This is a genomic window from Legionella santicrucis (assembly GCF_001468135.1).
Lineage (GTDB): Bacteria > Pseudomonadota > Gammaproteobacteria > Legionellales > Legionellaceae > Legionella > Legionella santicrucis.
The window spans coordinates 1-57,671 of record NZ_LNYU01000005.1; the positions used below are offsets into that span (position 1 = coordinate 1).

The window sequence follows — 57,671 nt, forward strand, 5'->3', positions numbered from 1 at the left end:
CTTTGATGTTTGCTCGCAGATTTTGATGGATCATTTCTCCGGGAAAAAATCTTTGGTTTTTGCTAATCACCAGTGACCTATTACTAAAAAACTAACGTTTGGAACTCAATCAGAACGAGGTAGTCGTTTTATTGAGCCTATCTTTTCTGTTGTGGCGATTTGTAAACAATAACACAAAGATGTCTTGGGATTTAATTATGAATGTTCCTCAGAACTGGGTTGTAACTCATCAAAACTTAGACGCTCCTTTTCAAGGGGCGTGAACGTTTACTCATAATTAGAGCCGAGAACTAAATAAGCTATTTTCATCATGGAAAGCCAATGTGTAATTTGTTTATTACATTTCCCAAAGCTTACTTGAGAGAAAGCTCAAGTAAGCTTTTTTTCAGGATAAATAATAGGTCTCAACCCCTACATCAAATAACACAAGGTCGATGCTTGAGTTTTTTTAGCTTTTTCTAATTCTATCACTCCTTTCGCAGTTTCTTCCTTAGCTCCTTCTATACTGAGTTCTATATTATTAACAAGTGAGCCTTGGTCTTTAACCAATTCTGCAACATCGACGAATAATTGATTAATATCTATTATTTTTCTTTCTATTTCACGAATAGTTCTCTCTCTTTTTTCGAGTTCCCTGAGTGCTTGCTCCCCAGAGTCAATTTCGTTCTCTGAAAAAAAGGTGAGCATCTGTTGGGTGCTCGATGGTGACACAGGCTGGTCTTTTTTGAAAATTTTTTTATACATAACGGTTCTCTATTTGATTTATGAGTGAGCCAGGGAATATTGTTAAATATTGCACGCAAATTAAAAATTATAAACAACGCTAGGGAGTGTAATATAAACCACAGGGAAAAGCTCGGGGCTTGCATACAAGATAATTTAAAGTCATTATTTCTGTTGTATGGCTCATTTTAAAAAGTCAGTATCGTAACATAATTTATAAGTCAATTTGAAATCAAAACATTATAGTTAGATGACAAGAGGCCTGAACGATTACCAATAAAATTGCTAGAAATTTTATCTTGCAGCATAGCCTGCGCCAAATGCAGCCTTTCGGTGCATGAGGCGTGAACACTTACAATGCTCAGATAGCCACCTATGCTTTCTTGGGATATTTTTCGTTCAACCTGAGCTCAAACCTATCCGTTAGGCCAATATTTGCCTCCCCCGTGCCCAATTACGGAAACTTTAAACAAAAGACAACTACTTGTAATCGCATTGCTCAAAGCGATAAACGATACCCACATCACCCATTTGAGATTGGAATGTTTTGCCAAATGTATCCGAAGAACTTGTTGCTAAATAACGGTATGAGGCATTTAAGGCAAAATTTTCTGAAAAGTTATAGGTCAATCCAGCAGTACCTTGATAGGCAAAAACACCATTATTTTGTTTAAAAAAGATGGCATCAAATGGACCAGTACTTTCTAAAGAGTTTTGAATATAGGCATAGCCAATACCGACACCAAGAAAGGGGGAAATTGTAGGTAGAATAACATCTGCGAAATCATAATAAATATTGGCCATACCAATGTTTGCATGAGTATTACCCGAAACACCGGTTTGAGGAATAAGAAAAACATCAAATTTTTTGGTATCCGCTTGGAGATATGTATATTCAATTTCGTAGCGGAGGGGATTACTTTGATATCCTAAGCGACCACCTACATTAAAACCATTTCGATAAGCCGTATCCGAAAAGAAAAATCCAGAATCAAACCGAGAAGTATATCCAGGTATATATGCATAACCACCAAAGACGCTAGAATACCATCCATTGACTGGAGTTGCAGCTGAAACAAGACCGCTAGCTAATAAAGCGGTAGAAAATAATGCTAATTTCATAACATCCCTTCGTTATTATTTTTTTGTCGAATCATGTTAACGTGTTACTTTAAATTTGCAATATCAGAAGCACATATTTTTTAAAAGAGTGTTGTATTTGTAGTGGCAAGATCTCAAACCCTGTCTATACTTCAATTTGTTATTTTTAAATTTTAAAAATTTTAATAGATTAATGAGAGGCATAGTATTTTGTTCTAACCTTAATGATGGCCTCATCTTTAAAAGATAAAATTTTGGGCAAAGAGCTCATGGAAGAGAGTAATTGAGAAAAAAAGATAATTATTAAAAGCTAAAAATGCATAATGAAGAAAAATTGATGGTTCTAGATTTATGCGATCAATTTAGCACAATAATTTTCTACTTGTATAAAATAAACATTAATGTAATGATGATTTTGCATCATGAAAAGGGAGTTTCAAAAAATGCAAAAAAAAAAACCATTTGAAATATCTAAAGAATTTGTTGATCAAGTGTTAGCTATAATTGCAAACGAATCAGAGGAAGGACGAAAAAAAATTGTTGCTATCGCAAAAAGAGCAGAAGAAAAATATGAACGTCCTATCAAATCCTGGCTAACAGGGTGGTTTTATCAATATACTCGCACTCGTGGTGAAAAAGTAGATCAATCAATCAATGTAATGCAGAACTTTCCAGACGCTTATACTCGGTTGCAAGAATTTAAACTGATAATCAGTGATGGTGAGTGGAAGATAGGTTCATATAATTACTTGCTTTTTTTAGAATTAATTGATGCTGTTCCTGACTATGCTTCTATAGGCGAGCCATTTGTTCATTCATTTATTCTTGAACTTAAAGATTTAGTCATTAAACAAATTGATAGTTTTATGTTTCAATATAAATCTACATTAGAAACAATTAAGGCTCGAGAGCTTGAACGAGAGTCAATGCGTCAAAATGAACGCCAATCAACTGAGAATATATTAATTTTTAATGACTTAACTATTGCAAAAGAAACACTATTCAAACAGCAAGATAAAACAGTCTTTGCCTTGAGTTTTAAAAATGATTTATGGCATTTGTCTTGGGTTGATGGAAATGGTGAAACTTACCCACTTTCTCTAGGCAATGAGTTAATTCTGAAGCTTGCTACATTGGAGAAGCCCAATATTGAAAAGCTCAGTTCAGTTAGTTTAAAACAAATCAAAAAAGAATGTATTAAAGCTCGAGATCACTATCTTTCTAAAATTCAAGTAATTATCAATCCCGAGGATAAAAATTCACATGCACCTTTGACCAATGAAAATCTGATAACAAATGGAGTTGCATCAACTTTTGTTTTACATCATACAGAAAAGGAAACTAGTCTTTGGTGGATTAATAGTATAGGGGTTCCAAATAAAATTGATTTGGCTAATTATCCTAAACTGGGTTCTTGGTTGGCTGCTCATGAAGTGCCATTGAATCAAGCAGATAAATTACAATTAAAAGCTAATTTGCTGCATATCAAAACAACACAACCTTTTTCTGTCTCCAAATTAAAACATATGAATAAAATGCTTGAGAAAGTACTAAAAAAGCAAAGCCCAAAAGACGAGCATACACAGGACGAGCATATTGGCAGATTAGATTTAAACTTATTTGATAAAGTAAGACTTCATTTGGAAGACAGAGTAAAAAAAATAGCAGAGAAAGCTCCCTCTATTTCTGATCCTGCTAATGAGTCACTTGCTATTCAGAATCCTCCTAAAAAGCTGAAACCAGAACGATATGCAGCGCTTTCCCAGTTACCAATGTTTTGGCAAAAACAAAGCGAAGTGGCGGGTGACGTTGAGGAGGTAACTCAATCCTTTGATAACACATTGAAATAAACATCAGAGTAAAGCCTCTAAAATTGAAACAAATTTGCGTGCGATAGCACGCTATGTTATTAGTACTGTTTATTGATTTTTAAAGCCATTGGTTATTGGATAACGCCAATCTTTGCCAAAAGCTCTTGGGCTTATTTTAATTCCAGGTGGAGATTGACGACGTTTGTATTCATTATGTTTAATCAGTTGAATTACTTTTGCTACTGTTTCAGGCGCAAATCCTTGTTGAATGATTTCTTCTGGACTTAAATTTTGCTCCATGTATCCAACAATGATTGCATCGAGTACCGCGTATTCAGGTAAACTGTCTTGATCGGTTTGATCGGGCCTTAGTTCCGCAGAAGGTGCTCGGGTCAAAACGCGCTCGGGAATAACAGTAGAAAGGGTATTGCGATAGCGTGCCAAGGCATAAACTTGGGTTTTAAGCACATCTTTTAGTACAGCAAAACCACCAGCCATATCTCCATATAAAGTAGCATAACCGACTGCAGATTCGCTTTTATTAGAAGTTGTAAGCACCATTTTACCTGTTTTATTAGATAGTGCCATGATCAATAACCCGCGAATTCTTGCTTGTATATTTTCTTCTGTAGTATCAGGTGTTAATCCTATAAATAGAGGTTCAAGGGTAGCTATTAGTGCTTCAAATGCTGATTCAATAGAAAGTATAGAATGAGATACTTTTAAATATTTAATTTGTGTTAAAGCATCTTCATTGCTCATTTGCGCTGTATATCGCGAAGGCATGAGTACGGCATGAACTCGATCTGCACCTAAGGCATCTACGGCAATTGCTAATGTTAAAGCAGAGTCAATCCCTCCCGAAAGTCCGATTAAAACACCTGGGAAATGATTTTTATTAACATAATCGCGAGTACCGCAAACCAATGCTTCATAGAGTAAAGCTTCGTTTTCAAGCAAGGGCGGTACAAGTCCTTTGATTTGATTTCCTTGTATTTCAACAGTAGATAAATTTTCTTTAAATGCTGCTGCGCGCGCACTAATTCTTCCTTGGGAGTCTATAGCAGTTGATTGCCCATCGAAAAGAAGTTCGTCTTGGCCACCAACTTGATTTACATATACAATTGATATGCCTCGTTTTGCATAAGATTTTAATAGAGCTTCCCTTTTTGGATATTTACTGTAATCAAATGGGGATGCGTTTAAAATGAGTAGAACCGAAATGCCATGTTCAATTAAATCTTCTGCTGGGCCTGGTTGCCATAAATCTTCGCATATGATAATTCCTACTTTGTAATGGTTGATTTCCAAGATACATGGATTTTTTTTACCTGGAGTGAAATAACGAGCCTCATCAAAGATTGCATAGTTCGGTAAATTTTGTTTGTGATACTCAGCAATTTTTTGCGCTTGATAAAAGATACTTACGCTATTATATCGGTGTTGTTTTTCTTGAGATGGATGTCCTACAAGGACATAGCAATCTTCGGTTACAGCCTGAATTAGTTGTAAGTTTTCATTAACTTTTTGTTGAAATTCTTTACGAAAAAGTAAATCTTCTGGAGGGTACCCGGTTAATGCGAGTTCAGGAAAGATTATGATATCATGATTAAGTTGTTGGTTTTTGATAATCTCAATGATTTGATCTCTATTGGATGTTAATGCCCCTACAGTAGGATTAATTTGTGCCATTAAAACTGTAAGCTTATTTTGCATGATATATACTCTAATGGAATCAAAGTGCGATAAATTAATACAAAGTATTATTAATTAAAAGATTAAATTGTTAATTAATTTAAAAATTGACTAAAATAAATGTCTCTTTATGATGTTAAACGAATATGATGCTGTATAAGCTATATTTATTTTGCGCAATAATTTTCCAAACAAAAGCAATTCATTATAAAAAGCACTTATTTTTATAAGAAATTCACATTAAAATAGATCCTTGGTCGAGTAATAAATACATTTTATGTTAAATGAAGCACTATCAACAATGCCAGATGTTTTTGAGGCTAAAATATTATTGCGTGGGCAAGAATATTTTGAAAAAGGGCATGTGCTTAATATTCGATTCAGCGATGGTTTGCTTAAAGGACGAGTTAAGGGCAGTGCAAGCCAGATTTATGATGTTCATATGGATTTAAAAACCTGGCCGAAAAAATTAGCTCATTGCACTTGTACGTATCAATATAATTGCAAACATGCCGCAGCCTGTCTATTGGCATTACGAGATAGAGAAAAAAGCAACTCCCAGTCTTTGCCTGCAAATAAGCTAAATAAAAGATTGGATAGTTGGTTAAAAAATTTACGCGCTCAAGAAGACGCAACCGTTAAAACCCAAGAAGCGACGCATCATTTAGTTTATCTTATTGATCTAAAGCTTGATGGTTATGAACATCGAGTTGTCATTAAATTAGCTTTAGCTAAATTATTAAAACGTGGTGGTTATGGAAAAATGATCACGTTTAATAGTCTTTCTGATTCCAAAAAACAGCATTTTATTGGTGATGATAATGATCTTGTGGCTCTATTGCTATTTAAATGTGGTGTTTCAGGCTGGTTTGACTCTTTAAGTATCCGTAATAGTGAGTTACTTGAACGAATTATATCCACTGGAAGGGCTTTTTTTATACAAAATCCAAATAAAGCAATTCACTTAGGCGAATCCATTAGAGGTACTTGTCAATGGGTGTTGTCTCATAATGGGAGTCAAAATTTATTATTAATGCATGAAGAGATGGTGTTTAAGCCTTTATTACTTGATAACAGTTGGTATTTTAATTATTCGGAAGCCAAAATAGGGTGTTTAATTACTTCCTATCCCATAAAACAATTGAGTTATTTATTGGAAGCCCCCTCAATTCCGCTGGAGCAGGCTGAATTGTTAGCAACTAAAATGGTTCATACTTGTCCTGAGTTTCCTGTGCCCCAAGTTTTTAAACAACGGGAGGTACGTCAAGTTATTCCTATACCGGTGCTGATTCTTGATACTGTTAGTGAATTTGATGAAGAATCCTCTTGGCTCTATGATACCGAAGAAGAATTACATGCTTTATTTACAGTACATATTGTTTTTGATTACGCGGGTTTAATAATTCCTGGTTCAGATCAAAGTGATGCAGTTGTGCATCAGCAGGAAGGTGTTTTAATTCAATATCTACGAGATAAAGATTTTGAAAAATTAAAATGGGATGAAGTCCAGTCTATATTAGACCTAAGGGTACCTAGAGTCTGGGAATATGAACAATGGGACAAAGTAAAGAAAGTAGATTTTATTATTCAAAATATTAATGTTTTAGCAGACTTAGAGTTTCTTCGTAGTCAATCAATTCCAGATCTAAAAGAAAGAGGTTGGCGAGTAGAGTGTATTGGTTCTTTGTATCAGGAAATTGTTAGTGCTGATGACGTAGAGTGGTATTCCGATCTTCAAGAAAGCACCACTGATTTTTTTTCATATCAATTAGGAATTTTAGTTGAAGGCAAACAAGTTAGCATTGTGCCTTTAATTGCTGATTTAATTCAGCGTTATAGTGCCAATAGTTTGGATAATCTTTCTGATGATCAGTTGGTAAAGCTTCCTTTGCAAGATGGTCGTGCGCTGCAGCTGGAAATGGGACGAATTAAACCATTAGTTCGGTTATTATTGCAATTTGGTTTGCGCCATTTTGATGTAAATCAAAGTGTTTCTCTTAATAAATATCAATTAATTTTGATGCGTGAGGCTGAATTGGCTATTGCAGCAATTAAAACTCGTTGGCAAGGCGCAGAGACACTAAGAGAACAAATAAGACAACTAACCCTATCAAGCAATATCCCCGAGATACAAGCTCCTTTGGGATTACAAGCACAATTAAGAGATTATCAACGTTATGGGGTAAGTTGGTTGCAGTTTTTACGCAGCAGCCATTTTAATGGTATTCTGGCAGATGATATGGGATTAGGTAAAACAGTACAAACTTTGGCACATTTGCTCTATGAAAAGGAACAAGGACGTACTCAATCAGCTACATTAATCGTTGCACCAACAAGTCTTGTAGGTAATTGGTTGGTCGAAGCAAAACGGTTTACTCCCCAATTAAATGTTTTAATCCATCATGGCTCTGAACGGCATCAGGATAATTTTGATGATTATGATTTAGTGATTTCCACATATGGATTAATTCAACGTGATAAGGAAAAATTTGTAAGTTATTCTTTTTATTATCTCATTTTGGATGAAGCCCAATTTATCAAAAATGCGCGTACCAAAACAACCCAAATTATTCAACAATTGCGTGCTACTCATCGTTTATGTCTAACAGGTACACCTTTAGAGAACCATTTAGGCGAATTATGGTCATTATTCCATTTTTTAATGCCTGGTTTATTAGGTGATGCCAAGCAGTTTAGGCTTTGGTTTAGAACTCCTATTGAAAAATATGCTGATAGAGAAAGACGTGAAATTCTCACAAAGCGTGTACAACCTTTTATTCTAAGAAGAACAAAAAATCAGGTTGCTAGAGAATTGCCACCAAAAACGGAAATGACTCATACCATAGAACTTATTGGAGCACAGCGCGATCTTTACGAAGCGATACGTATGAGCATGGAAAAAAAGGTCCGTGATGCGATTGCAAAACAAGGATTAGGTAAAAGTCATATTCTTTTACTTGATGCGCTACTTAAATTGCGGCAAGTTTGCTGTGATCCTAGATTGTTGTCTTTGCCAGAAGCAGCTATAGCTCATGGTACTTCTGCAAAACTCGAAGTATTAATGGATTTGTTGGATAATTTAATTGGTGAAGGTCGACGAGTTTTAGTCTTTTCACAATTTACCTCCATGTTGCAATTAATTGAAGAGGAATTACGCACCCGTCAATATGATTATTTGAAGTTAACAGGCCAAACGCAGCATCGACAGGCAATGGTAGATAAATTTCAAGAGGGCAATACGCCTGTATTTTTGATTAGTTTAAAAGCCGGGGGTACGGGTTTGAATTTAACGCGTGCAGATACGGTCATTCAGTATGATCCATGGTGGAATCCTGCTGTTGAAGCTCAAGCTACAGATAGAGCTCACCGCATAGGCCAGGAAAATCCAGTGTTTGTTTATAAATTAATTACCGCGGGTACTGTAGAAGAAGCTATTTTAACGATGCAGGAGAAAAAAAGACTCTTGGGGGAAAGCGTACTATCCCCTGATTCTGCAAAAGCAGTAGCGCTAAGTGAAAAAGATATTGAACAATTCTTTATGCCATTAAGTTAAATTTAAATAAAAACTAGCATAGTTTCTATTCATAGCATAAGCTATTAACTGATTGTAAACATGGAGAAAATTATGAACCTATGGAAGCGAGCTTGTGGTCTTGTTCTTGCTACTTTTTATTTCCCTGCGGTACTAGCTGCATCCCAAGCCCCAGTTGGTAACTGGGTTACTGTAGATGATAAAACTGGCGCCAAGAGAGCGGTTGTTACTATTACTGAATCTGGTGGGGTGTTAAGTGGTGTTATTGATAAAGTATATCCTCAACCAGGTGATACTGGGATTTGTGAAAATTGTCCTGGCTCTTTTAAAGGGAAAAAAGTAGTAGGGCTTCGATTTATGTGGGGATTAAAGAAAGAAGGGGATAATGAATGGAGTGGTGGCTCTATTTTGGATCCTAAAACGGGTAAAATTTATCGTGCTAAGCTCACTGCCCAAGGAAGTGAACTTTTGGTTCGAGGGTATATTGGAATTTCTTTATTAGGCCGTACTCAAGTCTGGCATAAAGAATAGAGCTATGTTATAAGCAATATTGAGATTCTAGGATAATTGCTCCCGAATAACATTTATTCGGGATGACATCTTTTTAAAAGAACATTACAATACATTTTGTTCTAATTTTCATTGTATCATTGCCATGTATGAGCTGCAAAATTCCAAAAAAACGGTTGATCCATTAAAACGCCCACCCCATTCAGTGGAGGCGGAGCAATCCATTATAGGTGGATTGATGTTGGATAATCAGGTTTGGGATAAAATTAGCCATAAGCTTTGCGAAACTGATTTTTATCGTACGGAACATCGGATTTTATTTCGAGCCATTTCTGCATTAGCAAAAAAAGATCAGCCTTTTGACGTAGTCACTTTACTTGATGCCTTAACATCACATAATGAATTAGATGACGCAGGTGGCGAAGCCTATTTATTTGAACTTGCTAATAATACACCAAGTGTTGCTAACATATCGGCTTATGCTGAGATAGTTCGTGAAAAATCAGTACAAAGACAACTTATTGCCGTAGCAACAGAAATTGCTGATTCGGCATATAATCCTGGCGGTAGAGAAGTTCCTGAGTTACTCGATTTAGCTGAAACTAAAGTATTTGCAATAGGTGAGCAAACAGGAGGAGATGGTGGTCCTGAAAACATAAAATCCATTTTGGTCCGTGCAGTAGAAAAAATCGATGCACTTTATCACAGCGGAGATGCGATTACTGGCTTGGCCACGGGTTTATCTGATTTAGATGAAATGACTTCTGGATTACAGCCATCTGACTTAGTCATTGTTGCAGGTCGCCCTTCCATGGGTAAAACTACTTTAGTGATGAATATGGCAGAACATGCTGCAATTAAGTCGGGTAAACCTGTACTGGTTTTTTCTATGGAAATGCCTGCGGATTCTTTGGCCATGAGAATGATGTCTTCATTAGGCCGTATCGATCAGCACAAAATTAGGACTGGAAAACTTGATGATGATGATTGGCCTCGAGTCACTTCAGCTGTGCACATGCTTTCAGAAGCGCCTTTGTTTATCGATGATACTCCAGCCTTAAGCCCTGGAGAAATGCGGGCTCGTGCTAGACGTTTAGCTAAAGAACATGGTTCATTGGGACTTATTGTAGTGGATTATTTGCAATTAATGAAAGTACCTGGATTTAGCGCAGATAACAGAACTGCAGAGATCTCTGAAATTTCCCGCAGTCTTAAGTCATTGGCTAAAGAATTGCAGGTACCTGTAATTGCTTTATCTCAATTAAACCGAAGTTTGGAGCAACGTGCGGATAAACGGCCAGTTATGTCTGACTTGCGAGAATCAGGGGCAATCGAACAAGACGCTGATTTAATCTGTTTTATTTATAGAGATGAAGTTTATTATGAAGACAGTCCTGATAAAGGTACTGCAGAAATAATTGTGGCTAAACAAAGAAATGGTCCTATTGGTAAGGTGCGTGTGGCCTTTATAGGTAAATACACGCGTTTTGAAGATTTAGCTTATACTGGTTATCAAGGAGTAGATTGAAGTGTCAAGACCTACTAGATTGGTAATAGAGCCAAGTGCCTTACTCCATAATTTAGAGCAAATAAGACGGTTTGCCCCAAGCAAGAAAATAATTGCGATGGTCAAGGCAAATGCTTATGGTTGTGGTGTACATGTTGTGGCCCCAGTATTAGAAGGGCATGTTGATGCTTTTGGGGTTGCTTGTATTGAGGAGGCTTTAATTCTCCATAAGATAGGCTGTCGTACTCCTTGTATTCTTTTTCAAGGTGTATTTAGCCCTGATGAATTTAAAACAGTGGCTCAACATCAATTTGGATGTGTCATCCATCAACCTCATCAATTACAATGGCTTTTAAATACCCCTTTAAGTAAGCCTATTAAATTATGGGTTAAGGTCAATACAGGTATGCACCGTTTAGGCTTTAAACCTCAAGAATTACACGAAGTAATGGATGCATTACAAACTTGCCCTTGGGTAGATAAAGATATTGGTTTGATGACTCATTTAGCGTGTGCGGATGAGCCAGAGCGTATGGAAAATTTTCAGCAAATTTCCTTATTTGAGAATATTTCTGTTGCCGGATTTAGTCAACGAAGTGTTGCTAACTCAGCAGCTATTATTTCTTTTCCACAAACGCATGCAGATGTGGTGAGGCCTGGCATTATGCTTTATGGCGTATCGCCTTTTGCCAGCCAGACAGCGATAGAACTGGGTTTGCTACCAGTAATGCGCTTTGTATCAGCAATCAGCGCAGTGCATCATAATCCCCCTTTAGCTCCAGTAGGATACAGTGGTATTTGGAAAAGTGAAAAACCTTCTGTTATTGGCATTGTTGCTGCGGGTTATGGGGATGGTTATCCACGACATATTGCTGAAAATACTCCAGTGTGGGTCCAAGGTAAGGAAGTGCCTATCGTAGGGCGAGTATCAATGGATATGCTGGCTGTAGATTTAACGGATCATCCAGAGGTTAGGCCTGGAGCACCAGTTGAGCTCTGGGGAAAGCACATTTTAGTTGAGCGAGTTGCACAAGCAGCGGGCACATCAGGCTATGAATTGCTGTGCCAAATTTCTGAGCGAGTACGCCATGGCAGATTGTAGCATTAGCAATTGATGTTGTGTTCCTTATTGAGATCTTATACAGAGATGATCTTTATAACTATGGATAATAACTGAACGTGGTGTTAGAATGAGAACCGATTTTGTAACCTTATTTAAATGGTGATATGTTATGAAAAAGCTAGCTGTTGCATCATTGTCTTTATTTTTGGTGGGTTGCGGACCAGTAACTCATGAAGACGTAGGCACTATTTCAGGTGGCGTTATCGGTGGATTGATTGGAAGTCAATTTGGTGGTGGATCAGCAGCAAGAATGGCTGCAGCAGCAGGTGGTGCCATTGTTGGTGCCTACTTGGGTGGCCAAATTGGTAAAACCATGGATAAGGTAGATCGAATGGAAATGCAACGCGCGTTAGAAACTGCTCCTACAGGTAAAGCGGTAAATTGGTCGAATCCTGATACAGGATACAGATATTCAGTACAACCAACCCGTACTTATTATCGTGAGCGCTTGCCTTGCCGTGAGTATATTACTAAAGCAGTTATTGATGGAAAAACAGAAACATTACGTGGTAGCGCATGTCGTCAGCCTGATGGCACGTGGCATGTTGTGAACTAAATAATCTTAAAATCACAGTTGATTTGTTTTTTGTAGCCTGAAAAATTTCAGGCTACGTGAGTGCTATTTCACTATTTCATCTTTATTTTTATTACAGCAGATGCATTTGCAGCAACTGAACAAATTATAGAGCCAGGCAATAAGAAAACCAGCTATAAACGCATCAATAAAACCTACAATTCCTCCCAAGATACTGCCTTTGATTGAAGGTGCATAACCAGGGTATAACGAACCGACAGCCAAGACAAAAGCATGTCCATAAGTATAATAATAAGCGAGCAATCCTAAAATGAATATGGATATACCCCATAGAACTCCAAATGCGAGGCCTAAAGCTACAGGATTTAATTGGCAACCTTTCATATTTGTTTCTCCCTGTACTAAACCCCAATAATGGGGTTTTATGCGTGATATTCAAAATGAATTAAAGATTACTCTGTTAAAAGGGGGGGATTAAAATGTTCCAATTAGCGTGGTTGGTCCGGTGTCTTTACTCCCTTTTGTCCTGTACTCCTTAATTTCTCTGAAAGTATAGACTAAAGAATTACTTAATGAATAATTTTTCACAAATTAAAAAATATAAAGCTTCTAATTGCTCTAATTGGTTTAGGGAAATATGTTCATTAACTTGATGAATTGTTGCATTTACAAGCCCAAGCTCTATAACTTCAACACCATAGGGCGCTATAAAACGACCATCTGACGTGCCTCCACTTGTAGAAAGCTCCGGTGGATTTCCGGTGATGTCGGTGACTGCTTCTTTGCAACTTTCGAGTAAGGTACCATGAGCCGTTAAAAAAGGTTCACCACTGAGGCGCCATTCGATGACTGGGTTAAGATTAAATTCTTGAAAGGTAGACATCACTTTTTCTTTTAACGCATGATGGGTCTGTTCTGTTGAATATCTGAAATTAAGATGCAACACCAGCTCACCAGGGATGATGTTTGCCGCGTGGCCACCAGAATACATATGGGTGATTTGCATGGTGGTAGGTGGAAAATGGGTATTGCCTTGATCCCATACAGTGGTTGTGAGCTTAGTCAGTACAGGGCTCATTTTATGGATTGGGTTATCTGCCAAATGAGGATAGGCGACATGTCCCTGTTTCCCATGGACACTGATTTTTGCGCTCAGTGACCCACGCCTGCCAATTTTAATGACATCACCAATGGTATGAGTACTTGAAGGCTCACCTACGACGCAGTAATCAATATGAATACCTTGATTTGCTAAAAGCTGCATCACGTAAGGTGTACCCATATCATAATCTTCGCCCTCTTCAGCACTTGTTATCAGAAAGCCTAATCTTCCGTGAAATTGGGGGTATGTTTTAACAAAGCGTTGGGCCATTAAGAGCATGCACGCTAGACTGCCCTTCATATCAGCTACCCCTCGTCCATAGAGCAGTCCATCTCGATTTTCGAGTACAAACGGATCGGTCAACCATTTTGTAATTTCGCCAATTGGAACTACATCGGTGTGACCGGCAAAGACTAAAAGAGGACCAGTGTCGCCGTAGGATGCAAAAAAATTAGATACAGGGCCTTGATTCATTCGTTGGCAAACAAACCCGACTTGCTCTAAAAATTGAATCATAAACTCCTGACATCCAGCATCTTCTGGGGTAATCGAGGGAAAACTAATAAGTATGTCTAAGATTTTTTGTAATTCTTCAAGACGATGAGAAGATACAATTTCTGAGGATTGAGTCATATTAATTGGCTCTCAGTAATTCATTGATGCTCACTTTCGCTCTTGTTTTTTCATCTACTTGCTTTACGATGACGGCGCAATACAAACTATAATTTTTATCGTCACTGGGTAAACTCCCTGCAACAACTACTGAGCCTTCTGGGATTCGTCCATAAGTGACTTCACCGGTGAGTCGATTGTATATTTTAGTACTTTGTCCTAGGTAAACCCCCATAGATAAAACTGAATTGCGTTCTACTATAACTCCTTCAACCACTTCTGAGCGGGCACCGATAAAACAATTATCTTCAATTATTGTAGGATTAGCTTGCAAGGGTTCAAGAACCCCACCAATACCCACTCCACCTGAAAGATGAACATTTTTACCAATTTGGGCACAAGAACCTACAGTTGCCCAAGTATCTACCATGACCCCTTCATCAATATAAGCACCTACATTCACATAAGAGGGCATCAAAACACAGCTTTTTGCAATGTAGGCACCTTTACGGACTATAGCATGAGGGACTACTCGTACCCCAGTTTGTTTAAATTGCTCTTCGGTATAATTATTGTATTTGAGAGGTACTTTGTCATAAAACTGACAAAAACCGGAATCAATGATTTGGTTGGGATTCAGTTTAAATGATAGGAGAACGGCTTTTTTTATCCACTGATGAACAACCCATTCGTTATTTATTTTTTCTGCAACACGAAGTTGGCCATTGTCGAGGCAAGAAAGTACTTCACTAATTGCGGTGATGAGTTCATGCGTTGCTGTATCAGTAGATAAAGTTTGGCGTTGCTCAAATGCTTGTTCAATTAGGGTTTGTAACGTGTGCATCTTTTTTTCCTGTGTATAATATTACCTGATGTTCGCTTTACTGCCATTATTTAAAGGTTTTCACAAGGTTGACAACAAGTTCTTTAAGTCAATGGCAGTTATGTTTAAATATTTTCAATCTTCAAACGCATATTTCAAATCAGCTTGTAAATCATCTAAATGTTCTATACCTACTGAAAGACGAATAAATCCGTCTTCTATTCCTAATGTTTTTCGTTGCTCTGGAGGGATTGAGGCATGGGTCATAATCGCAGGATGTTCAATCAAGCTTTCTACACCTCCAAGGCTTTCAGCCAAAGTAAATAATTCACAGCGTGATAAAAATCGCTTAGCAGCATTTAGGCCGCCGTCAATAACCATGGAAATCATACCTCCAAAGCCATGCATTTGTTCTTTCGCAAGTTTATATTGTGGGTGGCTTTCAAGCCCTGGATAAATGACTTTAATTACCTTGGGATGGCTATCGAGCCAATTTGCTAGATGATGAGCATTCTCGCAATGTCTTTGCATTCGCAAGGATAGAGTTTTTAAACTTCTTAAAACAAGAAAACTATCAAATGGACCAGCAATTCCTCCACATGAGTTATGGAGAAAAGCAAGTTTGTCTGCTAAGTTTGGATCATCACCGACAACTACAACTCCGCTGACTACATCAGAATGACCATTAAGGTATTTGGTGGCAGAATGAAGAACTATATCAAATCCTAGTTCAAGAGGACGTTGAATCCAGGGGGTTGCAAAGGTGTTGTCTGCAACAGCAATTAAATTATATTTTTTTGCGATTAATGCTATTTCACGTAAATTAGCGAGCTTTAGCATAGGATTAGAGGGAGTTTCAACCCAAAGCATGCGTGTTTTTGGTGTAATCGCTGCTTCTATTTTTTGTGAGTTCGACATATCGACAAATGAAAAAGATAAGCCTGATGTACGTGTTTTAACTTTATCAAATAAGCGAAAAGTTCCTCCATATAAGTCATCCATGGCTACAACATGATCTCCAGCATCTAACAAGTCAATGACTGTATTAATTGCAGCCATTCCTGAGGCAAATGCAAAACCACGTACCCCTGACTCCAAACTAGCAATGCATCCTTCATAAGCTCCTCGGGTGGGATTATGTGTACGAGAATACTCATAGCCTAGATGCTCGCCTGGAGCACTTTGTTTGTATGTGGATGTAGCATAAATAGGAGTCATCACCGCACCTGTACTTGGACAAGGTTCTTGGCCGGCATGTATCGCACGGGTATCAAAATGGTTTTTTTTCATTGAGATCTATCCTTTTTAGATAACTTGATTCTTCTTCGTGTATTGTGAAGAGCGATCTTTTCAGACTAGTTGATGTAGGATATTCTAGTGGGGCTTATATGTACAGAAAAGTTTACCTTTCTAATGAGTAGGTGTGTTTTTTGTTGTAGCTTATTCAGACTTCGGTTTTTTATTAATCAGGGCGTTTGACAATGAAATTTGATCTTCTTGCTTTGTTAACAGCAAAATACGCACAGTGGGTTATTATTGCTTTAATTTCTCTTTTTTCTTTATTGATCATTAGTGAATGGTCTACTTTATTTTTTTCTTCAAATGTTCAATCTCCATCTGAAACAATAAATGAAGTACAAGTAACAAAGGTACAGAACTCCTTCGATGCTCTATTGCATACCTCATTATTTGGGGTTTATGTTTCTAATAATTTATCGAGTATTAAAAAATCAATGTTAAATGTAACGTTGGTCGGAATCTTATTTGCTAATAAAATAAATGATTCTCAAGTAATAATACGCTCTGCTAATGGTGAGGAAAAAAACTATAAAATTGGTGATACAGTACCAGGCGACGCTGTAATTAAGCGTATTATGGCTACTGGAATTTTAGTGGATCGACGTGGTACTTTAGAGAGTTTAAGTTTACCTAAAAATGAATTAATCTTTGAGCCAGCAGCAAAGCCTTTGACAGAGGATAAGGATTTATGAGACGTTTATTGGAATTATTAACTATTGTTGTTTTTGTTTTTACTCTTGGGGCTTGTGTTATATCCAGCGCCGTTAATTTGCGAGATGGCATCGATAGTTTTAGAGTTGAAGAGTACCGCAAAGCGTTTATCCGGTTAAAACCAGAGGCTGAAAAAGGCCAACCTGATGCTCAATATGCAGTAGGTTATATGTATTATTATGGTAAAGGCGTTGTAGAAGATCGTAAAAAAGCTTGGTTCTGGATCAATGCTGCAGCCAATTTAGGCCAGCCTGATGCAAAAGAAGCAATTCAAATTTTAGCCCGTGGCGGTTCTTTGAGTTAAACTGAATCTACATCACGGCTCTCAATAAAAAATGGAGATTTCGAATAAATGGAACGTAATTTGCTCACGTCCCACCTATTTATTGAGTCCCTTTATTTTGAGTGTCTCGCGCTGAAATAATGCTTCATAAGTTCTGAAATGTATTGTAGTGATAAGAGATTATTTTGCGGGTAGGTTGAGCTAATCCTAGAGAATTTAATTGTTCTTTTGCAAACCATTGCCCTTGATTTTCGGACAATTGCATGCCTAAAAATATGGTTTTTATACTTAGGGCATTAATTTCTAAATGGAAATGACTAAAACGATGTTTAAAAGCAAGTAATGGTTGGGGATGTTCACCCGATAAATCATAGTTTACTCGGATAAAATCCAAGGGGCATTCTTCTGTATCAATGCTTGGCAAACACCATAAACCGCCCCATAATCCCACCGGAGGACGTTTTTCTAAATAGATATGCCCTTGCTCATTGTGTAAAACTAATAATTGCTGAAATTGGATTGGTATTGATTTTTTAATTTTTTTTGTAGGATACAAATATTGCTCTTTATGCTTAAATGCAAGGCAATCTTTTTGCAAGGGGCAATTAGAGCAATGGGGATTTTTGGTGGTGCAACAGGTGGCTCCTAAGTCCATAATTGCTTGGGTATAGTCAGCACAGTTTTCTTGAGACATGCAGGAATCAGCCAGTTCCCATAATGTTTTTTTGACTTGAGCTTGTTCTGGATAGCCTTTTATCCTAAAAAAGCGGGTTAAAACTCTTTTCACATTGCCATCCAAAATTGCTGCGGGCTTGTTAAATGCTTGCGATAAAATAGCTGCTGCAGTGGAAGGGCCAATTCCTGGTAGTTCATTTAATAATTTATAATCATTCGGGAATATTCCCTGATGATGTTGCAAAATGATTTTTGCAGTTTGGTGAAGATTTCTAGCTCGGCTGTAGTATCCTAGTCCTGACCATAAAGAGAGCACATCATCTTCATGTGCGAGTGCTAGGGCACTAATATTGGGAAAGCGTTGCATAAAACGTTCAAAATAGGGAATAACCGTTTGAACTTGGGTTTGTTGCAGCATAATTTCGGAAATCCAAACCCCATAAGGAGTACGTGGATGTTGCCATGGTAGATTTTTACGACCATGAAGAGCAAACCAAAGAAGTAACGGTTTACTAAATTGCTCATATAATTTTTGTTTATTCACTCTTAATGATTCTTTGTGATGTTTTCTTGTTGACGTACTGTAAAAAAAGTAAGGGTTGAGGTCAATCATTAAAAGAGTTTATCCGGCCTGTTGAAAAACATGAAAAAACTTTACTCAAACTGTCGATAATGATCTAATTTCATATTTTCAATAAGTTATATTATTTTGTATGCACGAAATATTAGCCAATAGAGCTCTATCGGATTTGAAGAATTGATACCTGTTGATCATTTTTAAGAAAAGTGAATCAGTATGTCGATTTTTCTTTTGTTAACAAACTTACTGAAAGTCTTTTAGTCCCAATAAAGCCCGTCCTAGTAGTTCACTCAAGTTCTATATGAGGATAAAATTAATAGTCCGTAAACAATTAGACCAAGGAATCATCGCTTTTGACGCTCTGGGACAAGGTGCTGCGATTAATGCAATGAACAAAAAGGGACAAAGTGCATTGCATCTTGCTACCTTAAACGCCGATAAGAAGACCATCAGCAAAACTCATTGCTCATGGCATTAATGTCAATATTCAAGATAAAGACGGTAATACCGCCTTAATCCGTGCTCTTGAAAAAGTGCTCTACAAAGATAAAAACGAAGTTGGACGCGACATTGCCAAACAATTGATTGCAGCGCAGGCGCAAGTAGATATCAAAAATAATGATGACAATACACCGCTTATCATCGCAGTGCAAAACAAGGACTTAGCCATGGTGAACTATCTGCTGAAACACGAAGCTTGTCTTGAAACCTTTGATGCCCACATGAAAACCGCCTTATTTTGGGCGGCTGAGAACGGAGATGAGGCCATTTTTGATGTGCTCCTGAAACACGGTGCTCAAGTCAATGTGGCTAGTTATCCAGAGGAAAATATGCCACTAATGGCCGCATTAAGCAATCACGATTTTGGTATCGCACAAATAATCTTGTCCCAAAAAGAAGAGGCAATAACACAAAACAACAGACATGGCACTACAGTACTTCATCTGGCAGCTGATAATCCTAAAATCCTAAAGGCCATTCTTACATTATATCCAGAAAATCAACGCTTAGAGGCGGTGATGATTCAAGATAAATACGGCAATACAGTACTCCACCGTGCTGCGACTATGAATCCTGGAGGCTTCAAAACCATTCAAGAATTACGTTGCAAAAAAATAATATAGTGAAAAAATCAGACCTTTTGTGAGCTTATTTATGTTTTTGCGAAACAGTGCACAGAAAACAAGGGGTCTGAAGTGGATAAATTAATAGAGTTGTACTGTTTTTTCGATGATTTTTGTCGGAAATTTTTGCCACGTTTTGAGCAACACATGCTGAATATTTTTGAACGAGCCAGAAGAAGAAAATGCGGTATGTCTATGTCAGAAATCATGACAGTTTTTAGGGGCCATTGAGCAATGTAAAAAAGCTAATTTATTAAATGGTATCCGTGTGATGAATGATAGCATTTTGCTTGATGTAAATGTTTCTCTTAATTCATTTACCTTAAAAAGAAAAAACAAGAGAACACTCAAATTCAGGCCTATTTTACTGTTATTACCTTGAATATCAAAAGATTGGTCTTTATGAAATAGCTCTAATTTTGATCATATTGTTCAACAGGCGGTTATCGTTTTTTTAATCTATCAAGGATAGAAAATCCTGCTGTATGACCCCTAGAAAAATTAAAGAGGATTCGCAAAATGCCGATATATAGTCTATCGTTTTAAATAGCATCAGTTTCAGATAAGAATTTTTATGAGATCCAGTTTGTATCGAGATTTGTTCGAGATATTCAGTCAAACGTTTAATCGAAACTAACGTTAAATAAGGACCTATTGTATTTAGGATGAGTACCCAATCAAGGAGAGATATATGCGCCAGAGTCAGTATGAAATCGTTGTATTAAAACCTACGGCTGCCTTCTTATCATTTCTCACGTCAAAGTTACCCGGGATTAAATTACCTGATTTAAGATTGTTACAAATTGATAATACTGCATATGCTTTGGAAAAACACCATTCTGATAAAGTCATTCTTGATCAAATAGAAAAACATTTTCCAATTATGTTTCATCATGAAATTTCTCGTTGGTTAGGAGATAAAGTACAAAACGAAATAAATATAAATTTCTTTGATTTTCTTTGTTGTTTTAAATTTGAATTACATCATCATATTCTTTTGATGGAACCATCAATTGAAAAGGGACGTCAATTATTATTAATTCAACCTCGTTTAACATTGCTGAATTCGATTAATTCCACAGAAAAAAAGCAAGAAGGTTTGCAAGATGTTGTCGAAAAAATACAATTAAATCAGTTAATAAAAAATACAACTGTTTTAGTTAGAAATTTCTCTAATTTGACTGAAATAAAACCGTTTATCAAAAAAAACTTTTTTTCAATATCTGCAACTGCAATGAGGCATATACTGGATGAGTCTGAACAATGGCCAGTTATTGATTCTTTTCAAGTTTTTAATCAGTATTTCGCAATTGATATACATACTCAATTAATACATTTGCAAGAACCCAATATTAGTTCAAACAGATCCACGGCGTTCAGATACCGCGAATAAATCCTGAGGGATAAAACTAAAAAAATGCTTTTGATCCATTCGCTACTTGGATCGTTCAGTCTAGAAGAGCGAAGTGTTGTCGCTAAGCTTCAGATAACGCCTTAACGACTGAGCTTAAATGGTTCGGGTAGTCATGGAGCTTCAGTGGCACAATTTTGTGAAGTTCTATCAGGCATATAGCGCGGGCATAGCAGGTGAGAATGCATGTTAACAACCTCTGTAAAAGTAGGGATCTATTTCAAAAAATATCAATTAACATTTGCGTGAAAATTATTCTTCTAAGTCAATTAGTGACTTTTTTGTTGTTATATATTACAATCCTCCTGCATTTTGGGGAAATGCGAGATTTGGAGCTAATTGGAGGAGATTTATTAATGGCAAGAGATCGTTTTTTGGGATTTATTTCTTTTATTTTATGTTTCATTCTGACGGTTCCTGGATACAGTTTAAGCGTAAACTCACTACTTCCAGATGAGCAAAACACAGTTACAGTCTTCCATGAGGCATCGCCTAAAGTGGTTTATGTTCACAGATTAGCAACTGTAACCAATCATTCTTTAAAAAAAATGCAAATACCAGCTGGTGCAGGTTCTGGTATTGTTTGGAATAACAGTGGTTATATAGTAACAAATTATCATGTGATAAAAGGAGCTGATAAGTTAGCAGTTACTTTAGACAAGTTGACTGTACCAGCAAAAGTAGTTGCCGCAGAGCCACGTAAAGATATTGCTGTGTTAAAGATTGATTCACCACAAGCACTAGCCTTACTTAAAGGGTTTAAGCCATTTGAAATAGTACATTTTAATGATCTTATGGTGGGACAAAAAGCGATCGCAATAGGTAATCCTTTTGGTCTCGATCATAGTTTATCTAAAGGAGTTATTTCTGCATTAGGTAGAAAAGTTCCAGGAATTGGTGGGGTGACGATTCACAATATGATTCAAACAGATACACCAATTAACCCAGGTAATTCAGGTGGCCCATTGTTAAATAGCGCAGGCCAATTAATTGGTATGAACACTATGATTTACTCTAATTCAGGCTCATCTGCCGGAATTGGCTTTGCTGTCCCTGCTGATGATATTGAACGTGTTGTAACACAAATCATTAAAAATGGCCGTGTTGTGTTATCTGGAATCGGTATTCAAAGCGTTCCGTCTAATATTTCCCATCGATTAGGAATACAGAAAGGAATACTCATTGCTGATGTTTTACCGAATACCCCTGCAAGTAAAGCCCACTTACGTGGTACTCACAAAGATGCTTGGGGTCGTATTGAATTAGGTGATATTATTGTTGCCTTGAATGGTCATGCAGTTCGAAACTATGATGTTTTATATAATATGCTCACTGAAATCAAAGTAGGTGAACGAGTAACGGTTTCTATTCAGCGCGGTAATAAACAAATGGATGTTACAATGAGAACAATTGATGTAGCTGGAATTCAGTCATAAATAACGTGAGTTCGACGTAAGGTATTTACATGCCTTACGTCGTTAAACGAACGTTATCCCATAAAATGCGTAGCAATTATAGGGGATCCAGCTCTAAATAAAATCAGTTCAATATAAAAAATGATGTTTATTTTTATATTAACTTGCATTAAATAAGAAAGTCATATAATGCAGCGAGATGATACGAGTTTTTCTTGCTGCATGATGACTTTATACTAGGGAGAATAGGGATGTTATTAAATAAAGATGATTCGCTTTTATTATTAATTGATGTACAAGAAAAATTAACACCAGCTGTACATAATAGTGAAGCATTGATAGACCACTGTGAATGGTTACTCAAATTATCACAAAGATTAGGCGTTCCTGTTCTGGTTAGTGAACAATATCCACAAGGACTCGGTTCAACTCTTAAGCAATTTCACCCTTATTTTAATCAACAAGAATGCATCGACAAAGTGTGCTTCTCCTGTATGGGCGAGCCCAAATATACAGAGCGCTTAAAGCAATTTCAAAAAAAACAGCTCATCCTTATTGGTATTGAAACTCATGTTTGTGTTTTGCAAACTGCACTAGAAATGAAAAGTGAAGGATATGATGTTTTTGTAGTCGTTGATGCAGTAAGCTGTCGTGGTGAACAAAATATGAAGTATGGATTAAAAAGAATGAAACAAGAAGGAGTTCATTTGGTTACTTCTGAAATGGTATTTTTTGAATGGCTAAAAAAGGCAGGAACTCCCGAATTTAAAATATTAAGTAAAGAGTTTTTTAGTTAAATAACGTAATTAGTTGAAGAGAAGCTAAAACAAAGTATGCATTAAAACAACTGATTTTGTTTTATTTTGCTTGATGATAATTCATGGAGAGTAGATAGTGAATTTTTTAAATCAAATCGTTTTAATTACTGGCGGTGCTTCGGGTATGGGAAAAGCTTGTGTTCAATACCTACAGCAGCGTGGGATGCGTGTTGTTGTTTGGGATAAACAAGTTGACGAACAAAGTGAAGCAGATTTATTTATTAGTTGTGATGTGACCCTTGATGAATCTGCCGAAAAAGCAATGCAGCAGACCATAGAACAATTAGGCGTGCCTCGAGTTTGTGTTAATTGTGCCGGAATCGCGCCAGCAAAGCGCATTGTTGGAAGAGATGGCCCCATGCCTTTAGCTGCTTTTAAGCAAGTAATCGATGTAAATCTTATTGGTACTTTTAATGTGATGAGGGTAGCTGCTCATGCGATGAGCCGCTTGGAGTTGGAGAATAACTCCCAGGAACGAGGAGTGATTATTAATACTGCTTCGGTTGCTGCTTTTGAAGGCCAAATTGGCCAAGCGGCCTACAGTGCTTCGAAAGGTGGGGTTGTTGCCATGACTCTCCCTGCAGCTCGAGAATTAGCTCAATTTGCGATTCGTGTAAATACAATTGCTCCGGGTTTGATCGCTACGCCAATGTTGCTAAATATGCCTCAAGAAGTACAAGATAATTTGGTGGCAACAATGACTTTTCCTAAACGTTTTGGAAAACCTAGCGAGTTTGCCGCATTGGTCGCTCATATTATTGAAAATGAGATGATGAATGGGGAAGTGATACGTCTCGATGGAGCTCTTCGTATGCAGTGAGGTTATTGAGAATATCTTAGGTAAATTATTTGAGTAAAATTCTCGTGTCCAGGATAGGCACTCGAGTATTCCATTAAGATTTCAGAAAAGCGAATAGCGAGCTTTTCTGAAAAAAATAGCTCGGATTTAGAAAATTCTCAATGAAAAGATAATAGGGTAATTGTATGGATTTGTTGATAAATAGGCTAGTTTTTATTTTTTATTCGCAATTTTTTAATCAACGATGATAGGTTCTTTTAACATCCTCATAGCAATTTTGTCACTATCAATCTGATAATTGCCTAGTGCGATTTCGGCTTTAAAATATAAAACACGAGCTTCATTAATTTCTGAAATTTCTTTTAGGGAGTTTTTTATTGCTTCTAGTTGTTTAGAGGTTTCATTGATACTGATGCGTGATGAGGGAGTATCAACTAAATTTTTAACTTCTTCATGGATTTTTTTTAAATGTTCCTCTACCTCTGTTGTTTTTACAGGAGCTATATCACTGATTGAATTTAACATAATTTATCCTCAAGTATATTCGACTTCTCTCTTTATCGACTTCTTTTAAAAAATCTTTAGATATTTTTATTGATTTTTTTTGAATGATGAGCTTACTTAAGTTCTTACTCTTTCTCCTTAACGAAAGCGTTCTAAGATTCTATTATTTATCAAAGCCATTCCTACTTGCAAAAAATAGCAAAACACTTAGTATGCTCATATTCTGATGAATATCAGATATGTCAATTTTAGGAGTGTATAAATGGTGATTCGTGTCAGTTTATATATAGTAATTTTATTGATTTTCCAGATATCAGCTTATGCCGAGAGCCACCGCCCTCAGGAATTTTTACAATCAATTAGTGGAACCAAAAATGAAGGAGAACAAATTTATAATCATTTCTGTGTGAATTGTCATGCAATCAAGCCATTAATTTCTATAGGCGCACCAAGAATTGGTGAAAAAGATGATTGGAAAACACGCTTAAGGCAAGGAATAAGTATCCTTTTTAAACATACAAATGAAGGTTTAAATGCAATGCCCCCTAGAGGTGGATGTTTTGAATGCACTGATAAACAACTTATGTTAGCGATTCAATACATGTTACCCAAGAACTCTGAACAATAATCATTACTCCTTTGGTAGCTCATAAAAAATACAAAAAAGCAAAAAAAATTACAAAAAAACCTAAACCTATTTTTAAAACTCCCGATAAATAAGATAAAAAAGAGGGAGAAAAAAGTGAAAAAATATCTCGTGTTAGTTCCCGTATGTGCATTAGCAGCATCTTGTGCCTCTATGGATCGATCAGTGCCTATTGTGGATGACGCAGGTTATACTCACTATACAATGAGCATGGGTGCTGATCATAAAGGGTCTAATTATTTTCCGGTGAAAAGAGAAGCAACAGGAAAAAAAGTTATTGTATTTGATCCAAAAGCAACGGCTTGGGCGGCTTACGATAAAGATGGGAACAGGGTAAATACTGGCAGTGCTTCTGGAGGGAAAGACTTTTGTGAAGATGAAGGCAAGCCCTGCCATACAGTTACAGGAACCTTTAGTATTTATTCCAAGAAAGGTGAGGATTGTACCTCTAGTATTTATCCTCTTGAAACTCATGGAGGAGCAAGAATGCCATATTGCATGCATTTCCACGGAGGATATTCCATCCATGCAGCATACGAAGTACCTAATTACAATGCAAGCCATGGTTGTATTCGTGTATTACCAAGTGCCGCAAAATGGCTAAATGAAGATTTTGCTGATATTGGGACAACAGTAATTGTAAAATCATATTAAAACTCTAGCTTAATAACATGGTTATCTCCTATTGCCCTGCAAATGCAGGGCTTTTTTATTTTTTAAATAAACGACATTTATAGTTCAGCTGCTTTGATTCTGGCATGCTTATTTATATTCTTTTGTAGTGAGTTGAATGAGTTCTACTGTTTTTTTCATAGGAACAACTTGCTAATAACCGAATCGACATTTACTATCGTATTTTTTTAAGCGGATCTGATTAAGTTATGATTCTTTGTATTGATGTGGGGAACTCACATATTTATGGCGGTGTTTTTGATGGCGATGAGATAAAACTGCGTTTTCGTCACACATCTAAGATAAGTACCTCAGATGAATTGGGTATTTTTTTAAAAAGTGTTTTGCGAGAAAATAATTGTTTACCAGAATCAATTAAACAAATCGGCATTTGTTCTGTTGTTCCTCAAATTGATTATTCTTTGCGTGCAGCATGTGTTAAGTATTTTTCTATAGAACCCTTTTTATTACAAGCAGGAGTTAAAACGGGATTAAATATCAAATACCGTAATCCTGTGGAAGTTGGAGCAGATAGAATTGCCAATGCAATTGCTACTACTCATCTTTATCCCAATCAAAATGTGATCGTTATTGATTTTGGTACGGCAACTACTATTTGTGTGATTAGTGCACAAAAAGCCTATATGGGAGGAGCCATTCTACCTGGAGTTAGACTTTCAGTAGATGCTTTATCAAAAAATACTGCTAAATTGCCGGCAGTGGAGATAATAAAAATAGAAAACTCAATAGGACGCTCGACCATCGAGAGCATTCAATCTGGTGTTTATTATGGCGTTCTGGGTGCTTGTCGTGAGTTGATTCAACGCATGACCCAAGAGGTTTTTGGTGCAGAAAAGACTTTAATTTTAGCTACTGGAGGATTTGCATCATTATTTGAAAAACAAGGCCTATACGATCATTTAATGCCAGATTTAGTACTTCAAGGAATACGCTTAGCTGCATTGATGAATAATTGATTTTGATTCGTTATTTTAATCATCGAGCATCATGATGAGCGTTTTAACCTTAAGAAGGCAGGGAAAAGCCTTCCCAGAAATAAACAAATAGTTAATCAAACCCTAACCTTATGATTTCCGCCTGTTTTAATCTGTTTTTTCAAAACGGCTTTTCTTTATTATTTCGAATATGCTCATTATTTTTCTATATAGATTTTTTTTTAATCGTTTATTTTAATCCTCTTAAATAAATTACTTAAAAAGCAATTTTTTATCTTGACGCATGGAGAAATGTGTTTCTATAGTGTATAAAAGTGGAGTAAAATAATAAAAAAGTGGAGAATTGTGGAGGAATAAAAACCTTCACATACAGAAAAGCATGTTTCGGGGAATAAATGCCATTACTATCGATACAAAAGGACGCTTAGCTATTCCTACGCGTTATCGATCGGTGTTGGGGGCTGATGAAAAAATTCCTTTAGTAGTGACTATTGATACCGAAGAAACATGTTTGTTGCTGTATACCGCAGCTCAATGGCAAATCATTGAAAATAATTTGCAAAAACTACCCAGTTTTAATGCCGCTGCACGAAGAATACAACGTTTATTGATTGGTCATGCAACTGATGTCGAAGTAGATACAAATGGACGCGTGTTGCTGCCAACAGTTTTGAGGAATTATGCGCAGTTGGAAAAAGATGTAGTGATGATAGGCCAAGGTAATAAATTTGAAGTCTGGAATAAAGATATTTGGGAAACTCGGCGTGAACAATGGTTAGCTGAGGAAAGCTCTGGAACTTCTGGTTTACCCGATGAAATGAAAACGTTTTCTTTGTAATGGAAACAAAATATGGCAACACATCAATCCGTATTATTGCATGAATCAATAACAGGCTTAGCCATTAAAAGCAGTGGTGTTTATTTTGATGGTACTTTTGGACGAGGCGGCCATAGCAAGGAGATTCTACGTCATTTAAATGAAAAAGGCCGTTTGTACGCTATAGATAAAGACTTAGATGCCCTCACGTATGCTAAGGAGCATTTTGACCAAGATAAACGCTTTCATATATTTCAGGGCTCTTTCGCAAGAATTGAAGAATTTGCAACTGAGGCGGGTGTATTGGGAATGGTGGATGGTATTTTACTTGATTTAGGCGTTTCTTCACCACAATTGGACAATCCAGAAAGAGGTTTTAGTTTTATGCAGCAAGGTCCATTGGACATGCGTATGGACAGATCTCAACCAATGAGCGCAGCACGCTTTGTTAATGAAACAGAAGCTGATGAAATGGCCGCTGTTTTTAAACTTTACGGGGAAGAGCGTTTTGCTGGAAGAATAGCAAAAGCAATTGTTGCCGCACGAAATATAGCCCCGATTTCTACAACTTTACAATTAGCAGAAATTGTAAAAGAAGCAAATCCCAAATGGGAAAAACACAAGCATCCTGCAACCCGGGTGTTTCAAGCAATTCGGATTTATATCAATCAAGAGCTCAATGACTTAAAGAGCTGTTTGGAACAATGTATCCATGTTTTGGCACCTAAAGGCAGATTGGTAGTGATTAGTTTTCACTCACTTGAAGATCGAATTGTCAAACAATTTATGAAGAATAAGGAAGAAGGCGCTAAACCACCTCCTGAAGTACCTATACGTTATGAAAAATTAAAAACAAATTTTAAAAGAATGGGTAAAGCCATAATGCCGCAAGCAAATGAAGTAAGCGAGAACATCAGGGCTCGAAGTGCAGTACTTAGAATAGGGGAGAAATTAGCATGAACGCTGCAGCGAAAGTGATCAACCAAGAAGGTACTTTATTTAATGGTCAACTGGCAGATATACATATGTCTAAATCACTATACATGCTGGTTATATTATTAATAGCTGTATTGGTAAGTGCATTGGCTGTTGTTTACAGTACTAATTCATATCGTGTAACTTTAAATCAAGTAGAGCAACAAGAACAACTCACTCACTACTTACAGTTGCAATGGGGACAATTACTTCTAGAGCAAGCGAGCTTGGCTACCCCAGCTCGTGTAGAAGAGCTGGCAAACGATAAATTACAAATGGTTTTACCAACCTCTAAAAATACTTACTGGTTGCAAGCTCAGCAGTAGAAGTTTTTATTTCAAACGAGTACCATTGCTACAGGTTATGAATGGTAGATATCCATGAAAAAATCAACCCATCTAAATAGACTTATCATTGTATCTGCTTTCTTTTCTTTGCTTTTACTCATTTTAGTTTTGCGAATGATCGATTTAACTGTTCTTCATCGACAATTTCTCCAAGGCCAGGGCAATGCACGAAGTTTACGAGTAGTAGATATTCCGGCTCATAGAGGGATGATTATGGATAGGAATGGTACTCCTTTGGCAATTAGTACCCCTGTAGAATCAGTCTGGGTTAATCCTAAGGAATTTGCTCCAGACAAAGAACAGTTTATGTCTTTGGCAGCATATTTAAATTTTACCCCCCAGCAACTAAGCCGCAAAATAGTAGATGCTGAAAAAAAAGAATTGGAATTCATTTACTTACAAAGACAATTACCTCCTCCTTTGGCGAAGCAAATAAAGGCGCTTAAGATCCCTGGCGTGAATTTTCAAAAAGAATTTAAACGTTATTATCCTGATTCAGACAGTATTTCACAGTTGGTGGGTTTTACAAACGTAGATGATCAGGGTTTAGAAGGTATAGAGTTAGCCTATCAAGACTGGCTAAAAGGGGTTGTCGGTAAAAAAAGAGTAATTAAAGATCGTTTAGGTCGAATTATTGATGAATTAGGAGTAATTAAAGAACCACGTCCTGGACGTGATATGGCTTTAAGTATTGATAGACGATTGCAGTATTTGGCATACAGTGAGTTAAGCAAAACCGTTGATGAGTTTGCTGCAAAATCCGGTTCCGTGGTAGTAGTTGATACCGAAAATGGTGAAATTTTAGCCATGGCTAATGTTCCTTCTTATAATCCAAATTCACGTGGCCGTTACGACAAAGATACTTATAGAAATAGGGCAGTTACGGATACATTTGAACCAGGATCTGTAATCAAAACGTTCAGTATAGCAAGTGCTTTAGAAACAGGATTGTTTAAACCTTCAACTATTATTGATACAAATCCTAGCTGGATGGTTGTTCATGGCCATGCGGTACGTGACATCCATAATTATGGTGTTTTGGATGTGACGGGTGTATTGCAACACTCGAGTAATGTTGGGGTAACAAAAATGGTTTTGGCTAGTCCTCCAGAACAATTAATAGGGCTATTACAACGTTGTGGTTTTGGCCAGCGTACAGAAAGTACTTATCCTGGCGAAAGTGAGGGTGGAGTTGTTAACGCCAAAGATGCTAATCCTTTCGTTTTGGCTACTTTAAGCTTTGGTTATGGCCTATCTGTTACGGCATTACAATTGGCAAAGGCTAATATGATTTTTGCAAATCAAGGAAAACTAATTCCAGTAACGTTGTTGCATAATGATCCACCTACCCCCGGAGTACAAGTCATAAAACCTGAAACAGCACAACAGGTTCTACATATGATGGAAGCGGTTATGAAAGATGGGACAGGTCGAGCTGCAAAAGTACCAGGATACCGTGTAGCCGGAAAAACTGGAACAGCACGTGTAGCAGGAAAAGATGGATATAAAGATAAAAAATATACTGCGAGTTTTGTAGGTATTGCACCGGTTTCAAAACCTAAATTTGTTGTAGTGGTTATAATCCATCAACCTTCTCGCAAAGGATATTATGCGGCCGCTGTTGCAGCTCCTTTGTTTACAAAAATCATGTCCGGATCGTTAAGATTGTTTAATATACCTACAGATGAATTAGTGGGATAAATTTAATCTATTCTGCGCAGATGGGAATTCATTTACAAAGGCAGCACAGTGTTGTATAAAAAATAGATTCTCCGTCATTTTGAGGATGACTACTTGAGTTTTGGATAAGCGCTCGAATCATTTCGGGCTGAAGAACACGGCCATTGACTTTAAGACGTTGGGATATATTTTAACAATTAGGAATGGGCTCATGAAACTTTCACAATTATTAAAGCCTTGGATGAAACAATCGGCAACGGATTGTATGCTTACTGGCCTAGAAAATGACAGCCGCCGAATTCATCCAGGAGATTTGTTTATAGCCTATGCAGGTACTGCAGCTGATGGTCGTTTATTTATAGATAAGGCTGTTAACTCTGGAGCGGTTGCAGTTGCTTATGATCCGGCTGATTTTCCTAAAAATTGTGTATTACCCGAATCAGTTCCGTGTATTCCTGTACCCAAATTATCGATGCAACTTTCTAATATTGCAAAAGAATTTTATGATAATCCAGGATGTTTTTTAAATATAACAGGCGTAACAGGCACTAATGGAAAAACAACAATTGCATATCAACTTGCTCAAGCACATCATTTACTAGGACAAAAAGCCGCCTATATAGGTACCATTGGTCAAGGAAGTATGAATGAATTACAGGCATTGGATAATACGACTCCCGACTCTCTATATTTACAGAAATTATTGCATCAATATAAGAATCAGAATATGCGACAAGTATGTATGGAAGTGTCTTCTCATGCACTAGCGCAGCATCGCGTCGATGATCTTGAGTTTAAACAAGCGATATTTACTAACTTAACTTTAGATCATTTAGATTATCATCATAGTATGGAAAACTATGCTGCGGCAAAGTCATTATTATTTGCCAGAGAATCCTTAGAATGGGCAATTATCAATCAAGATGATGCTTATCATAAGATTATGGCTGCTTCTATTAAACCCCAAGTAAAAAAATTAACTTATGGAATTCATCAAGATTGTGATGTTAGAGCTAAAAACTGGTTTATGGATATTTATGGCACGAAAATCGAAGTGTACTCACCTTGGGGGCAGCATCAAATAAAAATAAAATCTTTAGGACAATTCAATATATACAATAGCTTAGCAATATTTAGTAGTTTATTAGCTGCTAATTATACGCCTGAACAGGTAGTAGAGATAATGACTCAACTAAAAGCTGCTCCAGGACGTATGGAAATTGTTGCCCATTCTCCGTATGTTTTGGTTGATTATGCTCATACGCCTGATGCTTTAGAAAACGCTTTAATGACTTTAAATCAATTGAAAAAAGGGCGTTTATGGGTAGTATTTGGTTGTGGTGGCGATAGAGATAAAACCAAAAGACCCATTATGGGAAAGGTTGCTGATAGGCTGGCGGATCAAATTGTTATTACGAGTGATAATCCTCGTACCGAAGAGCCCCAAATAATTATCAATGAAATTTCACAAGGTATTACTCTATCTTCTAAAGTCATTCAATTAGTAAATCGCGAGGAAGCAATTGCTTATGCGTTAGATAAAGCAGATGAAAACGACGTTATTCTGATCGCAGGAAAAGGACATGAATCGTATCAGCAGATTGGTGCTGTGAAACATCAATTTTCTGATCAAGATGTAATAAGAAGGTTAATCCAAAAATAAATGATTATATACTGGTGATTTTGATTTAGCCTGAGCAAATTCTACATCAAATTTTGCCCAGGCATTGATTCTTAATGTGCTTTATACATAAATTGTTTTAATTTCATTGGGGAGATTTCATAATACCCTTTGATAGCAATTGCCAAAACGTCTTTCTTGCCTGATTCATAAAAACAAACTACCTCCTCATTATATGAATCAGGAATGCCAACGCCACTCATCTTTGATAAAATTTGATTGGTTTTTTCTAGAGTTTCTCCCTCTGAACCCGCTTTTATGGGTCCAATGGCGAAGCCCCAATCCGAATCTGTGTTGTAATGGTGAACTGAGTATCCTACATAATGATTTCGATCGACTATTGAGGCTTTATTGATTCCTATTTTTTGAATTTCACCGAGATCAGGACATACCACATCTTGGGCAAAAGTAGAACCAGCAAAAATTAAAGCAGCTGTGAAAGAGGCTAACTTTGTTCCTAAAGACATTATAAATACTCCTTTATTTTTATAAAAAACCGAGATGAGAGTAGCATTTGAATTGCTAATTTACAATGAACAAAGTTAATCTTAATGACATTAAATACAATTATGGAGCATTTTTATTGATTTACATCCCCAATAAGAATCTCGTTTTTTTATCAAAAATCCATTCCATAGAATACTGACAAAAATCATGACGATTTTGATGCTGTTTGCGTAACTCTATAAACGCAGACTTTTTATCTATAGCTTTTTTTAAACTCAATGTTTCTTCAATGGGGTTATAAAGGACTAGCACTGATTCATACCATAATTTATTTTTTTCTAAATGAATGGTTTTTATCATTTGAGGCGTGAAAAAATGAGGTATTGGCAAACTCATAATTTGGTGTAAAGAGGCACTAACCATAGCTACAGCAGCATATTTTGCTTCAATACTGTGGCCTGCTATATGAGGCGTACAAATTAGCGCTTTATCAATAATACGCTCATCAATTGCTGGCTCATTTAGATATACATCAGTGCAATAAATCAGGGATTTTGGTTCAGTAAGTAGGCTATTTTCATCGATAATTCCACCTCGTGCTGCATTAATAATAATGCAGCCGGGCTTTAATTGCCTCAGAAAATTTTGATTGATTAAATTTCGACTAGGAAAGGGGTGATTGTCATGTAGTTCTGCATGAATGGATATGAGATCAGCTTGATATAAATCTTCTAGAGAACAACTTTGAAAAGCATCAGATTCACGCATCGCTTTGAGTGGATCATAGTGAAATACTTGGAAACCTGCTGCTTGCAACCGTGCGGAGACTTGGATTCCCACCTTACCTAAACCTATTACACCTGCTTTATGCCCTTGAATAAAATGGCGTTGCTCCAGAAAGGCAAGACAGGCAACAACATAATCAGCAACAGCTCGAGCATTGGATCCTTTGGCATCTATGATTTGAATATGTTGTGAGTTTAACCAGGAGTGATCGAGATGATCAGTGCCAGAACTTGCAGTAGCTACATACCTTATCGAATGATTTTCTAATAAAGCTCGATTTACATTAAGCGTAGAACGGCAAAGAAGTATATCCTGTCCAACAAGTAAGTGAGCAAGTTCATTGGCATGATAATAACGTATTAAGTTAAAAGGTTTAGGAAACGCTTGCTCTAATCCTGGAAGGGATGCATCAGCTAAAATATTCATATATTAAAAATGGCACTCAGTGCAAGCAAGCCTAAATTGATCAATGGCGTTAATATGATACCCAAAGCCCCAGTAAATACTAAAAGTAGTAGAATAAAGAATCCATAAGGTTCTATTTTTTCGTAAGCAATAGCTTGTTTAGGAGGTAAAAGACTGCTCACTACTCGGCTACCATCCAATGGAGGAATAGGAAGCAAATTTAAAGTAGCTAAAATCAAGTTGATCAATATTCCAGCTTGAGCTGTGGCATAAAGAAAAAGTACAGCCATCGAGGATCCAGGATTGAGTATTAATGAAATTTTATAACAAGCCGCCCATATGAATGCCATAAGTATGTTTGCAAAAGGTCCCGCAAGAGTAACAAAAATCATGTCGCGGCGAGGGTGACGAAATTGCCTCCAGTTAATAGGAACCGGTTTGGCATAACCAATAACGAAATTAAATTGAGTCAAAACACCGACCAACAAAGGAATGAGTATTGTACCTATAGGGTCAATATGACGGATGGGATTTAGGCTTAAACGACCAAACATTTTTGCAGTAGTATCTCCACATCGATAAGCGATGTAAGCATGAGCTGCTTCATGTAAGGTAATTGCAAGCAAAATAGGAATAGCCCAAATACATATTTTTTGAATTAAAGTAAATTCCAACATTAAAAATGACCCATGATCAAAGTATTCTGATTCTAACGAATTGTGACTTGAAATAACAAGTAAAAAAGAGGTCAAAATATGTTCATTATCAATATTATTTCTTTATAATCTGATCCTTGAGTCGTTGGAAGCTGATTAGGAGCACTACTCAATGTACGAGTTCTGATTCAATTAGACGCGAATCATACTCACGCAATACAATGTAAAAAACAGAATTTTTACAATAAAATAAAGCGCCCCAAACCAATAAGTTCAAATAAAAACCAATAAGTTGATTGATTGATCTTGGGGTGATAGAATGCGGCCAAATTTAACTAGCCTAGGAGAGAAAATGCCAATGTTAAATCCGTTAACACCTGAAATGAAAGATGCTTTAGGTAAAACACTTGGACCTCAATATGAAACACTACTTCAAAAAAGTAAACATGAATCACTTAGAGATAACCAAGATGCTATTAAGTATGTGGATTCTGTAATAAGAAGATATAAGGCAATTGAAGGAACTTCTACTAGTGAAAGCAGGAGAGAACCTTTTCTTGCGCAATTAAAAAAGCATGCCGGAGAAGTCGTTGCTGTATCATTTTCAAAACCAGGAGATGTAGCATCTCGATTAAAAGAAGTCGATTTTTCTAATGATTCAATCGATGAAATTACTAAAGGGATGGAACAACCTGGAGTCAATGATGATGATCTAGCTACTCTTATTACTTCAGTAGTTACTAGTGAAACTTCTTTGCTGTCTGGTAATAGCCATCATCATGGCCATCCTTCTGCGTACAGTCATTTCCATGGTCATCGGTAATTAATTTATAAGGAGAGTCATCATGTTAGTGATGAATGACTGTGCTATTGATCCGGGCGATATTTTGTTTGTAGTTACCAATAGCAAAAAGCCTTTGGCCCTACTCAAGCAAGCAGCACAATCACTAACAACATCTCGGAGCAAACATGGACATAGAGAAGTTATTTCTGTCTTTGTTTGCACCGGAAAGAATAAATATGGAATAATTTGTAATAATTTTGAACGAAATCTTTCCTTATCCACTGAGTCATTTATTAAAACGCTACAAGAAAAAACTGTAGAAGAGTTGTCTGTACTGCTTTTAAATTACTGCACTAAAGAACTTACCCTTACTCGAATAAAAGAAGCACTTGCAACTGGTCCTCGCTGGATGATGCGATTGGCTAAAAATATGAAAGGGATAGAGGATAAAGATGAGCTTATTGAACAATTTCTTACCGCATCCAAAGAAAATAAAGATCGCTTAATCCAACTATTAGTCACTTTTTGGCGTGCCACAGGACAAGCTGAAATTCTCCCTGTGGTTAATTCCAGTTTATTACTTTTTAAGCATACCGATAGCAAAATAAGACAGCAATTTCTTGATGCGTATTTAGAGCAAGTGAAGCTGACCGAAAAACTTCATGCGCAAGGGAAAGTGCGTACTAGTCTTTGGGTGCTTATCAAATCTTTTTTTAAATGGTCAGGCCAAGATAAAAAAGATAGGGAAAAAAATCCCCCTTCAGAAGCCACTTATTGTTCACGTAATCTAATACAAGTTCTGAATCAGGTAGATCCTAATTTAGTCGATCGAGGTAGGCATGTGTTACCAAAAGCTTTGGAGGCAGGTCTTAGAGAGGCTACAAAAAGAAAAATACAGGTAGATGGTACTGTTAATCAACAACAATTCGATGATTTTGAGGATATGATTGCAGCACAAGAACAATTACTTCCACCGTTTACTTTGCAGATTTTACCTTCCGCAGGTCGAAAGCTGATGAGTACTTTGTTAGAGGTGGTTGATAATGAAATTATGCGAATTGAATCTAAGTGGTGGGCTAATGAAGCTGATAGGAAAAAAGCATCTGATTTGAAAAAGCTTTTATTACCTTTCCGTAGTCCTAAATATCAAGCATATCCCATTAATTTGCAGGTTGATATTAGTTTAGAGCTTCTTGCAACGTTACTTCCTACCCTGCAAAGAAAAACTGGTCTTTTAGGAGAGTGGTTTCCAGCAACCTCGTATTCTAATGTACGTGCATTTGCTCGAACTCAAGGTATTTTTGATGGTGATATTCGTGAGGCAGTGAATAAACTAAAAAACAAACCTTCTATAAACATTATAAAAGAGCAGAATGTTCAAGAAGAGAATTTTGAGCAGCCTGAAAAATCTGCAAAAAGTCAAATATATATTTTTGCAGATTGGTCATTCTCCAGCTGGCCAACAAGTAAACGTGAACTTTTACTAGAACATATGATCGGTTTACTTGCTGCAGGTCATTCCTTATATACCTGGGAGAATGCGCAACTGGTTCAAATGAATAAAGAATCCTTGCAAAAAGCGATTAATGGCGAAGATTTTGATGATTTGCTGGCTTCTAAATTAATGCCAGCAACGAGATCTAAACTGGCTCAACAGGCAGAACAACAACAATTAGATATAACAAAGATACAATTTCTTGACTATAAAGCATGTCAAAACCTAGTCGAGGATCGTGAAACGCTTGAAGTAAAACTTAATCATGTTGCTCCTTTATTTGCAACAAAACTTGATGATTATCATTTGGGGCAAGCCAAGCAAGATATTATTGATATTGAGATTGCAAATGTCGAGAATAACCAAGTAGAGCGAGTCAGACTACAACAACTCAAAGAGCGTATTGCGGCACGGATGAATGTGAAACAAAAAACGTTTCAAAGTGGCATTGATACAAAGGCATTTTTTTCTCAATCTCAATACAGAAAACCGATATTTAAATCTGTTGATTTAATCACTTTGACCCCATCAAGTAAGTATTACCGTAATGAAGTATATTCTGATTTAATTATTAACGAGACTCCATCTTCTCCATTCCAATATTTCGAATTATTAGGAATGAATGCTACTGAAAATTTAGTTCATTGTAAGTATAGATTTCATACTAAGGGAATAACAAAAGATCTAATAAAAAGAAGGAAAGAAGAGTCAACGCTGACGTTGTTTGAAGGAGAAAAGAGTTTTTGTCTGACAAGAGACTGGCAAGCTTTGCCCTCCTTGGATCCGAATGAAAAATTGTTGGATATCGCCATTAAGGGATTAAAAAAAGATGATTTTGAAGTAAAATATTCTAAAGAAAATCACCTCTACTACATCCGTTTAGCTAAACCCAAAGCAGTCCCTATAGATGCCACAATTCATTTACTGCTGCGTATGCCCAAACATTATAGAGTAAACCCTGTATTTAATACTTTAACAAAGAGTCCAGAGTATCCAGAGGTTCATCGTTTATTAATGAAGTATCTAAAGTTTGGCAAAGATCATGGAGCATTACGTGATTCTATCGGAGTTAGCATTCACAATGGTCATGAATATCTTAATGAAGCGCGAAAACTAGGTATTGCAAGTTGTCGCTTAAGAGCTATTGCATTTAAAGAAGAAATGAAACATTTATATCCCGAAATCCCTGTTTCTATTGTCGTTAACTCCGATCACTGTTTTGTTGAAATGAAGCTAGACGGGGCGTGGCAAAGATATTGCCTTGGAGGATATAGAGATACCCCAAGTTTGATGGAGTCGATGAAAGAGGATATTTTAACCTCTCTAAGATCTGATTCAAGGAAACATCGGTTTTTTAATGAAAAAACAACAACATCTCAAACTAAGGCACCTGTTGAGCAAGTGGCAATGGCCCATGTGATCTAGTTGACGTAAGCGAATCATTACCTCTTCACTGTCTATGAGCGAACGTGGGCTTACCAGAGTTGTTCGGGGTGAGGAAGTGCAAAGCGTCTCGAAACCTTAGTACAACTTTTCAAGTGCTGTGCTAAGATTTCGAGATGGCCTAAATACCTTCTTAGCGAACGGCTCTAAGTAAATCCACGTTAAGTTAAGACCCCATCTCTCCTTTTGCCTTTTAAAATGTCGAGCAAAACTTAAGGCTAATTGGAAGGCTTGGAATAACAGTTTTGTGGACATATGTAACTTAATGGGAGTAGTGTATCTTTTCACCCAATGCAGTCAGGTAGGTTCTGGATCTGAATAAACTCCATAATTCAAATAGGAGACTTTGATTATGATTTATTGAATGGTTACAATGGATTAAAAATAATGAGGTGATAGGGATATGTCATTAATCGATAAGATATTAGGAAAACCTCTAACCTTAAAGGCAAAAAAAAAGCAAGAACTATCTATTTTAACAGGAATTCCTGCATTAGGACTGGATTCTCTATCCTCGACCGCTTATGGCCCAGAAGCAGCACTCACCGTTTTGTTGCCAGCAGGTATCATAGGATTGCATTATTTTTTTACGATTTCTCTATTAGTTGTTCTTGTCCTTATGTTTTTATTTTTTTCCTATTTACAAACAGCCGCAGCTTATCCAGAAAAAGGAGGAGCTTATATTGTTGCTAGTGATAATTTGGGTAAGAAATATGGTTTAGGTGCAGCAATTTCATTAATACTGGATTATCTATTAAATGTTACGGTTGGAATATCAGCTGGAGTAGGGGCTATAGTCTCAGCAATTCCATCATTACATCCTTATACTCTTGTGTTATGCCTTGCGATTTTACTGATGCTTACAATAATTAACTTGCGAGGCCTTCGTGAAACAGGAGTACTTTTTTTAATCCCTGTGGTTATTTTTATATTGTGTATGTTAATTACTATAGTCATTGGTGTCATGGATGTTTGGGGTAACGGTGGGAATCCACATATAAATATGTCTTCGAGAATGCAAACAAGTCACACTGAAAAAGTGACAGTTTGGATGTTTTTAACAGCCTTAGCTTATGGATTAACTGCAATGACTGGAGTAGAGGCAGTCAGTAATGCAGTATCTTTATTTCGCAAACCAACAGTAAGAAACGCACAATGGACATTAACTATAATTGTTGGTGCGCTTGCTCTATTTTTAATCTTCATTGGTTATCTTTGTCCCGCTTATCAGATTTTGGCGATGAACCAAAGTCAACCTGGTTATCAAACCATATTGTCTCAATTAGTTGAAGCAACAACCGGAAAGGGTGTATTTTATTATATTTCGATTGCCAGTATTTTTATTGTTTTAGCCTATTCTGCACAAACAAGTTTTTCAGGTTTTCCGAGAATATGTCGTTTACTTGCTGAAGATAATTATTTACCTTATTTTTTTGCTGAGCGTGGAAGGCGTCTTGTTTTCTCAGTCGGAATTATTATTTTGGCAATTTTTTCTGCGGTCATTCTGATAGCTTTTAAAGGAATCACGAGTAATCTGATTCCATTATTTGCTGTTGGTTCTTTTAGTGCTTTCCTCTTTTCCCAGATTGGTATGGTAGTCTATTGGTTACGACAGGAAAATAAAAAAGCAAGTTATAAGTTAGTAGTCAATGCCTTAGGTGCTTTAGTAACTGCAATCGCTTTGCTTATTATTATCATTACAAAATTTATAGAGGGCGCCTGGATAATTATTGTTCTAGCGCCTACACTCGCATTTTTAATGCACCGTATAAAACTTCATTATAAAAAAATTGCTCATGAAATTAAAAATCCAATTAAGATAAATCCTAATTCCTTAAAACCTCCTATAGTTATTATCCCTATACATGGTCTAGATTTAATCGCTGAAAAAGCAATACAATTTGGAATGTTACTTTCAGAGGATATTACAGCTGTTTTTATCGATGCTGGTTATGAGGATGTTGAGGGATTGCAAAAGCTTTGGCATGAAAAAATTGAGATACCTGCCAAAAAGGCAGATAAAAAAATTCCAAAGCTTGAAATTATTAAATCTCCATATCGTCGTATTTATAAACCCTTATTAAATTTTGTAAGTAAGGTAAGAAAAGATAGGAAAAATGAACTTATTGCGATTATTATACCTGAATTAGTAGAGCCTAAATGGTATGAGTATTTGTTACACAATATTCATGCAACAGGTTTACGTGCGTTACTTTTTTTAGAAAGAGAGCCTCGTATTATTGTAATTACAATACCTTGGTATTTGCGTTAATAAGGATTGATTGATGACACAATTTGAAAAAACAGCTTATTTTATGAAAAAACCTTGGGTTATTTTTCTTTATGCAATTTCTGTTATTGTAGCCTATTATTTTGTTGATAGGTCTTTGGCAATTTATTTGCATCAATTAGATCTAGGGACTAAAGTACCTTTATTAGAGGCATTAACTGCTTTAGGTAAGTGGATTGCTTATATTGCTTTATTTTTTATCGCAGGATTATATTTTCATTACATTAAGATTAATCCCTTATATGAAGCAAGGTCTTGGTATTTGTTAGGTTGTGTTTTTATTGCGAATTTTGTTTGTGTGATTCTGAAGGTTGCTCTAAGCCGTGCTCGGCCTGATTTATTGTTTTCGAGTCATGAGTTTGGGTTTTATTGGTTTAAGTTGAGCAGTAATTACTGGTCTTTTCCTTCGGGACACACAACCACAGTTGTCAGTTTAGCTACAGGATTAGGTGTACTTTTTCCGCGTTATTTTTATCTTTTACTTATTTTTGCATTTTTAGTAGCGCTATCAAGAATTTTATTATGTTTTCATTATTTGAGTGATGTGATGAGTGCCTTTTATATTAGTGTATTAGTAGTTAGCTTTTTTACTGAATATCTTAGAAGGAAAGTTGGTTCAAAAAAATGGTTGGTATTGTTCGGAGTAAAATTGCAATCTGAGTTGTAACAATATCGATCCATGACTAATGCAAAGGAGTGCTGATGGGTATAGAAACGGAATTAAAAACTCTGGTTAGCATTTATGCCAGTTATGATGAGGAAAAAAAAAGTTATTCGAGTCATTTGAATAAAGAAGCTCTTTTACGTTTAGATGCTGATTTTATTAAATTTATCAATAAGCTATTGTTAAAAGATGGTCCGGAAAAGATAAAGATTCGAAAAAATTATAAAAGAATAGCAGTGCAGTTTCATCCAGATCATCGTTGTACATTTGGTCCTGAAATTGCATGGCTTGAGCAAAATTTATCTGAAAATCGTAATGATGGAGCATGTTTTAAAACATTAATGCTTTGTTATGAGAAATTAACTTCGCCACAAGACTTTAAACCTATTCAATTTGATGAAATCACTACTCGCGAAGACTTAAAAAAGTGGTTGGAAATGTTAAAAAATCGCTCTAGGACTTATACTGAGCGTAATTTTTATGCCAGTCTTTTAGGTTTATTAAATGAGTCAACAAGCTATTTTGATGAAGTTGGTAAGATAAAACCAACGGGATTACGTGCTCTAATCTCGTTTCTTCCTATGGTATTTATCAGTTTTGGAACTTTTGTTTTTGCAGAAGAATTATTTGCTGTTTATGCGCTTTATTTCGCTTTATTAAAAAGTGGGCAATTCCTGGGGGATAGCCAATCTAAGGAATTGCAAAAACTGGGTGAAACATTACAGAAGATTAGTGCAGTGACAGCAACAGCGACAACAACTTTATTGGTTCGTTTACTTGAAATGACTTTCTGGGCGACGCGTCAATTTTATGATGTGAGTTTACAGATTGGTTCAGCTCTTTTAACTCCTCTTATTGCAGTTTCTTCAACTACGCATGATCCCTATGAAGAGCCTAGTGATGTATCAATATGTAAGGAATTAGTTCTAGCAAGTCAAAATCAAAGTACGGTTGAAAATTTTAGAACTCCAGAACTGAAAATGATTGCAGCCCCTATTGAGTCGTACCTTGGATTATTAAATCAGCAATTTTTTAAAAATTGGCGAGCAGGAGGAACAAAATCGCGATCATTAGAAGCATTTTTACTCCACATGCGTGTTATCGATAAAGAAAATGATTTAGAAGTAGAGGAAAAAATAAAAAAAGCCTCTGAGAGGTTACTCTTAGTGAAGCAAGATTCAAATGTTTATACTGGTAATACTGCATTAGCAGTTGATCGAGCTGATCGAGTGATCAGTTTATTAACGGGAAATATAGCAAATCAGATGACATTGTCGAATCGTTAGGGGCAGTATACAATTTGCAGACATGGGTCAAAATATTTTGATTTTTAATAATGAGTTTGCAAGCGTTATAACGTAAAAAATCAGATATTTTGTCCAGTATAGTGGAATTACAAACAAACACTACGGTAAATTTTGTTTAAATTGTTACTTTCCCTTGAATTAGATACCGTATCTCTGGCAAGATGCGTTTGTTTTGATTATCCAGTGAGGAATTATGAAAATTCTCGTGGCAGTGAAGCGTGTAATTGATCCGTATGTAAAAATTAGAGTCAAATCGGACAATACCGGAGTTGAATCACAAAATATCAAAATGGCAATGAATCCATTTGATGAAATTGCTGTTGAAGAAGCATTACGTTTGCGTGAAAAAAACTGGGCGACTGAAGTTATTGCAGTAAGTATTGGGGGAGATAATTCACAGGAAACACTGCGTCATGCCTTAGCTTTAGGTGTTGACAGGGCAATTTTGGTACGAACTCCAGATTCTTTTGAAAGCCTAAATATCGCTAAAATATTAAAGAAAATTAGTGAAGATGAAAAACCAGATTTGGTGTTGATGGGTAAACAAGCTATAGATGACGATAGTAATCAGACACCACAAATGTTAGCTTCTTTATTAAATTGGCCGCAAGCGACTTATGCTTCCAAAATCGAGCCAAATGGTGCTCTTCTTCAGGTAACTCGTGAAATAGATGGAGGCTTAGAGACACTAAGTGTGCATTTGCCAGCTGTTGTGAGTACCGATTTACGTTTGAATGAGCCGCGATATGCGAGCCTTCCAAATATCATGAAAGCGAAAAAGAAACCGCTAGATATATTCGAATTAGAAAATATGGGATTGTCACTTAAAAAGCATATTGAAGTATTAAAGGTGACTGCACCCGCGACTCGCGGTGCCGGCGTGAAAATTGAATCAGTGACTGAATTATTAAATAAATTACAGCATGAAGCCAAAGTGCTTTGATAGGGAGAAGTGATGAGCACTTTAGTACTTGTTGAACATGATAATAAAATAGTACATCCATCTACTTGTAATGCTTTAGCTGCAGCTTTAGAGCTGGACGATAAGCCAACTTTATTAGTAATAGGACATGAATGTAAATCAGTGGCAGAACAAGCTGCAAGTTTTGCAGGAGTTCATGTGGTTTGGTGTATTGATAAACCCTGTTATAATCATCCGGTAGCAGAACAAATTAGTGATTTAGTGCTTTCATTTGCACGCTCATTTGATAATATATTAGTTTCTGCCAGTACTTTTGGTAAAAATATTGCACCACGTATTGCTGCACAATTAGATGTGGCCCAAGTTTCCGATGTAAGTAAGATAATTGATGCAAATACCTTTGAACATCCAATCTATGCAGGTAATGCTATAGAAACAGTGCGTGTTTTGGATCCCATCAAAGTATTAACAATTAGATCAACAGCATTTACCCCGATAACAACCAACCAACCGGTTTGTCATATTGAGGTCATCGATAAAGAGGTTCTTGCTGAACGAGCTCAATTTGTCAAACATGAATTAAGTAAATCGGAAAGGCCTGATTTAGGAAGTGCCAAAATTGTTGTTTCGGGTGGTCGGGGTTTGCAAAGTGCTGAGAAATTTAAATTAATCGAAGAGTTAGCTGATGTTCTTGGGGCTGCAGTAGGGGCCTCTCGTGCTGCTGTTGATGCTGGTTTTGTTCCTAATGATTATCAAGTAGGACAAACTGGAAGAATAGTTGCACCTATGCTTTATATTGCCATAGGTATTTCCGGTGCTGTACAGCATTTAGCCGGAATGAAAGATTCCAAAGTGATTGTTGCAATAAATAAAGACGAAGATGCGCCTATTTTCCAAATTGCAGATTATGGTTTGGTTGGCGACTTATTTGAGTTAGTACCACAGTTAATCGAACAATTAAAAAATCGTTAGAGGGGAAAAAGTATGTTAGTAGGTGTTCCAAAAGAAATTAAACCTCAAGAAAATCGTGTGGGTCTTGTTCCTTCTAGTATTAGGGAAATTATCAGGGTAGGAAGCTCAGTTATTGTCGAGAAGGGTGCAGGTTTAGGGATTGGTATCTCTGATGATGATTACCGGCATGCAGGAGCTGAAGTTGTTGAGAGTGCTGATGAAGTGTATTCTAGGGCAGAATTAATTGTGAAGGTAAAAGAACCACAGCCTATTGAATGCAAACGTCTTCGTGAAGGCCAAACTTTATTTACCTATTTACATTTGGCTCCAGATCCACATCAAACACGGATGCTTAAAGAGTCTGGCGTTACAGCAATTGCTTATGAAACGGTGACTCAAGATGATGGCGGTTTACCATTATTAACACCTATGTCTCAAGTTGCTGGTCGGATGTCTATTCAAGCGGGTGCGCATTGTTTGGAAATGGCTCAGGGTGGTAGTGGTGTTTTATTAGGTGGTGTGCCTGGGGTTGCTGCTGCCAATGTAGTGGTTATTGGTGGTGGAGTTGTTGGTACTAATGCAGTACGTATGGCTATGGGTATGGAGGCGCGAGTAACAGTACTTGATCGTTCTTTAATGCGCCTAAATGAATTAGATTTTCAATTTGGCTCTAAGATTAATACCGTTTATTCTACTGCTGATACTATAGAAAAATATGTTGCTAGAGCTGATTTAGTGATTGGAGCAGTTTTGGTTCCCGGAGCAGCAGCACCTAAATTGGTAACTCGATCTATGCTTCGTTCAATGCGTCCAGGATCAGTTTTAGTAGACGTTGCTATCGATCAAGGCGGATGTTTTGAAACAAGCCGTCCAACGACGCATCAAGAACCCACGTATGTTATTGATCATGTAGTTCATTACTGTGTTGCTAACATGCCAGGAGCTGTACCAAGAACTTCAACCTTTGCTTTGAATAATGCAACCTTGCCTTACGTCTTAAGTATTGTTACTAAAGGAGTCAAGCTAGCCTTATTAAATGATAAGCACTTACTTAATGGGTTGAATGTTCATCAAGGTAAAATTACTTTTGAAGCAGTTGCTCGTGATTTAGGTTATGAGTATACACCTGCAGCTATAGCCTTAGCTGGACGATAATCATAAAAGATGCCGTTTAATCCTAGAGATAAGTATTTCTCATGGATTTAACGGCATTTTTATACTAAGTCATCTTAACAATTTTATAATAAAAAACAGATGATTCATGCCCATTATCATCATGATAATTGATAGGTTTTATAGTAGTTAACGATATCGTTTTTTGTTTCACTTGAGGATGTGAAAAAAAGGAAATTTTGGGGGAAACTAAAATTAAGATCTTACCTTTAACCTCTTCTATACTTCCCCAATATTGATACATCAAACTATTTAAACCAAAAACATGCCAACCAATCACTTCATATGAAGTATTTATTTGCCCTCGTTCGAAGTATTTTTTTTGATAAAAAACAAGTTCACTTGCAATATTATAAGTATCTAAAGGTAAGATAATAGGTGTATTATGAGTTTTATCTTCTAATTGTTGAGCAATGTTATAAACTTCCCGGGTAAGATTATCCCAAGGAATTATTTTTTCAAAAAAATAATGATAAATTTTTTCCGGCTTATCTGACAAAATACAATAAATAATACTGCTATAAATAAAAACAGTAATGACAGAAGTTATAGCCCAACTTTTACGAAAAGTTATACCGAGTATTTGTTGATTATCAGTTATTAAGAGCGCAAGCCACGGTATAATAGCTAGGAAGATGGGACCAATCCAATTCATTTTTATTCCATGAAATAAACTAAACAAGGAAAAAAATAAAAGTGGTACAACAATATAAATTTGAAAAAAGTATTTTGTTTTATTATCTATGAGTTTTTTCGAATATTTCTGTGAGAATAAAACCCATGCACCAAAAATGCCAGTAGGAGTTAAAAACGCCAGGACTAAACCAATTAATTTATGAAAAGAAAAAAAATAATAATCATGAAATCGTCGTGAGCTTTGAAATAAAAAGGATGCCCAATCATGAGTAGCATTCCAATAAATAACAGGTATGAATACAAGGAGCGCTATTAACGCACAACAATAAGGTTCTTTACGTAAGAACCATTTTCGGGATGCAGAGTTATATATTAAATAGGTTATTGTCGATAATCCTAACAGCACAATGGTATATTTTGACAGGAGTCCTAAACCAATCCACATTCCTGCCCAATACCAACTGTTATATCTATCTAAAATAAGTCCTTGATAAAGATAATACAGGGCTGCCGACCAACAGAGGATAAGAGGAATGTCAGGGGTAATAATTAAAGAATGTATAAAAAAAAATGGCATTATGGATAGTAATACTACTGCATACAATCCTGCTTCCTTTCGTATTAATGTCGTTAATTTAAAGCTAAAGTAGCAGGTTAAAATCCAGCAAGGAATAGTCGCAAAGCGTACTCCCCATTCATTTATACCAAAAATTAAGGTTCCTAATTTAATCAAAATAGCAACCATAGGTGGATGATCAAGAAAACTAAAATCAAGATGGTCCGAATAATTCCAATAATATGCTTCTTCAACCAATAAATTAGACTTGAACATAAAGAACATTCGTAGCAAAAAAAGAAATAAGATTAAAATTAAAAAGGAATGTGAAGATTTACTACTATTGTTCATTAATTTTTAATTCCTTGTAACTAATTAAGTAAGTTTGACTGCTCGATACATCATATAGGTTTGATGAAGGATGTTATCGTGATAATAATTTTCAGCAATGGCACGGACTTCAATTCGAAATTTATTCATTTCATATGAATCGCTTCCAAAGCGTTTTACTAGATTTGCCACAGGTCCTAAGCTTTTTTCAATAGAATTCAAATAATGTCCTAGACTCATCGTTGGTACATGCATTATACCATAATCAAAGCATCCATTTTTTACACGATTACTTAACCGATATTTAACATATTCAGGAGCTCCCCATTTTATTGGTGGATCAATACTATGTGGTGGAGGATGATATTTACTGACCAACGCAAACAATTGGCCAACAAAATGTTCGGTGGGCCAAGTACAAAATGCTACAACACCACCTGGTTTTAAAACTCTAAGCATTTCATCGATTGCTTTTTGTGCATTAGGAGCAAAAATATGACCGAACTGACTTAAAACCGTATCGAAATGTGCATCAGGATAAGGTAGTTGTTCTACATCACCTTCTTTAAAATCAATAACAACTTGAGCTAATTGTGCATTTATTTCCGCTTTTTCTAATAGTGTAGGGCTCAAATCAAGAGCTGATACCTTGGCTCCGATACGAGCAGCGGTAATCGCAGTTACTCCTGTTCCACATCCTACATCTAAGATATGGGCATGAGGCTTAATACCAGAAAATTGAATCAATTTCGGAGCAACTAAGGTGGTTAATAACTCTAAAGGAGCAAATAGGCCCCAACTTGCTTTTTGTATCTCTTTATAATTTTTCAATTCATCTGACATTTTTTATGTTTTTCTGCAAATAATCATATGCTAACACAATAGTATCACCCACGGAGGGCTCAACTCACAAAGTGCGTATAAATCGCATAGAGAATGATTTTTATGTGGAGATAAATAACTTAATGTCAGTGTGATATCTCCACAGGCTAATGACTAAAATAAACTCTCTTCTACTGGGGCCAACTGTTGCTGATCATTGCTTGCATTATAAACAGGAGCAAGCTCTTCTTCTGCTGGAACTTCCTTATTGCGAAAATATTCTATGATACCATTTGATTGATTAGGACGGGCTAGTAATCCACTATTAGGATCAATGCGAACCGCAACTACATTCTCAGGTTGTTTCATTTCGCTTTCAGATTTTCCTTTTAAGGCAACTTTCATAAAGTCAATCCATAAAGGAAGAGCAAGTCCTGCAGCATATTCATGTAACGATTTAGGGTTATCAAAACCAATCCAGGTTGTCACCACAAGATCTGCATTAAAACCTGCAAACCACGCATCAACCTGATCATTAGTCGTTCCCGTTTTACCCGCTATATCTTGGCGATTAAGTACTCTGGCTGCACGGGCAGTGCCATGTTGAATCACATCTTTTAATGCGGTATTCATTAAAAAGGTAATATCTTCAGGTAAGACTCGTGGAGCTAAAGTAGAATGATCTATATTTTCACAGTTGTTGCAAACAACGGTGGGTTTTGCTTGCAACAAAATCTTTCCATCTGCGTCCGTAATGTGATCGATAAGATAAGGTTCTACTTTATAGCCACCGTTTGCAAAAACAGCATAAGCAGTAGTTAATTCCATAGGACTAATAGACAAGCTTCCTAATGCGAGAGATAAGCCTTTAGGAAGCGTTTTTTTGTTAAATCCAAAACGCGTAAGAAAATCTATCGTGTAATTAATGCCTATGTCATCAAGAATACGTATAGATACTAAATTTTTAGATTGAACCAAAGCCGTTTTTAGGCGTGTTGGACCATTAAATTTCAGGTTTACATTATGAGGACGCCATAAATTTGGTTGGCTTGGATCATCAACAACAATAGGGGCGTCATTAATTAACGTTGCTAAAGTATAACCATTATTTAACGCAGCAGCATAGACAAATGGTTTAAAACTAGAACCAGGTTGCCTGCTAGATTGAGTGGCTCGGTTAAATTTACTTTTTTGAAAGTTGAATCCCCCCACTAGAACTTCTATGGCTCCATTTTTAGGATTAAGTGCTACCATTGCTGATTCTGCTTCAGGAATTTGTGCTAATTCCCAATCTTCTTTTGTTGTTGAATGAACATAAATAATATCTCCAACGGCAACTACTTGTATGGCTTTTACGGGGGTTTTTCCTACCCAGCCATTTTTAAGGGCTGGTCTTGCCCATGATAAGCCTTTCCAAGGGATGAGTACAGTTCGACCATTTTGTAATGTAGCAGTAGCATCTTTTTCTCGTACTTCGGTGACTACTGCTGGGGAGAGATGATTAAGCTCTGGGTATTTCTCTAGATTTTTTTGAATTTCATGCAAGGATTTACTGTCTTTTTCACCAATGGTAGCAATAGGTCCTCTATATCCATGGCGATGATCATAAGCAATCAAATTCTTTTCTACTACACTATTTGCTGTATTTTGCAGTTTTCCAGCAATAGTAGTATAAACTTTATAACCCTTGGTATAGGCATCTGGGCCGAAATTGTCATATAAAGATTGACGAATCATTTCTGCAACATAAGGTGCTTTTACCTCAATAGGAGTGCCATGGTACTTCGCTGTAATGGGTTGGTTAATCGCATTTTGATATTGCTCTTCATTGATATAGCGTTCTTCTAACAAACGCTCTAACACATGGTCACGGCGCTTTTTAGCTGCCAGGGGATTGGCAATAGGATTTTGTGTTGAAGGCGCTTGAGGAAGACCGGCAATCATTGCAAGTTCTGCTAAGTTTAATTCATTGAGTGGCTTACCAAAATAAACCATTGCTGCAGCACCGACGCCATAAGCGCGATTACCTAAATAGATTCTATTCAGATAAAGTTCAAGGATTTTCTCCTTGCTTAATTCTCTATCAATTTTTATGGCAAGCATAATCTCATTAAGTTTACGTAAAAATGTCTTTTTACGACTTAAAAAGAAATTACGTGCTACTTGCATGGTAATTGTACTACCTCCCTGGGATTTTGTTCCAGTTTTTATCATGCGAACTGCAGCACGGCCAAGGCCCATAATATCGACACCAGGATGTTCAAAAAAACGTTGATCTTCTGTGGCTATTAATGCATGAATAAGCATTGGCGGAATTTCATCGTAAGTAACAGGAATACGCTTTTTTTCGCCATACTCCTGAATCAGCAAACCTTCTTTGCTGAATATTTGTAAAGGTACTTGTAATTGTACTGTTTTTAATGAGTCTACATTAGGAAGTTGACTTTCAAGATAGAGGTATAAAAAACTACCGACTATTAATAAAAGAAAAAGTAGGCTCATCAGCGCCCATAGACCTTTACGCCAGAAGTATGCCATTTTCATAGATTTATATGTTTTAAATGAAATTTGGCGAGCATTATACAGTGATTCTCAGTAAGATTGCGAGTTTTGTGCAAAAAAGAGAAGGAATTTTATACTGATTTTAACTGTTTCATTGAATTTTCTTCCAAAAATTCAATGAAACGAAGCATCATTAGGGTTCGAAGCACCATAGAGACATTTTCAATACGGTAAATAAGCAAAAGAATGCAGATCTAATGCCTAATCTTTTTTAATCGACGTTTGGCCGTGAAGTATTATCTTCAACTATATCAATGTCTTGTTCAGAAGATATATTTGATTGGAAAAATGTTCCTTTTCCCTTTTGCTGGTTAAGCAAATAGAATGGAGCTAAGCCACCATATAGAGAAGGAAAGGGGCGTTTTGTAAGTGGTGTTTCTTCAGCTTTTTGTTTTTTGAAGCTCTCGAACTCTAGTTGGGTTTTTTCTAGTTCTGCTTGAGCATTTTTCAACTCACGATGCAATTCCTCAATAGTTTTTTCCTGTGATTTATTGGTTTCAATAAGCTTTAATTTTTGAAGTGTAAGTGAAGATTTATCTGCTTCTAAGCTTGATTTTTGATGTGTTAAAGTAGATTTCTCCTCTTCTAACTGAGAAACTTGAAGTTTTAATGTAGATTTTTGTCCTTCTAACTCAGATTTTTGGTGAGTGATGGTAGATTTATCCTTTTCTAACCGAGATACTTGAAGCTTTAATGTAGATTTTTGCGCCTCTAACTCAGATTTTTGGTGAGTTAATATCGATTTATCGTCTTCTAACTGAGATATTTGCAGCTCTGATGTAGATTTTTGTTCCTCTAATTCAGTATTTTTATCCATTAAAGTAGATTTCTCATTCTCTAACTCAGATATTTGCAGCTTTAATGTGGATTGTTGTTCCTCTAGTTCCAATTTTTGATGTGATAATATCGATTTATCGCTTTCTAATTGAGATACTTGCAGTTCTAATGTAGATTTCTGGCTTTCTAACTCAGATTTTTGTAATATCAAAGTGGATTGCTGAGACTCTAATTCAAATTTTTGATTTTTAAGTTCTGAAACGAGTAGGGCATTCTGGTGTTCAAGGCACAGAGCAGCTGCGATCTCTTTGATTTCGTCATCAGTATAGTCTATGGTTATGTGAAATCTACCTAGAACTTCGTCAAGAAGGATATCTCCTGAATTACAAAAGTGGTTACCATAATAAGCATCATTGATTAAACCATTTAAACTCTCATAGGCTAAGGTTTCGTCGTTCAGGCTGCTGTAGGTTACTTTATATGGGGTATTTTTATAAATTTTTAATAGCTGTCGACTATCGATAAAAAGCTGACTTATTTGTTGCTTCAATTTTTCTAATTCTTCAGAAGTAAATGGAACTTTTCTATCAAGTTGTTCTTTTAGAAAAATGGCTTCTTTTAAAATGAATGTAAGAAAGGGCTTACGATCAGGATATTTTTTGGTACATGCATCGATTAATCTTATAAGTCTTTGGTCAAATTTGACTTCCGTATTTTGCATGATATCAATCGCATATCTACGAGATTTTTTTCTGAGTAGCGTTTGATCGCTTTCAACGATTAGTTTAGTGACATCTTTTTGAGTATCGTGATAGCGTACAATGACGGATGCCAACGAATTGATTAAATCTTCTAATTTAGTCATGCGATTCTCCTTGTTAAAGCATAAATGTAAAATCCCCTTGCAAGTTGGTTTTTCACTATATTAAATGTTTTGATGAAGCGCAAGTTGGTTATCGAAGTAAAAATGACAATTGATAGCCATTTGTGATAACTTAGATGAGTAGAAAATAGTGTAACTTTTTAATAGGTTACGTTAACATCTGCATATACGCTAAAAGGAATGCCTGAATGTATGGAAGATTCAAAGGAATAAAGAACATGCTCAAATTATTACAACCTCAGCATCGTTCAATTCTTGGAATAGATATAACATCCACAGCAGTCAAAATATTAGAAATCTCAGGTAAGAATGGTGAGCTTGTTATTGAGAATTATGGACGTGAAATATTGCCACCCAATGCAATGGATGGGAATGTTATTAAGGATCTTGATGCAGTTTCCCAATGCGTTAAAAAAATAGTTGACCGTTTGCATACCTCATGTAAGCAAGCCGCTTTGGCTGTGCCAGATGCCGCGATAATCAGTAAAGTAGTACAAATTAATGAAGGCTTAAATGATGAGGAGATGGAGGAGCTGATCGCTACTGAGGCTGATAAATATATTCCTTATCCAATTGAGGAAATTAATCTTGATTTCGAAGTTTTAGGATACTCTCAGAAAAATCCACATCTGCTCGATGTACTTATCGTTGCATCGCGAGCGGAGAATGTCAACCAACGTGTTGGAGTAGTTGCAGCCGCGGGTTTAGATACTGTGGTAGTAGATGTTGAGTCTTATGCAGTGGAGCGAGCGGCACAACGAATAGCTTTAGATTTGCCCATACTTGGTGAAGATAAAACAATTGCTATTATTGATATTGGAGCATGTTATACCCATTTATTCGTATTGCATAGGATGAAATTGGTTTATTCCCGAGAAGAAAAATTTGGCGATAAACAATTAATTGAGTCAATTGCTGAGCGCTATAAAATGAGCTTAGAAGAGGTGGTGGTTGCCAGAGATAAAAAAGAATTACCTTCTAATTATGAAACAGAAGTTTTAGAACCTTTTAAAGAAAATATCTTGTTACAGATTAAGAGAACATTGCAGTTTTTTTATTCTACAAACCAAGAAGGAGATGTTGATCATATTTTATTGGCAGGAGGATTAGCCAGATTACCAGGCTTAGTTGCTTTAGTTAAAGACCGATTAGGAAAAACAGCTACTATTGCTAATCCACTTTCATATATGACCTTAAGTAAAAAGATACATTTGGATGCTATAAATAATGATGCACCCGCACTTATGGTTGCTTGTGGCCTAGCATTAAGAAATACAGAGTGATTCTATGACCCAAATTAATCTTCTTCCTTGGCGTGAACAAAAGCGGGAGCAAGAAAAAAAGCTGTTCATGGTTTTGTTTTTCATAATTATAGCAATTTCGATATTTATTGTGTTTTTAATTAATACTTATGCCTCTGATTTAGTGAGTAATCAACTTGTTCGAAATCACATGTTGCAAGATGAAATAGCAGCTATGAATAACCAATTAAACGAAATTAAAAATTTGAAAAAAACTCGAGAAATATTCATCTCTAGAATGTTTATAGTTCAGCATTTACAATCAACTCGGACATTAATGGTTCATTTATTTGATGAATTAATTAATGTAATGCCTTCTGGAATTTATTTAACTCAGATAGAAGGAAAAAATGATATTCTATCTATCACGGGTTACACTGAATCGAATACCTACGTTTCAATTTTAATGAAAAATATAGAAAATAATGAATGGATTCATTCTCCCGTTCTGAGTGAAATTAAGAAGGAAGACAGACAAGAGCCTGCCAATAATGAATTTAAGTTAAATTTTGTGCTTGCACCTCAATTTCAGCTTGGGATTATACGATGAACACTATTAATCTCAGTGAATTAACTTTGGAAAATGTAGGACAATGGCCACTAGCAATAAAAATTGGAATGCTTTTAGGCACAAGCTTTTTAATTATTGCATTGGGATATTGGCTCATTATTCAAGATAATTTTACTCAGTTTGATACACTAAAACAGCAAGAAACAACTTTAAAATCAGATTTTGAAAGCAAGCAACGCCAGTTATATAATTTACCCGCTTATCGTGCTCAACTAAAAACTTTAGCTAACCGTTTTGCATTGGTGCTTACGCAGCTTCCTGAAAAAAATGAAATGCCTGGTTTACTTGAAGAAATTTCTAAGACAGGTGTTGCATCAGGTTTAAGGTTTGAGTTATTTGCCCCTCAGCCGGAGGTAGTTCATGATTTTTATATAGAATTACCTATAAAAATTTCAGTGGTAGGGACTTATTTTCAATTAGCAATGTTTATAAGTCGAGTTGCTGAAATGACAAGGATTGTTACCTTACATGATTTTAGTATTGAAGGAGTATCTTCCAAAGATCATAAGGTTATTTCAGAGGATGAGTTGGTGATGAATATTACCGCTAAAATATATCGATATCGCGCGCAATGATGAACAAAGAGATTTGTTGTATCTGTTTCATATCCTTATTATTGGTTGCTTGCACCGATGATAATGAGGATTTAGTGAACTATATTAATGGTGTAAAACAGAGGAAAACACGGGAAATTGAATCGCTTCCTTCATTTGCTCCTTTGCCTTCTTTTAAATTTCCAGATAATGGCAATAGGCGTAGCCCATTTAAGCCTGTTTCTCAAAAAAAAGAGGTTGATGTAAATGCGCCTGATAAAAATAGGCCGAAGCAACCTTTGGAGGCTTTTCCTCTTGATGCATTAAAATTTGTAGGTACTTTGAAACAAGATAATGAAATATGGGCCTTAATTGAGCTGCCTAACAAGGGAGTTACGCCGGTGCGAATCGGTGATTATATGGGACAAAATTATGGTCGTATTGTGTCCATAAAGAATGATTCTATAGAGTTAATCGAAACAACTCAAAGTTCAGGAAAATGGGAAAAACATAGAACTAAAATTGAACTATATACTGGGAAGTAGGAGCATAAGTGCAAAGAATAGTTGTGTTTTTAATTTTTATAGGGATGAGCATAGGCATCGTTTTTGCTCAGAATAACTCTTTGATATCGGTAAAAGTAATTCCTTTGCCGGAGGAAAAGTTACGCATGGATTTTATATTTGCTCATCCGATTAAAAAACAACCAGGGAGTTTTGTAATCGAAAATCCGGCACGCATTGTTATAGATTTTGTTGACACTAACTTACAGTTGCCCATTGAGCAGAAAACAAAGAACATTAAATTAGGTTCGCTGAATAATTATACTCTTGTAACTGTTGGTGCTCGTGTTCGAGCTGTTTTGGATTTAAAATACGCTGTGCCTTATTTAGGCTCGGTTTCAGGCAAGGTTTATACAATTATTTTAAATGGAAAGAGCAATGAATTATTTCAAGCTCCTAAAGAAATTTTGGTTACCAATCGCCCTGTAAAAACAAGTTACGAAATTACCCATTTTGATTTTCGAGGTGTTGAGCATCAAGGTGGGCGTGCTGTAGTTGACGTTTCAAGTACCAGTATCCCAATTGATGTAGAGGAGCACGACAAAGAAATTATAGTTAAATTTTTAAATACTAAAGTGCCGCAAAATTTAAGGAAACGTTTTGATGTTTCTGATTTTCGCAGTCCGGTGAATCTGATTACCTTACAACAGGATGGAAAAAATGCGCGCATGACGTTATTGGGCGAAAGATATTTTGGTCACAATATCTATCAGGTTAACAAGCAGTTTATGGTTGATGTATTTCCGTTGACTCAGGAAGAAATAGAACAGGAAAAACTTAAGAAACAGGTATTTTCTGGAAAACGAATTTCTTTAAATTTCCAAAATATTAGCATACGGTCGGTATTACAGTTACTTGCTGATTTCACAGGGATAAATATTGTTGCAAGTGACAGAGTTCAAGGAAATATTACTTTACGATTAAATAATATTCCCTGGGATCAAGCATTAGATATTATTTTAAAAACACAAGGTTTGGCAAAGCGTCAAAATGGAAATGTGATGGTGATCGACACGCAAAAATCGTTTAATGACATGGAGGAGCAGCAACTTAAGAGTCAACATAAAATCCAAAGACTCGAACCCGTACGTTCCGAACTAATACAAATTAATTATGCTAAAGCAACCGATCTCGCAATCTTAATTAAAGACAGACAAAATTCACTTTTATCCGACAAGGGTAAAGTTAGTGTCGATACACGTACTAATACTATATGGATCCAAGATAGTGGTAGCAGAGTAGATGAGGTCAGAAAATTAATTAAGGACTTAGATGTTCCTGTAAAACAAGTACTGATTGAAGCTCGTATTGTTGAGGTGACTAAAGATTTTGCCCAAGATCTAGGTATCCGCTGGGGTGTTTCTAAGCCGCAACATTTAAGTGGTACTTTAGCTGGGGCAAATCAATTAGCGCAAGGAGTTGCTCCTGCAGATGTTACACCTTTTACGGACAGATTAAATTTAGATTTGGTAGCAGCGCCTTTGACAAAGGCAAATCCAGCTACAGTAGGTATTGCTTTAGCCCAACTTGGCGATAATATCTTGCTTGATTTGGAGCTTTCAGCTTTAGAAAGTGAAGGTCTCGCGGAGCTAATTTCCAGCCCAAGACTGATTACAGCAAACCAGCAACCCGCATTAATTGACTCAGGTCAAGAAATCCCTTATCAGCAATCAACTTCTAGTGGTGCAACGGCGGTAGCATTTAAAAAAGCTGTCTTGAGTTTAAAAGTAATTCCGCAAATTACCCCTGATAATAAAATCCTTATGGATTTAAAGATTAATCAAGATGTTGCATTACCTAATCAGACTTACAATGGAGTTCCAGCAATTGCAACTAAAGAAATTCAGACTAATGTGTTAGTGAGCAATGGACAAACTATTGTACTTGGTGGTATTTATCAACAAGATAAGAGTAAGACAATTACGCGAGTGCCTTTTTTTGGTCAATTACCTGTAGTAGGAAATTTATTTAAAAATACGCAAATCGGTGTTCATAATGATGAGTTACTTATTTTTATTACGCCTAAAATAATAACTAATTCACTATCTATCACTACAATTGAGGGAAGAAATCCAGTACGCTTTGATGAAAAGTAGGTAGTGTAATCTTAATTTAAAGATTAAGTGGCTTCGATTTATAATTAAATGAAGATACTATTTAATTGATGACATAGGCTTATGTTTTTTAAGAAAGTGATATAATAGTAAATGATTAAAAGTAAATGGTTATAAAATATGTCCATTTGTTGTAGAATACTGTTCGAGAATTTTTACTACGAGAGGTACAATTAGGGTTGAGTGTCAATAACCTACTGTTTTTTGATAAAGATGATGTCTTTTGTATTGAT

Annotated in this window: 51 protein-coding genes; 35 read left to right on the forward strand and 16 right to left on the reverse strand. The window is 36.3% G+C overall.

What is annotated here, in order from left to right:
- Nucleotides 1-411 precede the first annotated feature (411 nt).
- Entirely contained in the window at nt 412-744 is a 333-nt protein-coding gene (locus Lsan_RS00875; protein ID WP_058512658.1) for an SNARE domain-containing protein, read from the reverse strand.
- Nucleotides 745-1,203: 459 nt separating this feature from the next.
- On the reverse strand, nt 1,204-1,845 hold the full coding sequence (locus Lsan_RS00880) for an outer membrane protein (protein WP_058512659.1): 642 nt from the start codon (nt 1,843-1,845) through the stop codon (nt 1,204-1,206).
- A 422-nt stretch (nt 1,846-2,267) separates the two neighbouring features.
- On the opposite strand from Lsan_RS00880, the gene Lsan_RS00885 reads away from it, so the two are divergent.
- Entirely contained in the window at nt 2,268-3,674 is a 1,407-nt protein-coding gene (locus Lsan_RS00885) for a hypothetical protein (protein ID WP_058512660.1), read from the forward strand.
- Nucleotides 3,675-3,743: 69 nt separating this feature from the next.
- On the opposite strand, the gene Lsan_RS00890 is transcribed toward Lsan_RS00885, so the two are convergent.
- Nucleotides 3,744-5,351 carry an NAD+ synthase gene (locus tag Lsan_RS00890; RefSeq protein WP_058512661.1) on the reverse strand — a complete coding sequence of 536 codons (1,608 nt, stop codon included), beginning with the start codon at nt 5,349-5,351 and terminating at the stop codon, nt 3,744-3,746.
- A gap of 256 nt (nt 5,352-5,607) precedes the next feature.
- On the opposite strand from Lsan_RS00890, the gene Lsan_RS00895 reads away from it, so the two are divergent.
- The 5 genes from Lsan_RS00895 to Lsan_RS00915 all read left to right on the forward strand — a co-directional run bounded on the left by Lsan_RS00895 (nt 5,608) and on the right by Lsan_RS00915 (nt 12,558).
- Nucleotides 5,608-8,883: a DEAD/DEAH box helicase gene (locus Lsan_RS00895; protein WP_058512662.1), complete on the forward strand. Its 3,276-nt coding sequence runs from the start codon at nt 5,608-5,610 to the stop codon at nt 8,881-8,883.
- A 72-nt stretch (nt 8,884-8,955) separates the two neighbouring features.
- The gene (locus tag Lsan_RS00900) at nt 8,956-9,393 is read left to right on the forward strand and encodes a DUF2147 domain-containing protein (RefSeq protein WP_058512663.1); all 438 of its coding nucleotides are present in this window, start codon (nt 8,956-8,958) and stop codon (nt 9,391-9,393) included.
- Between the two features lie 124 nt (nt 9,394-9,517).
- On the forward strand, nt 9,518-10,900 hold the full coding sequence (dnaB, locus tag Lsan_RS00905) for a replicative DNA helicase (RefSeq protein ID WP_058512664.1): 1,383 nt from the start codon (nt 9,518-9,520) through the stop codon (nt 10,898-10,900).
- Between the two features lies 1 nt (nt 10,901).
- A complete protein-coding gene (gene alr, locus Lsan_RS00910) occupies nt 10,902-11,981 on the forward strand; it encodes an alanine racemase (RefSeq protein WP_058512665.1) in 1,080 nt (359 codons plus the stop codon).
- A gap of 130 nt (nt 11,982-12,111) precedes the next feature.
- A complete protein-coding gene (locus tag Lsan_RS00915) occupies nt 12,112-12,558 on the forward strand; it encodes an RT0821/Lpp0805 family surface protein (protein WP_003632521.1) in 447 nt (148 codons plus the stop codon).
- 63 nt (nt 12,559-12,621) lie between these two features.
- On the opposite strand, the gene Lsan_RS00920 is transcribed toward Lsan_RS00915, so the two are convergent.
- From Lsan_RS00920 to Lsan_RS00935, 4 genes are all read right to left on the reverse strand, one after another.
- On the reverse strand, nt 12,622-12,921 hold the full coding sequence (locus tag Lsan_RS00920; RefSeq protein WP_058512666.1) for a bacteriophage holin: 300 nt from the start codon (nt 12,919-12,921) through the stop codon (nt 12,622-12,624).
- 181 nt (nt 12,922-13,102) lie between these two features.
- On the reverse strand, nt 13,103-14,272 hold the full coding sequence (dapE, locus tag Lsan_RS00925; protein WP_058512667.1) for a succinyl-diaminopimelate desuccinylase: 1,170 nt from the start codon (nt 14,270-14,272) through the stop codon (nt 13,103-13,105).
- Nucleotide 14,273: 1 nt separating this feature from the next.
- A complete protein-coding gene (dapD, locus tag Lsan_RS00930; protein WP_058512668.1) occupies nt 14,274-15,095 on the reverse strand; it encodes a 2,3,4,5-tetrahydropyridine-2,6-dicarboxylate N-succinyltransferase in 822 nt (273 codons plus the stop codon).
- Between the two features lie 114 nt (nt 15,096-15,209).
- Nucleotides 15,210-16,364 (reverse strand): trans-sulfuration enzyme family protein, encoded by a 1,155-nt coding sequence (locus Lsan_RS00935; protein ID WP_058512669.1) that lies wholly within the window; start codon nt 16,362-16,364, stop codon nt 15,210-15,212.
- Nucleotides 16,365-16,555: 191 nt separating this feature from the next.
- On the opposite strand from Lsan_RS00935, the gene Lsan_RS00940 reads away from it, so the two are divergent.
- Nucleotides 16,556-17,065 (forward strand): type II secretion system protein N, encoded by a 510-nt coding sequence (locus tag Lsan_RS00940; RefSeq protein ID WP_058512670.1) that lies wholly within the window; start codon nt 16,556-16,558, stop codon nt 17,063-17,065.
- On the forward strand, nt 17,062-17,388 hold the full coding sequence (locus tag Lsan_RS00945) for a tetratricopeptide repeat protein (protein ID WP_058512671.1): 327 nt from the start codon (nt 17,062-17,064) through the stop codon (nt 17,386-17,388). Before Lsan_RS00940 ends, Lsan_RS00945 begins: the two co-directional genes overlap by 4 nt.
- A gap of 124 nt (nt 17,389-17,512) precedes the next feature.
- Here Lsan_RS00945 and mutY read toward each other — a convergent pair whose 3' ends face one another.
- Nucleotides 17,513-18,586, reverse strand: a complete 1,074-nt coding sequence (mutY, locus tag Lsan_RS00950) for an A/G-specific adenine glycosylase (protein WP_058512672.1) — start codon at nt 18,584-18,586, stop codon at nt 17,513-17,515.
- Nucleotides 18,587-18,923: 337 nt separating this feature from the next.
- Between mutY and Lsan_RS21905 the strand changes: the two genes are divergently transcribed.
- The 6 genes from Lsan_RS21905 to Lsan_RS00975 all read left to right on the forward strand — a co-directional run bounded on the left by Lsan_RS21905 (nt 18,924) and on the right by Lsan_RS00975 (nt 24,210).
- On the forward strand, nt 18,924-19,100 hold the full coding sequence (locus Lsan_RS21905) for a hypothetical protein (protein ID WP_157068278.1): 177 nt from the start codon (nt 18,924-18,926) through the stop codon (nt 19,098-19,100).
- A 55-nt stretch (nt 19,101-19,155) separates the two neighbouring features.
- Nucleotides 19,156-19,746, forward strand: a complete 591-nt coding sequence (locus Lsan_RS00955) for an ankyrin repeat domain-containing protein (RefSeq protein ID WP_058512673.1) — start codon at nt 19,156-19,158, stop codon at nt 19,744-19,746.
- Between the two features lie 691 nt (nt 19,747-20,437).
- Nucleotides 20,438-21,139 carry a hypothetical protein gene (locus tag Lsan_RS00960; RefSeq protein WP_058512674.1) on the forward strand — a complete coding sequence of 234 codons (702 nt, stop codon included), beginning with the start codon at nt 20,438-20,440 and terminating at the stop codon, nt 21,137-21,139.
- Nucleotides 21,140-21,513: 374 nt separating this feature from the next.
- The gene (locus tag Lsan_RS00965) at nt 21,514-22,593 is read left to right on the forward strand and encodes a S1C family serine protease (RefSeq protein ID WP_058512719.1); all 1,080 of its coding nucleotides are present in this window, start codon (nt 21,514-21,516) and stop codon (nt 22,591-22,593) included.
- A 230-nt stretch (nt 22,594-22,823) separates the two neighbouring features.
- Complete coding sequence (locus tag Lsan_RS00970) at nt 22,824-23,369, forward strand: hydrolase (RefSeq protein ID WP_058512675.1); 546 nt, start codon at nt 22,824-22,826, stop codon at nt 23,367-23,369.
- A gap of 97 nt (nt 23,370-23,466) precedes the next feature.
- Entirely contained in the window at nt 23,467-24,210 is a 744-nt protein-coding gene (locus Lsan_RS00975; protein ID WP_058512676.1) for an SDR family NAD(P)-dependent oxidoreductase, read from the forward strand.
- A 213-nt stretch (nt 24,211-24,423) separates the two neighbouring features.
- Here the strand turns inward: Lsan_RS00975 and flgM are convergent, their stop codons facing one another.
- Entirely contained in the window at nt 24,424-24,714 is a 291-nt protein-coding gene (gene flgM, locus Lsan_RS00980) for a flagellar biosynthesis anti-sigma factor FlgM (RefSeq protein WP_058512677.1), read from the reverse strand.
- Between the two features lie 241 nt (nt 24,715-24,955).
- Here flgM and Lsan_RS00985 point away from each other — a divergent pair, with 241 nt between their 5' ends.
- The 8 genes from Lsan_RS00985 to Lsan_RS01020 all read left to right on the forward strand — a co-directional run bounded on the left by Lsan_RS00985 (nt 24,956) and on the right by Lsan_RS01020 (nt 32,449).
- Nucleotides 24,956-25,321 carry a c-type cytochrome gene (locus tag Lsan_RS00985; protein WP_058512678.1) on the forward strand — a complete coding sequence of 122 codons (366 nt, stop codon included), beginning with the start codon at nt 24,956-24,958 and terminating at the stop codon, nt 25,319-25,321.
- Between the two features lie 114 nt (nt 25,322-25,435).
- Nucleotides 25,436-25,993, forward strand: coding sequence for a L,D-transpeptidase (locus Lsan_RS00990; RefSeq protein ID WP_058512679.1), 558 nt, complete (start codon nt 25,436-25,438; stop codon nt 25,991-25,993).
- Between the two features lie 227 nt (nt 25,994-26,220).
- Nucleotides 26,221-26,988 (forward strand): type III pantothenate kinase, encoded by a 768-nt coding sequence (locus Lsan_RS00995; protein ID WP_058512680.1) that lies wholly within the window; start codon nt 26,221-26,223, stop codon nt 26,986-26,988.
- 358 nt (nt 26,989-27,346) lie between these two features.
- The gene (mraZ, locus tag Lsan_RS01000) at nt 27,347-27,805 is read left to right on the forward strand and encodes a division/cell wall cluster transcriptional repressor MraZ (RefSeq protein WP_058512681.1); all 459 of its coding nucleotides are present in this window, start codon (nt 27,347-27,349) and stop codon (nt 27,803-27,805) included.
- A gap of 12 nt (nt 27,806-27,817) precedes the next feature.
- Entirely contained in the window at nt 27,818-28,744 is a 927-nt protein-coding gene (rsmH, locus tag Lsan_RS01005; protein WP_058512682.1) for a 16S rRNA (cytosine(1402)-N(4))-methyltransferase RsmH, read from the forward strand.
- Nucleotides 28,741-29,085: a cell division protein FtsL gene (gene ftsL / locus Lsan_RS01010; protein ID WP_058512683.1), complete on the forward strand. Its 345-nt coding sequence runs from the start codon at nt 28,741-28,743 to the stop codon at nt 29,083-29,085. The genes rsmH and ftsL overlap by 4 nt, the downstream gene beginning before the upstream one ends.
- Before the next feature lie 54 nt (nt 29,086-29,139).
- Nucleotides 29,140-30,807 (forward strand): peptidoglycan D,D-transpeptidase FtsI family protein, encoded by a 1,668-nt coding sequence (locus Lsan_RS01015; protein WP_058512684.1) that lies wholly within the window; start codon nt 29,140-29,142, stop codon nt 30,805-30,807.
- Between the two features lie 190 nt (nt 30,808-30,997).
- Complete coding sequence (locus tag Lsan_RS01020; protein ID WP_058512685.1) at nt 30,998-32,449, forward strand: UDP-N-acetylmuramoyl-L-alanyl-D-glutamate--2,6-diaminopimelate ligase; 1,452 nt, start codon at nt 30,998-31,000, stop codon at nt 32,447-32,449.
- 71 nt (nt 32,450-32,520) lie between these two features.
- On the opposite strand, the gene Lsan_RS01025 is transcribed toward Lsan_RS01020, so the two are convergent.
- The 3 genes from Lsan_RS01025 to Lsan_RS01035 form a co-directional block, all read right to left on the reverse strand.
- Nucleotides 32,521-32,934 carry a DUF4949 domain-containing protein gene (locus Lsan_RS01025; protein ID WP_058512686.1) on the reverse strand — a complete coding sequence of 138 codons (414 nt, stop codon included), beginning with the start codon at nt 32,932-32,934 and terminating at the stop codon, nt 32,521-32,523.
- A 121-nt stretch (nt 32,935-33,055) separates the two neighbouring features.
- Nucleotides 33,056-34,126: a 4-phosphoerythronate dehydrogenase gene (locus Lsan_RS01030; protein ID WP_058512687.1), complete on the reverse strand. Its 1,071-nt coding sequence runs from the start codon at nt 34,124-34,126 to the stop codon at nt 33,056-33,058.
- A complete protein-coding gene (locus Lsan_RS01035; protein WP_058512688.1) occupies nt 34,123-34,782 on the reverse strand; it encodes a site-2 protease family protein in 660 nt (219 codons plus the stop codon). The genes Lsan_RS01030 and Lsan_RS01035 overlap by 4 nt, the downstream gene beginning before the upstream one ends.
- Before the next feature lie 331 nt (nt 34,783-35,113).
- Between Lsan_RS01035 and Lsan_RS01040 the strand changes: the two genes are divergently transcribed.
- The 8 genes from Lsan_RS01040 to ald all read left to right on the forward strand — a co-directional run bounded on the left by Lsan_RS01040 (nt 35,114) and on the right by ald (nt 45,772).
- The gene (locus tag Lsan_RS01040; RefSeq protein WP_058512689.1) at nt 35,114-35,584 is read left to right on the forward strand and encodes a hypothetical protein; all 471 of its coding nucleotides are present in this window, start codon (nt 35,114-35,116) and stop codon (nt 35,582-35,584) included.
- Between the two features lie 22 nt (nt 35,585-35,606).
- Nucleotides 35,607-38,465 carry a hypothetical protein gene (locus Lsan_RS01045; RefSeq protein ID WP_058512690.1) on the forward strand — a complete coding sequence of 953 codons (2,859 nt, stop codon included), beginning with the start codon at nt 35,607-35,609 and terminating at the stop codon, nt 38,463-38,465.
- 421 nt (nt 38,466-38,886) lie between these two features.
- Complete coding sequence (locus tag Lsan_RS01050) at nt 38,887-40,755, forward strand: APC family permease (RefSeq protein ID WP_058512691.1); 1,869 nt, start codon at nt 38,887-38,889, stop codon at nt 40,753-40,755.
- A gap of 13 nt (nt 40,756-40,768) precedes the next feature.
- Entirely contained in the window at nt 40,769-41,440 is a 672-nt protein-coding gene (locus tag Lsan_RS01055) for a phosphatase PAP2 family protein (RefSeq protein ID WP_058512692.1), read from the forward strand.
- A gap of 35 nt (nt 41,441-41,475) precedes the next feature.
- Entirely contained in the window at nt 41,476-42,723 is a 1,248-nt protein-coding gene (locus Lsan_RS01060; RefSeq protein ID WP_058512693.1) for a hypothetical protein, read from the forward strand.
- Nucleotides 42,724-42,937: 214 nt separating this feature from the next.
- On the forward strand, nt 42,938-43,687 hold the full coding sequence (locus Lsan_RS01065) for an electron transfer flavoprotein subunit beta/FixA family protein (RefSeq protein WP_058512694.1): 750 nt from the start codon (nt 42,938-42,940) through the stop codon (nt 43,685-43,687).
- Nucleotides 43,688-43,699: 12 nt separating this feature from the next.
- Nucleotides 43,700-44,638: an electron transfer flavoprotein subunit alpha/FixB family protein gene (locus Lsan_RS01070; protein ID WP_058512695.1), complete on the forward strand. Its 939-nt coding sequence runs from the start codon at nt 43,700-43,702 to the stop codon at nt 44,636-44,638.
- Between the two features lie 12 nt (nt 44,639-44,650).
- Nucleotides 44,651-45,772 (forward strand): alanine dehydrogenase, encoded by a 1,122-nt coding sequence (gene ald, locus Lsan_RS01075; RefSeq protein ID WP_058512696.1) that lies wholly within the window; start codon nt 44,651-44,653, stop codon nt 45,770-45,772.
- Nucleotides 45,773-45,836: 64 nt separating this feature from the next.
- Here ald and Lsan_RS01080 read toward each other — a convergent pair whose 3' ends face one another.
- From Lsan_RS01080 to Lsan_RS01095, 4 genes are all read right to left on the reverse strand, one after another.
- Nucleotides 45,837-47,258, reverse strand: a complete 1,422-nt coding sequence (locus Lsan_RS01080) for a glycosyltransferase family 39 protein (RefSeq protein WP_162265580.1) — start codon at nt 47,256-47,258, stop codon at nt 45,837-45,839.
- Between the two features lie 99 nt (nt 47,259-47,357).
- Complete coding sequence (locus Lsan_RS01085) at nt 47,358-48,155, reverse strand: class I SAM-dependent methyltransferase (protein ID WP_058512698.1); 798 nt, start codon at nt 48,153-48,155, stop codon at nt 47,358-47,360.
- Between the two features lie 153 nt (nt 48,156-48,308).
- Nucleotides 48,309-50,678, reverse strand: a complete 2,370-nt coding sequence (locus Lsan_RS01090) for a PBP1A family penicillin-binding protein (protein WP_058512699.1) — start codon at nt 50,676-50,678, stop codon at nt 48,309-48,311.
- A gap of 229 nt (nt 50,679-50,907) precedes the next feature.
- Complete coding sequence (locus Lsan_RS01095; RefSeq protein ID WP_058512700.1) at nt 50,908-52,338, reverse strand: hypothetical protein; 1,431 nt, start codon at nt 52,336-52,338, stop codon at nt 50,908-50,910.
- 236 nt (nt 52,339-52,574) lie between these two features.
- Between Lsan_RS01095 and pilM the strand changes: the two genes are divergently transcribed.
- Genes pilM through Lsan_RS01120 form a run of 5 tightly spaced genes read left to right on the forward strand, consistent with a single transcriptional unit; the run spans nt 52,575 to nt 57,420 of the window.
- Nucleotides 52,575-53,639: a type IV pilus assembly protein PilM gene (gene pilM, locus Lsan_RS01100; RefSeq protein ID WP_058512720.1), complete on the forward strand. Its 1,065-nt coding sequence runs from the start codon at nt 52,575-52,577 to the stop codon at nt 53,637-53,639.
- Nucleotides 53,640-53,643: 4 nt separating this feature from the next.
- Nucleotides 53,644-54,207 carry a PilN domain-containing protein gene (locus Lsan_RS01105; protein WP_058512701.1) on the forward strand — a complete coding sequence of 188 codons (564 nt, stop codon included), beginning with the start codon at nt 53,644-53,646 and terminating at the stop codon, nt 54,205-54,207.
- On the forward strand, nt 54,204-54,803 hold the full coding sequence (locus Lsan_RS01110) for a type IV pilus inner membrane component PilO (protein ID WP_058512702.1): 600 nt from the start codon (nt 54,204-54,206) through the stop codon (nt 54,801-54,803). The genes Lsan_RS01105 and Lsan_RS01110 overlap by 4 nt, the downstream gene beginning before the upstream one ends.
- Nucleotides 54,800-55,306 (forward strand): pilus assembly protein PilP, encoded by a 507-nt coding sequence (locus Lsan_RS01115; protein ID WP_058512703.1) that lies wholly within the window; start codon nt 54,800-54,802, stop codon nt 55,304-55,306. The genes Lsan_RS01110 and Lsan_RS01115 overlap by 4 nt, the downstream gene beginning before the upstream one ends.
- Nucleotides 55,307-55,314: 8 nt before the next feature.
- Entirely contained in the window at nt 55,315-57,420 is a 2,106-nt protein-coding gene (locus Lsan_RS01120; RefSeq protein ID WP_058512704.1) for a type IV pilus secretin PilQ, read from the forward strand.
- The last annotated feature ends 251 nt before the right edge of the window (nt 57,421-57,671 follow it).

Coding starts and splice junctions, on each gene's coding strand:
- Lsan_RS00945 (WP_058512671.1), top strand. CDS start 17,062: ATGAGACGTTTATTGGAATTATTAACTATTGTTGTTTTTGTTTTTACT.
- Lsan_RS01045 (WP_058512690.1), top strand. CDS start 35,607: ATGTTAGTGATGAATGACTGTGCTATTGATCCGGGCGATATTTTGTTT.
- rsmH (WP_058512682.1), top strand. CDS start 27,818: ATGGCAACACATCAATCCGTATTATTGCATGAATCAATAACAGGCTTA.
- ald (WP_058512696.1), top strand. CDS start 44,651: ATGTTAGTAGGTGTTCCAAAAGAAATTAAACCTCAAGAAAATCGTGTG.
- Lsan_RS01035 (WP_058512688.1), bottom strand. CDS start 34,782: ATGTTGGAATTTACTTTAATTCAAAAAATATGTATTTGGGCTATTCCT.
- Lsan_RS01050 (WP_058512691.1), top strand. CDS start 38,887: ATGTCATTAATCGATAAGATATTAGGAAAACCTCTAACCTTAAAGGCA.
- Lsan_RS00890 (WP_058512661.1), bottom strand. CDS start 5,351: ATGCAAAATAAGCTTACAGTTTTAATGGCACAAATTAATCCTACTGTA.
- Lsan_RS01085 (WP_058512698.1), bottom strand. CDS start 48,155: ATGTCAGATGAATTGAAAAATTATAAAGAGATACAAAAAGCAAGTTGG.
- Lsan_RS21905 (WP_157068278.1), top strand. CDS start 18,924: ATGAGGATAAAATTAATAGTCCGTAAACAATTAGACCAAGGAATCATC.
- Lsan_RS00970 (WP_058512675.1), top strand. CDS start 22,824: ATGTTATTAAATAAAGATGATTCGCTTTTATTATTAATTGATGTACAA.
- Lsan_RS01090 (WP_058512699.1), bottom strand. CDS start 50,678: ATGAAAATGGCATACTTCTGGCGTAAAGGTCTATGGGCGCTGATGAGC.
- Lsan_RS00985 (WP_058512678.1), top strand. CDS start 24,956: ATGGTGATTCGTGTCAGTTTATATATAGTAATTTTATTGATTTTCCAG.
- pilM (WP_058512720.1), top strand. CDS start 52,575: ATGCTCAAATTATTACAACCTCAGCATCGTTCAATTCTTGGAATAGAT.
- dapE (WP_058512667.1), bottom strand. CDS start 14,272: ATGACTCAATCCTCAGAAATTGTATCTTCTCATCGTCTTGAAGAATTA.
- Lsan_RS01055 (WP_058512692.1), top strand. CDS start 40,769: ATGACACAATTTGAAAAAACAGCTTATTTTATGAAAAAACCTTGGGTT.
- Lsan_RS00895 (WP_058512662.1), top strand. CDS start 5,608: ATGTTAAATGAAGCACTATCAACAATGCCAGATGTTTTTGAGGCTAAA.
- Lsan_RS01030 (WP_058512687.1), bottom strand. CDS start 34,126: ATGAATATTTTAGCTGATGCATCCCTTCCAGGATTAGAGCAAGCGTTT.
- Lsan_RS01020 (WP_058512685.1), top strand. CDS start 30,998: ATGAAACTTTCACAATTATTAAAGCCTTGGATGAAACAATCGGCAACG.
- Lsan_RS01015 (WP_058512684.1), top strand. CDS start 29,140: ATGAAAAAATCAACCCATCTAAATAGACTTATCATTGTATCTGCTTTC.
- dnaB (WP_058512664.1), top strand. CDS start 9,518: ATGTATGAGCTGCAAAATTCCAAAAAAACGGTTGATCCATTAAAACGC.
- Lsan_RS01110 (WP_058512702.1), top strand. CDS start 54,204: ATGAACACTATTAATCTCAGTGAATTAACTTTGGAAAATGTAGGACAA.
- Lsan_RS01065 (WP_058512694.1), top strand. CDS start 42,938: ATGAAAATTCTCGTGGCAGTGAAGCGTGTAATTGATCCGTATGTAAAA.
- Lsan_RS00915 (WP_003632521.1), top strand. CDS start 12,112: ATGAAAAAGCTAGCTGTTGCATCATTGTCTTTATTTTTGGTGGGTTGC.
- Lsan_RS00875 (WP_058512658.1), bottom strand. CDS start 744: ATGTATAAAAAAATTTTCAAAAAAGACCAGCCTGTGTCACCATCGAGC.
- Lsan_RS00920 (WP_058512666.1), bottom strand. CDS start 12,921: ATGAAAGGTTGCCAATTAAATCCTGTAGCTTTAGGCCTCGCATTTGGA.
- Lsan_RS01025 (WP_058512686.1), bottom strand. CDS start 32,934: ATGTCTTTAGGAACAAAGTTAGCCTCTTTCACAGCTGCTTTAATTTTT.
- dapD (WP_058512668.1), bottom strand. CDS start 15,095: ATGCACACGTTACAAACCCTAATTGAACAAGCATTTGAGCAACGCCAA.
- Lsan_RS00880 (WP_058512659.1), bottom strand. CDS start 1,845: ATGAAATTAGCATTATTTTCTACCGCTTTATTAGCTAGCGGTCTTGTT.
- Lsan_RS01040 (WP_058512689.1), top strand. CDS start 35,114: ATGCCAATGTTAAATCCGTTAACACCTGAAATGAAAGATGCTTTAGGT.
- Lsan_RS01060 (WP_058512693.1), top strand. CDS start 41,476: ATGGGTATAGAAACGGAATTAAAAACTCTGGTTAGCATTTATGCCAGT.
- Lsan_RS00995 (WP_058512680.1), top strand. CDS start 26,221: ATGATTCTTTGTATTGATGTGGGGAACTCACATATTTATGGCGGTGTT.
- ftsL (WP_058512683.1), top strand. CDS start 28,741: ATGAACGCTGCAGCGAAAGTGATCAACCAAGAAGGTACTTTATTTAAT.
- Lsan_RS01105 (WP_058512701.1), top strand. CDS start 53,644: ATGACCCAAATTAATCTTCTTCCTTGGCGTGAACAAAAGCGGGAGCAA.
- Lsan_RS01080 (WP_162265580.1), bottom strand. CDS start 47,258: ATGTTCAAGTCTAATTTATTGGTTGAAGAAGCATATTATTGGAATTAT.
- Lsan_RS01095 (WP_058512700.1), bottom strand. CDS start 52,338: ATGACTAAATTAGAAGATTTAATCAATTCGTTGGCATCCGTCATTGTA.
- Lsan_RS00935 (WP_058512669.1), bottom strand. CDS start 16,364: ATGAAAAAAAACCATTTTGATACCCGTGCGATACATGCCGGCCAAGAA.
- Lsan_RS01070 (WP_058512695.1), top strand. CDS start 43,700: ATGAGCACTTTAGTACTTGTTGAACATGATAATAAAATAGTACATCCA.
- Lsan_RS00965 (WP_058512719.1), top strand. CDS start 21,514: ATGGCAAGAGATCGTTTTTTGGGATTTATTTCTTTTATTTTATGTTTC.
- Lsan_RS00900 (WP_058512663.1), top strand. CDS start 8,956: ATGAACCTATGGAAGCGAGCTTGTGGTCTTGTTCTTGCTACTTTTTAT.
- flgM (WP_058512677.1), bottom strand. CDS start 24,714: ATGTTAAATTCAATCAGTGATATAGCTCCTGTAAAAACAACAGAGGTA.
- Lsan_RS00885 (WP_058512660.1), top strand. CDS start 2,268: ATGCAAAAAAAAAAACCATTTGAAATATCTAAAGAATTTGTTGATCAA.
- Lsan_RS00940 (WP_058512670.1), top strand. CDS start 16,556: ATGAAATTTGATCTTCTTGCTTTGTTAACAGCAAAATACGCACAGTGG.
- Lsan_RS00960 (WP_058512674.1), top strand. CDS start 20,438: ATGCGCCAGAGTCAGTATGAAATCGTTGTATTAAAACCTACGGCTGCC.
- Lsan_RS01115 (WP_058512703.1), top strand. CDS start 54,800: ATGATGAACAAAGAGATTTGTTGTATCTGTTTCATATCCTTATTATTG.
- mraZ (WP_058512681.1), top strand. CDS start 27,347: ATGTTTCGGGGAATAAATGCCATTACTATCGATACAAAAGGACGCTTA.